The 56,861-nt window shown below is 64.8% G+C and carries 50 protein-coding genes and 1 pseudogene (2 of these 51 cut by a window edge); 21 read left to right on the plus strand and 30 right to left on the minus strand.

The features are described 5' to 3' along the window. From DCO45_RS15130 to DCO45_RS15150, 5 genes are all read right to left on the minus strand, one after another. On the minus strand, nt 1-660 hold the 5' portion of the coding sequence (locus DCO45_RS15130) for an amino acid ABC transporter ATP-binding protein (RefSeq protein WP_021026656.1). The gene continues 78 nt to the left of window position 1, outside the view; the window shows 660 of its 738 coding nt (coding positions 1-660); its start codon is at nt 658-660; the stop codon falls past the left edge of the window. 24 nt (nt 661-684) lie between these two features. After that, nucleotides 685-1,356: an amino acid ABC transporter permease gene (locus tag DCO45_RS15135; protein WP_021026657.1), complete on the minus strand. Its 672-nt coding sequence runs from the start codon at nt 1,354-1,356 to the stop codon at nt 685-687. 1 nt (nt 1,357) lies between these two features. Continuing rightward, the gene (locus DCO45_RS15140; RefSeq protein WP_021026658.1) at nt 1,358-2,113 is read right to left on the minus strand and encodes an amino acid ABC transporter permease; all 756 of its coding nucleotides are present in this window, start codon (nt 2,111-2,113) and stop codon (nt 1,358-1,360) included. Nucleotides 2,114-2,237: 124 nt separating this feature from the next. Then, entirely contained in the window at nt 2,238-3,137 is a 900-nt protein-coding gene (locus DCO45_RS15145) for an amino acid ABC transporter substrate-binding protein (protein ID WP_116926607.1), read from the minus strand. A 294-nt stretch (nt 3,138-3,431) separates the two neighbouring features. Next, nucleotides 3,432-4,370, minus strand: coding sequence for a LysR substrate-binding domain-containing protein (locus tag DCO45_RS15150; RefSeq protein ID WP_116926608.1), 939 nt, complete (start codon nt 4,368-4,370; stop codon nt 3,432-3,434). A 280-nt stretch (nt 4,371-4,650) separates the two neighbouring features. Here DCO45_RS15150 and DCO45_RS15155 point away from each other — a divergent pair, with 280 nt between their 5' ends. The 3 genes from DCO45_RS15155 to DCO45_RS15165 all read left to right on the plus strand — a co-directional run bounded on the left by DCO45_RS15155 (nt 4,651) and on the right by DCO45_RS15165 (nt 7,658). Beyond that, nucleotides 4,651-5,235 (plus strand): TRAP transporter small permease, encoded by a 585-nt coding sequence (locus DCO45_RS15155; protein ID WP_116926609.1) that lies wholly within the window; start codon nt 4,651-4,653, stop codon nt 5,233-5,235. Further along, nucleotides 5,232-6,530 carry a TRAP transporter large permease gene (locus DCO45_RS15160; RefSeq protein ID WP_021026662.1) on the plus strand — a complete coding sequence of 433 codons (1,299 nt, stop codon included), beginning with the start codon at nt 5,232-5,234 and terminating at the stop codon, nt 6,528-6,530. The genes DCO45_RS15155 and DCO45_RS15160 overlap by 4 nt, the downstream gene beginning before the upstream one ends. 90 nt (nt 6,531-6,620) lie before the next feature. After that, complete coding sequence (locus DCO45_RS15165; protein WP_116926610.1) at nt 6,621-7,658, plus strand: DctP family TRAP transporter solute-binding subunit; 1,038 nt, start codon at nt 6,621-6,623, stop codon at nt 7,656-7,658. A 103-nt stretch (nt 7,659-7,761) separates the two neighbouring features. Here DCO45_RS15165 and DCO45_RS15170 read toward each other — a convergent pair whose 3' ends face one another. Further along, on the minus strand, nt 7,762-8,742 hold the full coding sequence (locus tag DCO45_RS15170; protein ID WP_116926611.1) for a tripartite tricarboxylate transporter substrate binding protein: 981 nt from the start codon (nt 8,740-8,742) through the stop codon (nt 7,762-7,764). Between the two features lie 650 nt (nt 8,743-9,392). Here DCO45_RS15170 and DCO45_RS15175 point away from each other — a divergent pair. Both DCO45_RS15175 and DCO45_RS15180 read left to right on the plus strand, forming a co-directional pair. Beyond that, nucleotides 9,393-9,692: a hypothetical protein gene (locus DCO45_RS15175; RefSeq protein WP_116926612.1), complete on the plus strand. Its 300-nt coding sequence runs from the start codon at nt 9,393-9,395 to the stop codon at nt 9,690-9,692. 248 nt (nt 9,693-9,940) lie between these two features. Then, the gene (locus tag DCO45_RS15180; protein WP_116926613.1) at nt 9,941-12,181 is read left to right on the plus strand and encodes a thioredoxin family protein; all 2,241 of its coding nucleotides are present in this window, start codon (nt 9,941-9,943) and stop codon (nt 12,179-12,181) included. Nucleotides 12,182-12,254: 73 nt separating this feature from the next. On the opposite strand, the gene DCO45_RS15185 is transcribed toward DCO45_RS15180, so the two are convergent. The 5 genes from DCO45_RS15185 to DCO45_RS15205 form a co-directional block, all read right to left on the minus strand. Next, complete coding sequence (locus DCO45_RS15185) at nt 12,255-14,252, minus strand: family 2A encapsulin nanocompartment cargo protein cysteine desulfurase (RefSeq protein ID WP_116926714.1); 1,998 nt, start codon at nt 14,250-14,252, stop codon at nt 12,255-12,257. Between the two features lie 14 nt (nt 14,253-14,266). Then, the gene (locus DCO45_RS15190; RefSeq protein ID WP_021028781.1) at nt 14,267-15,199 is read right to left on the minus strand and encodes a family 2A encapsulin nanocompartment shell protein; all 933 of its coding nucleotides are present in this window, start codon (nt 15,197-15,199) and stop codon (nt 14,267-14,269) included. Between the two features lie 61 nt (nt 15,200-15,260). Continuing rightward, on the minus strand, nt 15,261-15,539 hold the full coding sequence (locus DCO45_RS15195) for a helix-turn-helix transcriptional regulator (RefSeq protein ID WP_021028780.1): 279 nt from the start codon (nt 15,537-15,539) through the stop codon (nt 15,261-15,263). After that, nucleotides 15,536-16,486 (minus strand): serine O-acetyltransferase EpsC, encoded by a 951-nt coding sequence (gene epsC / locus DCO45_RS15200; protein ID WP_116926614.1) that lies wholly within the window; start codon nt 16,484-16,486, stop codon nt 15,536-15,538. The genes DCO45_RS15195 and epsC overlap by 4 nt, the downstream gene beginning before the upstream one ends. 50 nt (nt 16,487-16,536) lie before the next feature. Beyond that, the gene (locus tag DCO45_RS15205; protein ID WP_116926615.1) at nt 16,537-17,010 is read right to left on the minus strand and encodes a rhodanese-like domain-containing protein; all 474 of its coding nucleotides are present in this window, start codon (nt 17,008-17,010) and stop codon (nt 16,537-16,539) included. 344 nt (nt 17,011-17,354) lie between these two features. Between DCO45_RS15205 and DCO45_RS15210 the strand changes: the two genes are divergently transcribed. Continuing rightward, nucleotides 17,355-17,915 (plus strand): hypothetical protein, encoded by a 561-nt coding sequence (locus DCO45_RS15210; protein ID WP_133248167.1) that lies wholly within the window; start codon nt 17,355-17,357, stop codon nt 17,913-17,915. A gap of 129 nt (nt 17,916-18,044) precedes the next feature. Here the strand turns inward: DCO45_RS15210 and DCO45_RS15215 are convergent, their stop codons facing one another. Beyond that, nucleotides 18,045-19,382: a sulfatase-like hydrolase/transferase gene (locus tag DCO45_RS15215; RefSeq protein WP_116926617.1), complete on the minus strand. Its 1,338-nt coding sequence runs from the start codon at nt 19,380-19,382 to the stop codon at nt 18,045-18,047. A gap of 78 nt (nt 19,383-19,460) precedes the next feature. Beyond that, the gene (locus tag DCO45_RS15220) at nt 19,461-20,405 is read right to left on the minus strand and encodes a Bug family tripartite tricarboxylate transporter substrate binding protein (protein ID WP_243419379.1); all 945 of its coding nucleotides are present in this window, start codon (nt 20,403-20,405) and stop codon (nt 19,461-19,463) included. A 227-nt stretch (nt 20,406-20,632) separates the two neighbouring features. On the opposite strand from DCO45_RS15220, the gene DCO45_RS15225 reads away from it, so the two are divergent. Together DCO45_RS15225 and hemE are read left to right on the plus strand one after the other, a co-directional pair. Beyond that, nucleotides 20,633-21,157 carry a MarR family winged helix-turn-helix transcriptional regulator gene (locus DCO45_RS15225; RefSeq protein WP_243419370.1) on the plus strand — a complete coding sequence of 175 codons (525 nt, stop codon included), beginning with the start codon at nt 20,633-20,635 and terminating at the stop codon, nt 21,155-21,157. 102 nt (nt 21,158-21,259) lie between these two features. Beyond that, on the plus strand, nt 21,260-22,375 hold the full coding sequence (hemE, locus tag DCO45_RS15230) for a uroporphyrinogen decarboxylase (protein ID WP_116926620.1): 1,116 nt from the start codon (nt 21,260-21,262) through the stop codon (nt 22,373-22,375). 90 nt (nt 22,376-22,465) lie between these two features. Here hemE and DCO45_RS15235 read toward each other — a convergent pair whose 3' ends face one another. From DCO45_RS15235 to lnt, 7 genes are all read right to left on the minus strand, one after another. Beyond that, complete coding sequence (locus DCO45_RS15235; RefSeq protein WP_116926621.1) at nt 22,466-23,026, minus strand: histidinol phosphate phosphatase; 561 nt, start codon at nt 23,024-23,026, stop codon at nt 22,466-22,468. 85 nt (nt 23,027-23,111) lie between these two features. Next, on the minus strand, nt 23,112-25,244 hold the full coding sequence (glyS, locus tag DCO45_RS15240; RefSeq protein WP_116926622.1) for a glycine--tRNA ligase subunit beta: 2,133 nt from the start codon (nt 25,242-25,244) through the stop codon (nt 23,112-23,114). After that, nucleotides 25,244-25,774: a metal-dependent hydrolase gene (locus DCO45_RS15245; RefSeq protein ID WP_116926623.1), complete on the minus strand. Its 531-nt coding sequence runs from the start codon at nt 25,772-25,774 to the stop codon at nt 25,244-25,246. The genes glyS and DCO45_RS15245 overlap by 1 nt, the downstream gene beginning before the upstream one ends. 20 nt (nt 25,775-25,794) lie before the next feature. Further along, the gene (gene glyQ, locus DCO45_RS15250) at nt 25,795-26,703 is read right to left on the minus strand and encodes a glycine--tRNA ligase subunit alpha (RefSeq protein WP_116926715.1); all 909 of its coding nucleotides are present in this window, start codon (nt 26,701-26,703) and stop codon (nt 25,795-25,797) included. 338 nt (nt 26,704-27,041) lie between these two features. Further along, nucleotides 27,042-28,262 (minus strand): beta-ketoacyl-ACP synthase I, encoded by a 1,221-nt coding sequence (gene fabB / locus DCO45_RS15255; protein WP_116926624.1) that lies wholly within the window; start codon nt 28,260-28,262, stop codon nt 27,042-27,044. Continuing rightward, nucleotides 28,259-28,783 carry a bifunctional 3-hydroxydecanoyl-ACP dehydratase/trans-2-decenoyl-ACP isomerase gene (fabA, locus tag DCO45_RS15260; protein ID WP_116926625.1) on the minus strand — a complete coding sequence of 175 codons (525 nt, stop codon included), beginning with the start codon at nt 28,781-28,783 and terminating at the stop codon, nt 28,259-28,261. The genes fabB and fabA overlap by 4 nt, the downstream gene beginning before the upstream one ends. Before the next feature lie 299 nt (nt 28,784-29,082). Beyond that, nucleotides 29,083-30,648 carry an apolipoprotein N-acyltransferase gene (gene lnt / locus DCO45_RS15265; RefSeq protein WP_116926716.1) on the minus strand — a complete coding sequence of 522 codons (1,566 nt, stop codon included), beginning with the start codon at nt 30,646-30,648 and terminating at the stop codon, nt 29,083-29,085. A gap of 297 nt (nt 30,649-30,945) precedes the next feature. Here lnt and DCO45_RS15270 point away from each other — a divergent pair, with 297 nt between their 5' ends. Together DCO45_RS15270 and DCO45_RS15275 are read left to right on the plus strand one after the other, a co-directional pair. Next, on the plus strand, nt 30,946-33,042 hold the full coding sequence (locus tag DCO45_RS15270; RefSeq protein ID WP_243419371.1) for a TonB-dependent siderophore receptor: 2,097 nt from the start codon (nt 30,946-30,948) through the stop codon (nt 33,040-33,042). An 82-nt stretch (nt 33,043-33,124) separates the two neighbouring features. Then, complete coding sequence (locus tag DCO45_RS15275) at nt 33,125-34,435, plus strand: MFS transporter (RefSeq protein ID WP_116926626.1); 1,311 nt, start codon at nt 33,125-33,127, stop codon at nt 34,433-34,435. On the opposite strand, the gene DCO45_RS15280 is transcribed toward DCO45_RS15275, so the two are convergent. The 5 genes from DCO45_RS15280 to DCO45_RS23010 all read right to left on the minus strand — a co-directional run bounded on the left by DCO45_RS15280 (nt 34,432) and on the right by DCO45_RS23010 (nt 39,559). After that, on the minus strand, nt 34,432-36,576 hold the full coding sequence (locus DCO45_RS15280) for a prolyl oligopeptidase family serine peptidase (protein WP_116926627.1): 2,145 nt from the start codon (nt 36,574-36,576) through the stop codon (nt 34,432-34,434). The two genes, DCO45_RS15275 and DCO45_RS15280, sit on opposite strands and share 4 nt — an antisense overlap. A 159-nt stretch (nt 36,577-36,735) precedes the next feature. Continuing rightward, entirely contained in the window at nt 36,736-37,620 is an 885-nt protein-coding gene (locus DCO45_RS15285) for a transporter associated domain-containing protein (protein WP_116926628.1), read from the minus strand. A gap of 240 nt (nt 37,621-37,860) precedes the next feature. Beyond that, a complete protein-coding gene (locus DCO45_RS15290; RefSeq protein WP_116926629.1) occupies nt 37,861-38,613 on the minus strand; it encodes a GNAT family N-acetyltransferase in 753 nt (250 codons plus the stop codon). A gap of 215 nt (nt 38,614-38,828) precedes the next feature. Continuing rightward, nucleotides 38,829-39,326, minus strand: a complete 498-nt coding sequence (locus tag DCO45_RS15295) for an Lrp/AsnC family transcriptional regulator (protein ID WP_021028762.1) — start codon at nt 39,324-39,326, stop codon at nt 38,829-38,831. A gap of 62 nt (nt 39,327-39,388) precedes the next feature. Then, a complete protein-coding gene (locus DCO45_RS23010; RefSeq protein ID WP_165841208.1) occupies nt 39,389-39,559 on the minus strand; it encodes a hypothetical protein in 171 nt (56 codons plus the stop codon). On the opposite strand from DCO45_RS23010, the gene hppD reads away from it, so the two are divergent. The 3 genes from hppD (at nt 39,546) to phhA (ending at nt 42,740) form a co-directional block, all read left to right on the plus strand. After that, complete coding sequence (gene hppD / locus DCO45_RS15300) at nt 39,546-40,670, plus strand: 4-hydroxyphenylpyruvate dioxygenase (protein WP_116926630.1); 1,125 nt, start codon at nt 39,546-39,548, stop codon at nt 40,668-40,670. The two genes, DCO45_RS23010 and hppD, sit on opposite strands and share 14 nt — an antisense overlap. 90 nt (nt 40,671-40,760) lie before the next feature. Next, entirely contained in the window at nt 40,761-41,726 is a 966-nt protein-coding gene (locus DCO45_RS15305; protein ID WP_313900072.1) for a tripartite tricarboxylate transporter substrate binding protein, read from the plus strand. A 186-nt stretch (nt 41,727-41,912) separates the two neighbouring features. Next, nucleotides 41,913-42,740, plus strand: coding sequence for a phenylalanine 4-monooxygenase (gene phhA, locus DCO45_RS15310; protein ID WP_116926632.1), 828 nt, complete (start codon nt 41,913-41,915; stop codon nt 42,738-42,740). 16 nt (nt 42,741-42,756) lie between these two features. Here the strand turns inward: phhA and DCO45_RS15315 are convergent, their stop codons facing one another. Next, a complete protein-coding gene (locus DCO45_RS15315) occupies nt 42,757-43,788 on the minus strand; it encodes a helix-turn-helix domain-containing protein (protein ID WP_116926633.1) in 1,032 nt (343 codons plus the stop codon). A 157-nt stretch (nt 43,789-43,945) separates the two neighbouring features. Between DCO45_RS15315 and eat the strand changes: the two genes are divergently transcribed. From eat to DCO45_RS15335, 4 genes and pseudogenes are all read left to right on the plus strand, one after another. Then, on the plus strand, nt 43,946-45,352 hold the full coding sequence (gene eat / locus DCO45_RS15320) for an ethanolamine permease (RefSeq protein WP_116926634.1): 1,407 nt from the start codon (nt 43,946-43,948) through the stop codon (nt 45,350-45,352). A gap of 15 nt (nt 45,353-45,367) precedes the next feature. Beyond that, nucleotides 45,368-46,684 (plus strand): annotated as a pseudogene (locus DCO45_RS15325) (ethanolamine ammonia-lyase subunit EutB); the annotation flags it as partial. A gap of 149 nt (nt 46,685-46,833) precedes the next feature. After that, nucleotides 46,834-47,694: an ethanolamine ammonia-lyase subunit EutC gene (gene eutC, locus DCO45_RS15330; RefSeq protein WP_116926636.1), complete on the plus strand. Its 861-nt coding sequence runs from the start codon at nt 46,834-46,836 to the stop codon at nt 47,692-47,694. A 70-nt stretch (nt 47,695-47,764) separates the two neighbouring features. Next, nucleotides 47,765-48,688 (plus strand): MBL fold metallo-hydrolase, encoded by a 924-nt coding sequence (locus DCO45_RS15335; RefSeq protein WP_116926637.1) that lies wholly within the window; start codon nt 47,765-47,767, stop codon nt 48,686-48,688. A gap of 26 nt (nt 48,689-48,714) precedes the next feature. Here the strand turns inward: DCO45_RS15335 and DCO45_RS15340 are convergent, their stop codons facing one another. After that, entirely contained in the window at nt 48,715-50,619 is a 1,905-nt protein-coding gene (locus tag DCO45_RS15340; protein ID WP_232539644.1) for a lytic transglycosylase domain-containing protein, read from the minus strand. Between the two features lie 404 nt (nt 50,620-51,023). On the opposite strand from DCO45_RS15340, the gene DCO45_RS15345 reads away from it, so the two are divergent. Both DCO45_RS15345 and DCO45_RS15350 read left to right on the plus strand, forming a co-directional pair. Next, nucleotides 51,024-51,605: a 5-formyltetrahydrofolate cyclo-ligase gene (locus tag DCO45_RS15345; protein WP_021028751.1), complete on the plus strand. Its 582-nt coding sequence runs from the start codon at nt 51,024-51,026 to the stop codon at nt 51,603-51,605. 78 nt (nt 51,606-51,683) lie between these two features. Beyond that, nucleotides 51,684-52,367 (plus strand): glutathione S-transferase family protein, encoded by a 684-nt coding sequence (locus DCO45_RS15350; RefSeq protein WP_116926639.1) that lies wholly within the window; start codon nt 51,684-51,686, stop codon nt 52,365-52,367. Between the two features lie 76 nt (nt 52,368-52,443). On the opposite strand, the gene DCO45_RS15355 is transcribed toward DCO45_RS15350, so the two are convergent. Together DCO45_RS15355 and DCO45_RS15360 are read right to left on the minus strand one after the other, a co-directional pair. Beyond that, complete coding sequence (locus DCO45_RS15355; protein WP_133248168.1) at nt 52,444-53,490, minus strand: hypothetical protein; 1,047 nt, start codon at nt 53,488-53,490, stop codon at nt 52,444-52,446. Between the two features lie 127 nt (nt 53,491-53,617). After that, entirely contained in the window at nt 53,618-54,559 is a 942-nt protein-coding gene (locus DCO45_RS15360; RefSeq protein ID WP_116926641.1) for a LysR family transcriptional regulator, read from the minus strand. Between the two features lie 102 nt (nt 54,560-54,661). On the opposite strand from DCO45_RS15360, the gene uraD reads away from it, so the two are divergent. Then, complete coding sequence (uraD, locus tag DCO45_RS15365; protein ID WP_165841209.1) at nt 54,662-55,207, plus strand: 2-oxo-4-hydroxy-4-carboxy-5-ureidoimidazoline decarboxylase; 546 nt, start codon at nt 54,662-54,664, stop codon at nt 55,205-55,207. Between the two features lie 19 nt (nt 55,208-55,226). Next, nucleotides 55,227-56,204, plus strand: coding sequence for a tripartite tricarboxylate transporter substrate binding protein (locus DCO45_RS15370; RefSeq protein WP_116926718.1), 978 nt, complete (start codon nt 55,227-55,229; stop codon nt 56,202-56,204). A 91-nt stretch (nt 56,205-56,295) separates the two neighbouring features. Here the strand turns inward: DCO45_RS15370 and DCO45_RS15375 are convergent, their stop codons facing one another. After that, nucleotides 56,296-56,861: the 3' portion of an amino acid ABC transporter substrate-binding protein gene (locus DCO45_RS15375; protein WP_243419372.1), read on the minus strand. The gene runs 334 nt beyond the window's last position; 566 of the gene's 900 nt are visible here — the last part of the coding sequence; its start codon lies beyond the right edge, outside the window — the gene reads right to left on this strand; its stop codon occupies nt 56,296-56,298.

Consider the following 56,861-nt stretch of genomic DNA (forward strand, 5'->3'; position numbering starts at 1 on the left):
GGAGCAGTCCTCCAGGATCTTTCCGCCCACGTCCATGAAGATCACGCGGCTGGCCACCTTCTTGGCAAAGCCCATTTCGTGCGTCACGCACATCATGGTCATGCCTTCGTGGGCCAGGCCGATCATCACGTCCAGCACTTCGCCAACCATTTCAGGGTCCAGTGCCGAGGTTGGCTCGTCAAACAGCATCACCGAAGGGTCCATCGACAGCGCACGGGCAATGGCCACGCGCTGCTGCTGGCCGCCCGAGAGCTGGCCGGGGAACTTGTCCTTGTGCGCCATCAGGCCCACGCGGTCGAGCATCTTCAGGCCCCGGGCCTTGGCATCGTCGGCGCTGCGGCCCAGCACCTTGATCTGCGCGATCGTCAGGTTCTCGGTCACCGACAGGTGGGGGAACAGCTCGAAATGCTGGAACACCATGCCCACGGTGCTGCGCAGCTTGGGCAGGTCGGTCTTGGGATCGTGGATGGCCGTGCCGTTGACCCAGATCTCGCCCTTCTGGATGGGTTCGAGCGCATTGATCGTCTTGATCAAGGTCGACTTGCCCGAGCCCGAAGGACCGCAGACCACCACCACTTCGCCTTTGGAGATGCTGGTGGAGCAGTCGTTGAGCACCTGGAAGCTGCCATACCACTTGGAGACATTCTTCATTTCAATCATTTGGATATCCTTTGTATTGCCGCATCAGCGAATGATGGCGATCTTCTTGTGCAAACGCTTGACGAACCACGACAGCGTAAAGCAGATGATGAAGTACAGCACAGCAGCGGCCAGATAGGCCTCGACCGGACGGCCGAAATTCTTGCCTGCCACCTCAAAGCCCTTGAGCATGTCGTAGGCGCCGATGGCATAGACCAGCGACGTATCCTGGAACAAGATGATGGTCTGCGTCAGCAGCACCGGCAGCATGTTGCGGAAAGCCTGGGGCAGCACCACCAGACGCATGTTCTGGCCATAGGTCATGCCCACGGCCTGACCGGCATACACCTGGCCACGCGGAATGGACTGGATACCGGCGCGCATGATCTCGGAGAAGTACGCGGCCTCGAACGCCACGAAGGTGATGACCGCTGACATCTCCGCCCCGATGGGCTTGCCGATCAGCAAAGGCACGAGCAGGAAGAACCACAGAATCACCATCACCAGCGGCACCGAACGCATGCCGTTGACATAGATGGTGGCCGGCACCACGAGAATCTTCTTGCCCGACAGGCGCATCAGCGCCAGCAAGGTGCCAAAGAAGATACCACCCAGGGTTGCGACGATGGTCAGCATCACGCTGAACACCAGACCCTTGATGATGAAGTTCTGGATCAGGTCCCAGTTGTAGAACGAAAAATCAAGATTCAAATTCATCTCAGTGACCTCCGGAGCCGCCAGCGGCGATAAAGCCCGGGATGCGGCTCTTCTTTTCAATGAAGGCCATGATGCGGTTGATCACGAATGCCGAGATCATGTACAGCGCGGTCACCGCCAGGTAGACCTCAATGCCGCGAGAAGTTTCCTCTTGCGCCTGCATCGCGAACAAGGTCAGTTCGGCCACCGACACGGCAAAGGCCACGGACGAGTTCTTGAAGATGTTCATCGACTCGCTGGTCAGCGGCGGAATGATGATGCGGTAGGCCATCGGCAGCAGCACATAGCGGTAGTACTGGAAGGTCGTGAAACCCAGCGCCATACCTGCATAGCGCTGGCCACGGGGCAGCGCCAAGATACCGGCACGCAGCTGCTCGGCAATACGCGCCGAGGTGAAAAAGCCCAGCGCCAGCACCACCAGCAGGAACCCAGGCACTTGCTTGAGTGCGGGGAAGATGGCGGGCACGACGTGGTACCACAGGAAAATTTGCACCAGCAGGGGGATGTTTCGGAACAACTCCACCCAGGCATTGCCCAGACGCACCGTCCAGGGCCGGTCAGGCAGGGTACGCAAGGTACCGATGATGGAGCCCACCACCAGCGCGATCACCAGCGCACACAAGGAAACGGAGATAGTCCATCCCCACGCAGACAACAACCAGTCCAGATACGTGACATCGCCGTTTTTACCGAAACAGCCCTGCACGACCTGGCGCTCAATCGTGTCTTCACAAAATACTTGCCAATCCCAATTCATAGGACTACCTCTTTTTTTGTCTTTGTAGCAATGTTTGGTGCCTGGTCGCAACTGACAGAAACCAGTACCAACAAAAACGCCCCCCCAAACCCCAGGCTGGAAGGGCGGTACCTAAATGGTGTGCTTACTTGACTTCGTAGGCTTCCATGGGCTTGTCGTTCGGGTTGGCCCAAGCATCCTTGGTTGCAGCCGACAGCGGCAGGCCCACCTTCACGTTGTTAGGAGGGATAGGTTGCATGAACCACTTGTCGTACAGCTTCTCGAGCGAGCCGTCCTTGATCTGGCGCACGATGGAGTCGTCCACAGCCTTCTTGAAGGCGGTGTCGTCCTTGCGCAGCATGCAGGCGATCGGCTCGACCGACAGCACTTCGCCGACGACCTTGTAGTCAGCAGGTGCCTTGGACTTGGAGATGTTGGCGGCCAGGATGGAGCCGTCCATGATGAAGGCATCGGCGCGGCCAGACTCCAGCATCAGGAAGCTGTCCGCGTGGTCCTTGCCCATGACTTCCTTGAAGGTCAGGCCATCAGCGCGCTTGTTCTTGCGCAGGGTCTGCACCGACGTGGTACCGGTCGTGGTCACGATGGTCTTGCCGTTGAGGTCCTTGATGCCGGTGATGCCGGAGTTGGCCTTCACAGCGATGCGCACTTCTTCCACGTAGGTGGTGAAGGCGAACGCAGCATCCTTTTGGCGCGACTGGTTATTGGTGGTGGAGCCGCACTCCAGATCCACGGTACCGTTTTGCACCAGCGGCACGCGGTTTTGCGAGGTCACGGGCTGGTACTTGATGTCCAGCTTGGCCAGGCCCAGCTGCTTTTGCAGGTCGCTCACGATGTGCTCAGCCATCTCGGTGTGGAAGCCAACATACTTGCCGTTACCCAGCGTGTAGCCCAGGCCCGAAGACTCGCGCACACCCAGGGTGATGCTGCCAGACGACTTGATCTTGGCCAGCGTATCGCCCGCTTGCGCAAACGCGCTACCTGCAGCAACCGCTGCGACCGCAAAAGCCAGCAAATGTTTCTTCATCATCAGACCTCCAGATAAATCAATTAAGTGGTCGACTATGGGCCTCAACAGACGCCAAAGCGACAACTGACACGCTACGTATTGTGCAGTCCGTCCAGATAATGCCAGCAAACTGAGCAGTGCAATTATCCGGAAAATTACCAATGAATTGCTAACAATTCATAGCCTTTTTCGAACAAATCGCGTACATCTAACCAACTGCAACACGAGCAATCCGCAAGCATTGCACAGAAAATTTAAGCCGCATATTAGAAATTACCCTGCAAATCCAATTTATCTATATTCTTATAGATGTCATGGATTATGTGCGGCGTTGCGGGAGACGAGGTAGTCCCACAGGGCCTGCGCGCCAGTCTTGACCGCATCGCTGGACTGGGGCTTTTCCCGGTAGGCGCGCACATCCATTGCCACTTCCCACTGCGCTGAGCTGGGGTAGTCGGCACGCACCAGCTTCTTGGCCTTGAGCTCCTTCTTGGCCGCGCTCTGCGGCAAAAAGGCCAGACCATGCCCTTCCATCGCCATGGCCTTGAGACCTTCGGCCATGTCGGTCTCGTAGACGCGGTCCAGATACGCGGGCTCAGGCGCCTGCTTGAGGGCCAGGTCCGTGACGCGGCTGAGGTAGGCCCCCGGCGCGTAGCCCAAAAACGGCAGCGGCACGTCCGCCGCTCCGGGCAGCAGGAAAAGCGGCAGGCCATCGAGCCCGGGCTTGCAATAAGGCGCCATCACCTCGCGGCCCAGGCTCACCATTTCATAGCGTTGCGGGTCCAGCTGGATGGGCTGGGATTCATGGTGGTAGGCAATGAGCAGGTCGCAGCCGCCCTCGACCAGGCGCATCACCGCATCGTGCACATTGAGCGCGATCAAGCGGCTCTTGAACAGGCCAAAGTCATTGCGCAGGCCCGACACCCAGGTGGGGAAGAAGGTAAAAGCCAGCGTATGCGGAACGGCAAAATCGATGATGTCCTTGCCCGAGGACGAGTGCACACGCAGCATCGCGCGCGTGCTCTGCACCGCCTGCAGGATCTCGATGGCCTGGTTGTACAGCGTCTTGCCCGCGGGCGTCAGCCGCGTCGGGTAGGAGCTGCGGTCCACCAGATCGGCGCCCGCCCAGGACTCCAGCGCCTGAATCCGCCGAGAGAATGCCGGCTGGGTGACATGGCGCAACTGCGCCGACCGGCTGAAACTACGCGTCTCCGCCAGACTCACAAAATCTTCAAGCCACTTGGTTTCCATCCGCGCATTATCCACACGCCAATGGCAGTCCGCTGCAAGTGGGCAGGCCCGATGCCAGGCCGACGCCCGCAACGCAGGCGACTGCAGCGCGCCATCCCCGGGAAATGGATGGCTTGCAAGCCGTTCTTTCAAGGCCATAATCGGGCCCCACTGGCCCACCCGCCAGGCGCGGCGCTGCCGCAGATACCGATCTATCCGATACCAATGGTCCGCTCACAAGGCGGTTTGTGTTTTCCGCATTCACCCTTGGCTCTGCCGAGCCCTCTCGCGACCGGTTGTTATGGCATCACCCTCCCCTCATGCTTCGGGCGGCAGCAGCGCTGCCCCTTCCACCACGCTCCCCAGCGAGCCCGCACCCGCCAAAGGGCTGTGGCTGGAGGACTGGCTCACGGTCGTGATCATGGCGCTGTTGGCGCTCATCACCTTTGCCAACGTCATCGTGCGCTATTTCACCGACGGCTCCTTTGCCTGGACCGAAGAGATCTCGGTGTTCCTGATGATCTTGCTGGCCATGGTGGCTGGCTCGGCCGCGGTGGCGCGCAACCTGCATATCCGCATCGAGTACTTTGCCGAGCGTGGCGACGCGCGCCGGCGCAAGGCCTTTGCCCGCTTTGGCGCGTTGACGGTGGCGCTGCTGTTTGCACTCATTTGCGTGCTCAGCATCCGCGTGGTGGTTGATGACTACCGCTACGAAGAGACCTCGCCGGGCATTGGCGTGCCGCAGTGGTGGTACTCCATCTGGCTGCCGGTGTTCTCGGCGCTGATCACCGTGCGCGCACTGGGCCTGTTCCTGCGCCAGGGCCGGGCCAGCTTCGCCCATGTGTTCTCCGAAGACAGCGACGCTGCCTCCAAGGAGCACGCATGATTGCCACCCTGCTCTTTATCGGCTTTATCGCGCTGATGCTGCTGGGCGTGCCCATTGGCGCTGCGCTGGGCCTGGCCGGCGCCGTCGCCATTGCGCTGGCCAATGCCGACGCGCAATGGTTTGGCCTGCTGGCCATTCCGCAGAACTTCTACGCCGGCCTGGGCAAGTACCCGCTTCTGGCCATTCCGATGTTCGTTCTGGTGGGCTCGATCTTCGACCGCTCCGGCGTGGCGCTGCGGCTGGTCAACTTTGCGATTGCCATCGTTGGACGCGGCCCGGGCATGCTGCCGCTGGTGGCCATTGCCGTGGCCATGTTCCTGGGCGGCATCTCGGGCTCGGGCCCCGCCAATGCGGCAGCAGTAGGCGGCGTGATGATTGCCGCAATGAGCCGCGCTGGCTACCCGGGCAGCTTTTCGGCCAGCGTGGTCGGGGCCGCAGCTGCCACCGATATCCTGATCCCGCCGTCGGTGGCCTTCATCATCTACTCGGTGCTGGTGCCCGGTGCCTCGGTGCCGGCGCTGTTTGCAGCGGGCATGATACCGGGCATTCTGGCGGGCCTGGCGCTGATCGTGCCGGCGGTCTGGATGTCGCGCAAGCACAAGATGGGCGCGCTGGAAGCGAGCCTGCCCCGCCCCGAATTCTGGAAGAGCCTGCGCGAAGCGGCCTGGGGCCTGGCCGCGCCGGTGCTGATCCTGGGCGGCATGCGCATGGGCTGGTTCACGCCGACCGAAGCGGCCGTGGTCGCGGTGTTCTACGGCCTGTTTGTCGGCATGGTCGTGCACCGCACCATCGGTGTGCGCGATCTGTTTCCGATCCTGCGCGAAGCTGGTGAGCTCTCGGCCGTGATCCTGATCGTCGTGTCGCTCGCGGGTATCTTCGCGTTCTCGCTGTCGACCCTGGGCGTGATCGACCCGATCACCAACGCCATCGTCAACTCGGGCCTGGGCGAATGGGGTGTGATGGCCCTGCTGATCCTGATGCTGATCACCGTGGGCATGTTCCTCGACGGCATCTCCATCTTCCTGATCTTTGTGCCGCTGTTGATGCCCATCATGCAGCACTACCACTGGGACCCGGTCTGGTTTGGCGTGATCCTGACCCTGAAGGTGGCGCTGGGCCAGTTCACTCCGCCGCTGGCGGTCAACCTGATGGTCAGCTGCCGCATTGCCGGCGTGCGCATGGAATCGACCGTGCGCTGGGTCGGCTGGATGCTGTTTGCGATGTTCTGCGTGATGGTGCTGGTCATCGCCTTCCCGCAACTCGCACTGTGGCTACCTGCCAAGCTGGGCTACTGATTGGAGCCCGGGTCGGGTACAGGCGCACAGCCCTGCACCCGGCTCCTGGATTTGCAAAGATTTCCCCTTGAACCACCCGGAGACAACACCATGAAAACCCGTCAATTCCTTGCCACTGCCTTGGCTGCTGCTGCGGCGCTGAGCTTTGCCGCGCCCGCCGTGCAAGCCCAGAGCAACTACAAAAGCGAGTACCGCATGTCGCTGGTACTGGGCACGGCCTTCCCCTGGGGCAAGGGCGGCGAGATCTGGGCCAACAAGGTGCGCGAGCGCACGCAGGGCCGAATCAACATCAAGCTCTACCCCGGGGTGTCGCTGGTGCAGGGCGACCAGACGCGCGAGTTTTCGGCACTGCGCCAGGGCGTGATCGACATGGCCGTTGGCTCCACCCTGAACTGGTCGCCTCAGATCAAGGAGCTGAACCTGTTTGCGCTGCCGTTTCTGATGCCCGACTATGCAGCGGCCGACGCGCTGACCCAGGGCGAGCCCGGCAAGCGCCTGTTTGCCCGCCTGGAAAAAGCTGGCGTGGTGCCACTGGCCTGGGGCGAGAACGGCTACCGCGAAATCTCCAACTCCAAGCATGCGATCAAGACCCCTGCCGACATGAAGGGCCTCAAGATCCGCGTAGTCGGCTCGCCGCTGTTTGTCGACACCTTCAGCGCGCTGGGCGCCAACCCCACGCAGATGAGCTGGGCCGATGCGCAGCCGGCGATGGCCAGCGGCGCCGTCGACGGCCAGGAAAACCCGGTGGCTGTCTACCAGGCGGCCAAGCTCAACACTGTGGGCCAGAAGTACCTGACCCTGTGGGGCTACATCAACGACCCGCTGATCTTTGTCGTGAACAAAGACATCTGGGCGAGCTGGAGCAAGGCCGACCAGGACATCGTACGCCAGGCCGCCATCGAAGCCGGCCAGGAAGAGATCGCCATTGCCCGCAAAGGCATGATCGAGGCGGGCAAGCCGCTGGTCAAGGAGCTGAGCGCCAATGGCGTCACCGTCACTGAGCTCAGCGCTGCCGAGCGCGAAGCCTTTGTGAAAGCCACCCGCCCGGTGTATGACAAATGGAAGCAGCAAGTGGGCGCCGACCTGGTGACCGCCGCCGAGAAAGCGATTGCGGCCCGCAAGCAGTAAGAGCAGCACCCTCCAAAAGCAAAACCACCGGGGTTGCGCCGGTGGTTTTTTTGTGGGCGCTGCTACAGAGCACCCCTGCGCACTGGCGCTAACGCCACTGTGTTTATTCGATCTTGAAGCCGGTCGTCTTGACCACCTGCTTCCAGCGGTCGGTCTCGGCCTGGATCTCCTGCGCAAAGCTCTCGGGGCTGGTCTTTACCGGGATGTAGTCGTACTGCTTGAGCTTGGCCAGCACATCGGGCATCTGCATGACCTTGTCGATGTTCTGCGACAGGGCCGCGACGATCTCCTTGGGGGTACCCTTGGGCGCAAGCAAGCCGGCCCAGGAGCTGAACTCCATGTCCTTGATGCCCAGCTCGACCAAGGTCGGCACATCGGGGAAGGACGCGGCGCGCTGGGGCAGCACCACGGCCAAGGCCTTGACCTTGCCGGCCTTGATCATCTCCACGGCAGCAAAGGAGTCGAACGAGAAATCCACCTCGCCGGAGACGACGGCCTGCATCTGCGGACTGGTGCCCTTGTACTGCGCATTGATGATCTGCGGCGCCTTGATCACCTGCTTGAACTGCTCGGTGATCAGGTTAATGATGGCGCTGCCCGACGAGGCCGTCAGCGGCTTGTCCTTGTTTTGCGCCAGCGCGATCAGCTCTTGCAGCGTGTTGGCGGGCAAATCCTTGCGGGCAATGATGATGAAGCCCACCGAGCAGACCTTGGCCACCGGCGCAAAGCTGGCGGCCGCCTCATAGGGCGCCTTGTAGATCACCGGGCTCAGCGTCTGGGCACCCGCGGTATTGAACAGCAAGGTGTATCCATCGGCCTGGGCGCGGGCCACTTCGCCGGTGCCGATCATGCCGTTGGCGCCGCCCCGGTTGTCGATGACAAAGGAGGCCTTCATCAGCTCGCCCATCTTCTGCATCACCAGCCGGGCCACCACATCGGTGGTGCCGCCTGCGGCAAACGGCACAATCACGCGCACGGGCTTGTTGGGATAGGCCGCTTGCGCCTGGGCCCACTGGGGCACGCTGGCGGCGCCCGCAGCGGCGGCGAGGGTGGTGAGGAAATGGCGGCGCGCAATCATGTCCATGCAATGTCTCCTGTGGCTGTCCTATTGTTGTCGGCCCATTGTGGGCAGCACCGCGCGGGCTGTCTAATACTTGCCAGCAATGCCACCATTCGCAGGCGCTATCGCGGCATGGTTGCACAGCGTGGACGGGCTGCTGCCCAGCAGGGGCTCCCGCCTGTCTCCCAGGCGTCTTGGCCAGGGCCCGCGCGGGCCTTGCCACGGCGCCAGCAACTGACGGCCTAACGAGCCGGCCATTAGTGCCGATATCAGCACTGCAACGGAGTCAAGGCATCCGCACGGCAGGGCATCACCGCCCCCCTGGGTGGCGCCCACCTGGCCGCTCATGCCCAAGGCGCTCTTGATAGATTTTTATAATAGTTTTTCTCTACTTTATCTCAAAAAAACATAGCCAATTTATACCCCTGGTAAATATCCTAATCTAGGGTTAACACCAGGGTTAGCTGTCACATATTTGTAAAAGTTCCAAGCTAATTCACATTGATTTCGGAACAATCAGTTTGATTTTTGGCTATTTATCGAAGATAGATACCAATATAAACTTCATTCCATCGTTAAACAAAAGCGGTATGGCCAGCAAACAAGTTGGCCGATACCGCAAAAGACGACGCGAGTCGACCACCAGGCCGAACGCAATCCCAAAGGAAAGAAAAATGAACGCACGTATTTTCGCTATCGCCGCTACTCTCGCCCTGGGTGCTTCCGTTGCCCAAGCCAATCCTTTTGAAGGCGACCAAGCCATCACCCCCCAAGCGGCTGCGACCAGCGCCGTGAGCCGCGCCGATGTGCAAGCCCAGCTGGCTGAAGCCCGCAAGACCAACACGATGATTGCCCAAGGCAACCAGTCGACCGTGAACGCCTACGAACTGGGCAAGGGCCAACTGAGCCGCGCCGAAGTGACCCAGGCTGCCCGCCAAGCGCTGGCCAACGGCTCGATCCTGGAAGGCGAATAAGCTTTTCCCCCTTGCCGGCAGCCACTGAGCCGGTAGGGCATCCACGGGACGGCGCACACACTCACCGCCCCTTGGGAACAGGCCACTGCGATGCAGTGGCCTTTTTTGCGTCTGTGCGTTGGGGCTGCGGTGCTGGCACCCAGCGGCTTCCAGGCCGCTACCAGCGAGCAAGCCGCACAGGTTCTATGATGCGGGAACCTCTCCACGTATCTGTCCTCTCACCGCCAGACAAACAGGTACCACGCGATATGCCCCATGCTTTCCTGCGCCGCTCGATAGGAGCGCTTTTTTTTACACTGCTGGCCCTCGTGCTGAGCGGCACGGCGCTGCATGCCCAGGCCCAGATCAAGCTCCAGATCGGCAGCGGCGCCAGCGCTCCCGCGATGGACACGGCCTCCGGCCCCGCGTCCAGCAGCGTGGTGACCACGCCGCGTGTGCGCGCAGAGCTGGTGGCACTGGCGCCGCAGGGCATCGAGCCGGGCAAAAGCATTGAACTGGGCCTGCTGCTGGACCACCAGCCCGACTGGCATACCTACTGGACCAATCCCGGCGACTCGGGCCTGCCCACGCAGTTGCAATGGCAGCTGCCGCCGGGCTGGGATGCCGGCGAAATCGCCTGGCCCACGCCCCACCCGATTCGGGTCGGTACCCTCGTCAACTACGGCTATGAAGGCCAGGTGCTGCTGCCCGTTACCGTGCAGATCCCCAGCCATTTCTCGGCCGATGCGCGCGATGTGACGGTGCGCCTGCACGCGAACTGGCTGATCTGCCGCGTCGAGTGCATTCCTGAAGAAGGCCAGTTCAGCCTGACCATCCCGACCAAGAGCAGCACCGCGCTGCTGGCGGATAGCTTTGCAAAAGCCCATGCCCAGGCGCCGGTCGCACTGCAAGGCAGCAGCCAGGCCACGGTTGATGGCGAGACGCTGCAGCTGCGCGTCTCCGGCCTGCCCGCTGCTCTGCAGGGCCAGAGCCTGCAGGTACTCAGCGAGAGCCCCGACACCTTGCACCATGCGATGCAGGACGGCAAGGATTTCCACCAGCAATGGCAAGGCGCGGACTGGACGGCCGTGGTGCCGCTGTCGGCCAACCGGGGCCAGACGCCGCAAGACATTCCGCTGGTGCTGACCACCAACCAGCACCGCGCCGTCGATGGCGCCATCGGCTGGCGTACCGTGGCGCCCCTCAGCGGCCAATGGCAGGCCGCTGCCGTGGCCCAGGTCTCACCAGAGCTGGCCGCTGCGCTGGCCAAGAATGCCCAGGCATCCGCCCCCGCCGCGCCGGCCTCTTCGGGCAGCCTGTGGCTGGCGCTGCTGGGCGCGCTCATCGGCGGCCTGATCCTGAACCTGATGCCCTGCGTGTTCCCGATCCTCGCGCTCAAGGTGCTGGGCTTTACCGCGCACGGCAGCCAGCTGCGCGAGCAGCGCCATGCCGGCCTGGCCTATACCGCGGGCGTGGTGCTGTCGTTCCTGGCCCTGGGCGCGCTGCTGCTGGCGCTGCGCTCGGCCGGCCAGCAGCTGGGCTGGGGTTTCCAGCTGCAGTCGCCGCTGGTCATTGCGGCGCTGGCGGCGCTCTTCACCGTGATCGGCCTCAACCTGGCGGGCATGTTCGAGTTTGGCAGCTTTGTACCCAGCAGCTTGGCGGGCAAGCAGGCCAAGAGCCCGATCAGCAATGCCTTTTTGAGCGGCGTGCTGGCCGTGGCCATTGCCTCGCCCTGCACCGCCCCGTTCATGGGCGCGTCGATGGGCCTGGCCGTGAGCCTGCCGGCCGCCGAGGCCCTGCTGGTGTTTGCCGCGCTGGGCGTGGGCATGGCCACCCCCTATCTGCTGGCCAGCTGGATCCCTGCGGTGGTGCGCTGGCTGCCGCGCCCGGGCGCCTGGATGGACACCTTCCGCCGTGCGATGGCCTTTCCGATGTTTGCCACCGTGGTCTGGCTGGTCTGGGTGCTGGGCCAGCAAAGCGGTATCGATGGCGCAGCCACCTTGCTGGCGATGCTGGTGCTGCTGGCCGCGCTCGTCTGGGCGCTGGGCCTGCAAGGGCGCGCGCGCTGGGGCTTTGCGGTGCTGTCGCTGGCCGGTGGCCTCTACCTGGCCACCGCCATGGGCCACAACCTGACCACGCCTGCGCCTGCGCCCGGCCAACAGGCCAGCGGCGCGCTGTGGCAGCCCTGGTCGGCGCAGAAGGTGGGCGAGATCAATGCCACCGGCAAGCCGGTGTTTGTCGATTTCACCGCCGCCTGGTGCGTCACCTGCCAGTACAACAAGCGCACTACCCTGAGCGACAGCCAGGTGCTCGCCGCCTTCGAAGGCAAACAGGTGAGCTTGCTGCGCGCCGACTGGACCCGCCAGGACCCTGCCATCACGCAGGCGCTCAATCAGCTGGGCCGCAGCGGCGTGCCGGTCTATGTGCTGTATGCACCGGGCAAGGCGCCGCAGATCCTGTCCGAGGTGCTGAGCGTCAAGGAAGTGGTGGACGCGATCACACAGCTTTAAGACCTCTCCCAATGAGAAAAGCGCCGGTTGTGCCCGGCGCTTTTCGTTTCTGCAACGCAGAACAAGCTGCCGATCAGCGCCGCTGCGCCGCCAGCTTGCGCACCTCGCGCACCAGCTGGTCGACCTCGTCAAAGGTGTTGTAGAAAGCCAGCGAGGGCCGCACGGCGGTCTCGACCCCAAAGCGGCGCAGGATGGGCTGCGCGCAATGGTGGCCGGTGCGCACGGCAATGCCTTCGGCGTTGAGCGCCTGGCCCACCTCGTCGGTGCTGTAGCCCTCCAGCGTAAATGCCAGCACGCTGGCCTTGCCCGGCACGGTGCCGATCAGGCGCAGCCCCGGGACGCGGGCCAGCTGCGCCATGCCATAGTCCACCAGCGCATGCTCGTAGCGGCTGATCTGCGCGATGCCGATGCGCTCCACATATTCGAGCGCCGCGCCCAGGCCCACCGCATCGGCGATGTTGCCGGTGCCCGCTTCAAAGGTATTGGGCAGCGGCTGGTAGACGGTTTTCTCAAAGGTCACATCGGCAATCATGTTGCCGCCGCCCTGCCAGGGCGGCATGGCCTCCAGCACCTCGCGCCGGCCCCAGAGCACACCAATGCCGGTGGGTGCAAAGATCTTGTGGCCTGAGAAGACAAAGAAATCCGCGCCCAGGTCCTGCACATCGACAGGGGTGTGCGCAATCGACTGCGCGCCATCAATCAAGGTCGTGATGCCCCGGCGCTTGGCGATCTCCACCACCTGCTTGACGGGCACCACTGTGCCCAGCACGTTGGAGACATGGCCGATGGCGACGATCTTGGTGCGGTCGTTGATCAGCTTCTGGTACTCATCGAGCCGGATCTGGCCCTGGTCGTCGACCGGTATCACCCGCAGCCGGGCGCCCTTGGCTGCGGCCAGCTGCTGCCAGGGGACGATGTTCGCATGGTGCTCCAGGTGGCTGATGATGATCTCATCGCCTTCGCCCACATTCGCCCCGCCCCAGGCCTTGGCCACCAGGTTGATGGCCTCGGTGGTGCCGCGCACAAAGACCACCTCGCGCGCCTCAGGGGCGTTGATGAAGCGCCGCACCACCTCACGGGCATGCTCATAGGCATCGGTCGCCCGCGCGGCCAGCGTATGGGCTGCGCGATGGATGTTCGAGTTCTCATGCGCATAGAAATGGCTGATGCGCTCGATCACCTGGCGCGGCTTGTGCGTGGTGGCCGCATTGTCCAGCCAGACCAGTGGCTTGCCGTTGATGCGCTCGGCCAGGATCGGAAAGTCGCGCCGCACCGCCTGAATGTCAAAACCGGGATGGCGGTCCTGCTGCGCAGCCACAGGCGCCGCATCGGCATGCGGATGCGGCTTGGCTGGCGTCACAAAGCCACTGGGCAGCGGCACGGCATGCACAAAGTAGTACTGCGGCGCAGCGCCCGGCACCGGAGCGGGGTGGGCCTGGTGGCCCAGAGGCGCCACGTCGGCACCACGTGGCCCACGCAAATCGATGCCGTTCAGATGGCTATCGGGCGCAGTACGGCGGGCCTGGTCGGCCAGCGCCTGCAACGATGCACCACTGCTGTCCGCAGGTGCAGCTGCAGCTGACGGTGGCTCCAGAAAATAATAACCAGCGCCAGGGGTAGAAGCAGAAACGGGTGCTGCCACCGCCTGGGATGCACTGGCTTGCGGTGCAGCCGCATGGGGCACCCCTTGCACCAACCCGCCCAGGCGCGGCTCATAGGCGGGCAGCGTGGCCAGCACGCTATCGGGCACCCCATTGCCGGCTGCGGCATGGGGCAGCAAGGCCGGGGCGCGGTGGGCCAGCGACAGCACCGGTGTGGGCGATGCGGGCAACAAGTTGCTGCCCGGCAGCACGCCCGCAGAGATGGGGGTGCCCGGCACGCTGGGCTCCAGGCCCGCCGGGCTGGCCAGCGGCGAGCCCGGCGGAGCAATGTTCACCGGCGCCTGCACACCCGGCGGCAAGCCGGGCGCGCCGGGCCGCTCGGCAAACAGCGCGGTGGCCAGCTGCGCGAGCAGCTCGGTGGAGATGGGCGCGCCCGATGGCTCGGGCAGGCCGGATACGGCGGAAACCATGGCGGCTCCTTTGCTCACTTGTAGGTATCGGGGTAGTCGTGGTACTTGTTGATCTCCACGTCATCGAGCACAGCCAATGCATCGGGCGTGTGCACCGCCAGCGAGCAGTACAGCGAGATCAGGTACGAGGCAATCGCATGGTTGTTGATGCCCATGAAGCGCACCGACAGGCCCGGGCCCTGCTCGCCGGGCAGGCCGGGCTGGAACAGGCCAACAACGCCCTGGCGCTTGTCACCCACGCGCAGCAGCAGGATCTTGGATTTGCCGTCCGCCACCGGCACCTTGTCCGAGGGGATCAGCGGCACACCACGCCAGGTGATGAACTGCGAGCCAAACAGGCTGACCGTGGGCGGTGGCGTGCCGCGGCGCGTGGCCTCGCGGCCAAAGGCGGCAATGGTGAGCGGGTGGGCCAGGAAAAATGCCGGCTCCTTCCAGACCTTGGTCAGCAGCTCATCGAGGTCATCGGGCGTGGGCGCGCCGGTCAGCGGGAAGATGCGCTGGTCTTCCGCCACCTGGGCCAGCAGGCCGTAGTCGGGGTTGTTGATCAGCTCGCTTTCCTGGTTCTCCTTGATGGTCTCGATGGTCAGGCGCAGCTGCTCCTTGATCTGGTCATGCGGGCTGCTGTAGAGGTCGGAGACCCGGGTGTGCACATCCAGCACGGTGCTGACGGCGTTGAGGAAGAACTCGCGCGGCTGCGCGTCGTACTCGACAAAGGTGCGCGGCAGCTGGTTCTCATGCGTCTTGGCGGTGCAGGCCACCCGGATGTCCTCGGGGTTTTTGACTTGGTTGAGGCGGTAAATACCCGCCTCGACCGGCACCCATTGCAGCAGATGCGTCAGCCAGCGCGGGCTGATCGTGGAAAGCTGGGGAACGGTCTTGGTGGCGTTGGCTAACTGCCGTGCAGCACTGTCGCCCAATGCGGTCGTGCCGCCTACATTCGCTGTCATATTTCTCTCCGGTTGCGCGTGTGAATGAACAGGAAAATCATCGCTGGCGGGCGCTGGCGCCTCAACCGGCTATCGCCGCCAAGCGCCGCATGTGCTGCGCGCGCACCAGGTAGTGCTGGTGCAGCTCCTCGCCGCGCAGTACCAAGGTGGACTGGGGCACCTGCAGCGCCTGGGCCAGCTTGCCGATGGTGGCCAGCGACACTGCCACCTGGCCGCGCTCGACCTCACCGACATAGGAGCGGTTCAGATCGGCCTGCGCAGCCAGCTGCTCCTGCGACCAGCCCATGGCCTCGCGCGAGCGGCGCACGGCCAGACCGAAATGGTGGGAGAAATCATTCATAGCGCAGCCTCCTCGGCGGGCAAGGCGGGCTCGCTCCGGGTGTGCTGCGCAGGGCTCTGTGCAGCGGCCTGCAGCGACGCTTGGGTCACATGGGCACCGGCGGCCACGCTCTGGGTCAGCCAAACATTGCCGCCAATGACGGCGCCAGCGCCCAGCGTGACCCTTCCCAGAATGGTCGCACCCGCGTAGATCACCACGCCGTCCTCGACGATCGGGTGGCGCGGCTGGCCCTTTTGCAGATGGCCCTGCTCGGTCTGCACAAAGCGCTTGGCGCCCAGGGTGACGGCCTGGTAGATGCGCACCTTGCGGCCGATCACCGCCGTCTCGCCCACCACCACGCCGGTGCCGTGGTCGATGAAAAAGCCCTCGCCAATCTGCGCGCCGGGGTGGATGTCGATGCCCGTCTCGCTGTGCGCGAGCTCGGCCACGATGCGGGCGAGCAGCGGCAGCTGCAGTGCATAGAGCTGGTGCGCAATGCGGTGGTGGATCAGCGCCAGCACGCCGGGGTAGCACAGCAGCACCTCGTCGACGGTGCGGGCAGCCGGGTCGCCCTCATAGGCCGCCTGCACATCGCTGTCGAGCAGGCGGCGAATGCCGGGCAAGGCGAGTGCAAACTGGCGCGTCAAGGCCTGGGCCTGCTCCTCGGTGCCTGCGGGGCTGCGCTGGGTATAGCGCAGCTCCAGCGCAATCTGGGTCTGCAGCCGGTGCAAGGCGGCATCGAGCGCATGGGCGACATAAAAGTCCTCGCTCTCCTGCAGCAAATCATGCGGGCCCAGCCGCATCGGGAACAGCACGCCTTTGAGAAGACTCAGGGTCTGGGCCAGCGCATCGCGCGAGGGAAACTCGCGCCCGCCGGGCTCCTGGCTGCGCTGGTGGGACTCGCGCCACTGGCGTCGCTGCTCGGCCAACTGTGCGGCCACTTCTTGGATGGGGAAAGGGGTTGTCATGGGGTGCCTTCTTAGGGGTTCAACGCGCGCTCATGGAGAGGGTCAGGACCTCAGTCCTGCACCCAGGGCAGCTGGTGGTAGCGCCAGCCATCGCCATGGCCGCGCTGCTGCAGCGCGTCCAGCTCGCCTTCAAAACCTTCTTGCACATTGAAGACATGGCGAAAGCCCGCCGCTTCGGCCGCCTGGGCAGCCAGCACCGAGCGTTTGCCGCTGCGGCACAGCAGCAGCGCCACGGCGTCCTTGCCGCCGTGCGCGGCCAGGCGCGCTTCGAGCTCGCGCACAAAGCGCGGGTTGCGGGTCAGCGCCGTACCCGTCGCCCAGGGGACATGGATGCTGCCGGGCACATGGCCGACAAAATGGCGCTCCTCGGCCGAGCGCACATCGACCAGCACCGCCAGCTGCTGCTGCACCAGTTGCCAGGCCGCCACTGGCGGCACGCTGCCGGCATAGCCCAGGGACTGCTCCTGCGCCGCTCTCCAGGCTGCCTCCAGTACATCGGGCAGGCTGATATCGGTTGTCGTCATAAAACGCCTCTAAGGTCAAATGGATGGGGATAGCCACCAATTTAGGCCGCTGGACGCCGTTGGAACAGGAATATAAATGCGCTTGTACATGCGTTTTTCACATATACGAGGCCCACCGCCTGCGGCCTGCGCCTATAGATCTATGCGCTGAATAAGGCTATATTGAAACCAGGGTTAAGCAGTGGACTGCTGCCATTCAGCCAAGGTCTGCTGTGCACCTCTGCTGCCGCAGTGCAACAGGCCAAGCGCTGCGGTCCTTCCTCAAAACAGGGCTGCAATGCCCGCTGTTGGCACCCTGCACGGTGCTGGCAACCGGCAATGACAGCCTCCTACAGGAGACAAAGATGGCTGTCATTACCCATTCCCATGATCTGCATTCGTCCACCCAGGCCGGGAGCCCCCACCGGCGCCATGTCAGCGCCAAACGCGTGTGTCTGGGGATCGTGCTGCTGTGCGTGGCCATCGCCGCGCTGGCCCTGCCGCTGGTGCGCGACGGACTGCAGCTGATCCAGACCCAGCTGCACTGGCCCGCGCTATCTGGCTGGCTCGCCCAGGCGCCCATGGCCAGCTGGCTGATGATGTTTGTCTGGGGGGCGCTGGTGCCGCTGTCCTTGATCGCGATGCTGCGCTACCACCGCAATGCGCTGGGTGTCGTCGTCGCGCTGGCCTTTGCCGCCGTGGCCGTCATCTGGTATGTGCACATGCCCGCCCAATCGGGGTGCGCCGCGCAGTACAAGGACAGCATCTGGTGCTCGGTCATCGCCTGGGGCTACAGCCTCAGCCTGGGTATCAGCAACGCCGTCTACCTGTTTGCCCTGGTGATGGCCTTGCTCGGCGGCATCAGCGTGGCCGCGATTCCTGAGGACGATGAAGAAGACACGGGGCCCCAAGCGGGCCGCCCATGACAAGTTGAAGTGAGGGGCTCTCAAAGTCCAGCAAACCGCAGGTTTGCGGTGGAGACCAGGCGCCGCGCCGCAGGCTGTACAAAAGTAGACCAGGCGTCGCAACGACCTCTCAAGGGCTTTGTGAATCCCTCAGCGCTGGGGCATGTCGGCGTCGGTGTAGCACAGGCTCACCGTCGCATCGTCCGGTATCGGCGGCATGCTGGCGTTCCAGGCTTCCCAGGCGGCCACCATCGCTTGCAGGCGCTCGGGCAGCACGCTGGCCAGGTTGGCGCGCTCGCGCTCATCGGCGTGCAGGTTGAACAAATAGTCCACGCCATCGACCCGCAGGTATTTCCAGTCGCCATCGCGCATCGCGCGCTGGCCCCGGTGGTTCATGCGCCAGAACAGGGGCTGATCCTGGTGCCAGGCTGGGTCCTGCAGCAGCGGCAGCAGCGACTGCCCATCCCAGGGGTAGCCGGCAGCGGGCTGGGCCCCGCCAATGTCCAGCATCGTGGCGCTCCAATCCATCGTCATGCAGGTCTGGCGGCTCTCGCCCGCAGGGGCGATGACGCGTGGCCAATGGGCCACCCATGGCACGCGGATGCCGCCCTCGGTCAGGTCCATCTTGCCGCCCACCAGCGGCCAGTTGTCCGAGAAGCGCTCGCCGCCGTTGTCGCTGGTGAACACGATCAGCGTGTCGTCTGCCAGCCCATGCGCTTGCAGGCGCTCCACCAGGCGGCCAATGCCTTCGTCCATGTGGTGAATCATGCGCTGGTAGCTCTCGATATTGCCACCATGCAGGTGGTAGATGGCCTGCTTGTTCTCCACCAGCTCGCGCGACAAGGCCTCGTCGTCCCGGGTCTCCCAGGGCCAGTGCGGGGCGGTGTAGTGCACGCTCAAAAAGAAGGGTGTGTCCTGCTGCGCGCCGGCTGCCATGCGGTCGATATAGTCCACCGCATAGTCGCTGATCAGGTCGGTCAGGTAGCCCGGCTGTGCACGCTCGGCCTCGCCAAACCAGAGGTCATGCTGGCCATTGGCACCGCAGTGGCTGAAGTAATCCACGCCGCCCGACATGGGCCCAAAGAACTCCTCATAGCCCGATTGGAGCGGGCTGAAATGCGGCGGGTAGCCCAGGTGCCACTTGCCCATCAAGGCGGTGCGGTAGCCTGCTTCTCGCAGCAGCGATGGCAAGGTCGGGTGGCTGGGCGGCAGGCCCAGGTCAGGGTTGCCGCGCGTGGCGGTGCGGATCGGCTCCTCGGCCGCGCCGCGCAGGCGGTACTGGTAGCGCGCCGTCATCAGCGCAAAGCGCGTGGGCGAGCACACCGGCGAGTTGGAATAGCCCTGCGTGAGCTTGAGGCCCCCGGCAGCGAGCGCATCGATATGCGGCGACACGGCGCCAAAGCCCGCATTGCGGCCGCCATAGCAGCCCAGATCGGCGTAGCCCAGGTCATCGGCCACGATAAAGATGATGTTCGGTCGTTTCAACACAGGGTCTCGCTCACAGTCATGGCAGGCCGGCACCCGGTGGGCGCGCGGCCTGCGTCTGGCATATCAAGGGGCAACAGATCAGGGCTTGTAGCCCGAGGCCTGGATCACCGGGCCCCACTGCTTTTTGTAGGCCTGCAGCGCCTTGACGGTCTGCTCGGCGGTGCTGGCCACCGGGTCCAGGTAGTTGGTCGCAAACTGCTTGTGCACATCCGGGTCTTGCATCAGCTTGTGGATGGCGGCAGCGTAGCGCTGCACCTGCGCGGCGGGCATGGACTTGGGCGCAAAGAAGGTGTTCCAGCCAGCGGCAGACAGGTTCACGCCGGCCTCCTTCAAGGTCGGTACATCGGGCACGGCGGCGTTGCGGGCATCGCCACTGACGGCCAGCAGGCGCAGCTTGCCCGCCTGATGCTGCTGCACCAGCGTGTCGAGCGTATCAACGGCGACGGGCACCTGGCCGCCCATCAGATCGGTGAGCAGCGGGGCCGAGCCCTTGTAGCCCACCGCCTCGGCTTCGACGCCGGCCTGCTGGCCAAGCATCAGCGCAAAGAAGTGCGGCAGGCTGCCAGTGGCAGGCACGCCGATATTGGCCTTGGCCGGGTTGGCCTTGAGCCAGGCGAGCAGGTGCTGCATTTCCTTGACCGGCACGGCGCTGGACACCGCCACGCCAAACACATAGCGGTTGACCTCGCTGACCGGCACAAAATCCTGCTCGGCGTCATAGCCCAGATTGCTCACCACCAGCGGCGCCACCACCATGACGGCGGGGTTGGCCAGCATCAGCACCGGCTGGTTGGCCGGCGCATTCTTCACAAACTGCGCGGCTACGCGGCCGCCGGCGCCCACCTTGTTGTCCACAATCACGGTGCTGCCCAGGCTGGCCTGCAGCTTGTCGGCCACGATGCGCGCGACGCGGTCGGTGGCGCCGCCGGGCGGGTAGCCCACGATGATGCGCAGCACGCCGTCCTGGGCCTGCGCGGGCAAGGCCCACAGCGACGAGGTGGTGGCCAGCACCGAGGCAGCCATGGCTGCGGACTGGCCGAGAAAATGACGACGTTGAACCATGGGGAGAGTCTCCGATGCTTATGAACAGGGGCCGCATGGGCGGCCGATGCCCTCTATGGTGCCGCGTTTGATCTAGCCCAAAGGCATAAGCTTTTTCAGCCTCCGCACAAGCGCCAGCGCAGCATGCCTGCACTGTAGAAAACCAGGGCACAATTGTTCTAATCAACCATCGCCCGGATTTACCCGCAGTGCCGCCCAACCCCCTTGCCGATCCGCAGCAGCCCAGCGACCTGCTGCTCTACCGCCTGGCCAAGCTCACTGCGTCGGCGGGCCGGCTGGTGACGCGGCTGTGCGAGCGCCACTACGGCATCACCCGGCGCGAATGGGGCGTGCTGATGTGGCTGGCGCGCCAGCCCGGTCTGCAGCCTTCGCAGTTGGCCGATCTGCTCGAGCTTGACCGGGCCCGCATCTCGCGCGCGATCGCCTCGATGCAGGCCAAGGGCCTGCTGCACAAATCCACCGAGACAGGCAACCGGCGCCGCGCCGCGCTGCAACTGAGCCCTGCCGGCCAGCGCCTGCATGATGCGCTGCTGCCCCAGGTGCGGAGCATCAACACCGACCTGGTGGCCGCGCTCGATGCCGATGCGCTGCAGCAGCTGGACCAGAGCCTGCACCAGCTGCAGCAGCAGGCCAACCGGGCCGCGCAGGACGAGGCCAGCGATGCGGCCTTTCCGCCGCGCCAGTCCGGCCACCGCCAAAACCACCTGGGCTGAGCCACCGCCGGGGGGCGATCTGCGCGGACTTTGCTCCATACCCTACCCGGGCAAACCGGCATCGCTGCCCAGGCATCGGCAACTGCGCGACAATCCCTGCCCATGAGCACGACATTTGCACCGCTGAGCAACGACACCTTCTTGCGCGCCTGCCGCCGCCAGGCCACCGACTACACCCCGCTGTGGCTGATGCGCCAAGCCGGGCGCTACCTGCCCGAGTACAAGGCCACGCGCGCGCGCGCCGGCAGCTTCATGGGGCTGGCAACGAATGTGGACTACGCCACCGAGGTGACCTTGCAGCCGCTCGAGCGCTTTGCGCTCGATGCTGCGATCCTCTTTAGCGACATCCTGACGGTGCCCGATGCGATGGGCCTGGGCCTGTCGTTTGCCGAAGGCGAAGGCCCGCGCTTTGCCCAGGTGGTGCGCGACGAGGCCGCCGTGAAGGCGCTGGCCGTGCCCGACATGGACAAGCTGCGCTATGTGTTCGATGCGGTGACCAGCATCCGCCGTGCGCTGGGTGGCCGTGTGCCGCTGATCGGTTTTTCCGGCAGCCCCTGGACCCTCGCCTGCTACATGGTCGAAGGCAAGGGCAGCGATGACTACCGCCAGGTCAAGTCGCTGATGTACAGCCGCCCCGATCTGATGCACCGCATCCTGGAGGTGAATGCCGACAGCGTGGCCGCCTACCTCAACGCCCAGATCGATGCCGGCGCGCAGGCCGTGATGATTTTTGACAGCTGGGGCGGTGTGCTGGCCGATGGCGCCTTCCAGCAGTTCAGCCTGACCTACACCAGGCGCGTGCTCAGCCAGCTCAAGCGCACCGGCGTGGACGGTACCGATGTGCCCCGCATCGTGTTCACCAAGGGTGGCGGCATCTGGCTGCCCGAGATGCGCGATCTCGACTGCGAGGTGCTGGGCCTCGATTGGACCGCCAACCTCGGCAAGGCCCGTGCCATCATCGGCGGCGAAGTCGGCGGCCCGGGCAAGGCGCTGCAAGGCAATATCGACCCCAATGTGCTGTTTGCCCCGCCCGAGCGCATTGCCGAGCAGGTGCGCCATGTGCTCGAGAGCTTTGGCACGCCCCATACCGACACCAGCCGCCCCGGCCCCACGCATATCTTCAACCTGGGCCATGGCATCAGCCAGTTCACACCGCCCGAGCATGTGGCCGCGCTGGTCGAAGCGGTGCACAGCCAGTCGCGTGCGATGCGTGCTTGATCGAGGCGGCTGAGCGCTGCGATATCGCCCAAGCAAAAGCCCTGCCGTTTTACATGGCAGGGCTTTTCATGGGGCAGAGCACGTCGCTTCTCAGCCCTGCGGCGGCCGATTCGCGATGGTCTGCAGCAAGTGCTCGATGCACTGGACCATGCTGGCGTGTTGCTGCGCCTCTTCGGAGGGGCACAGCGCCGTCTCGGCATCCGGCCCACCGGGCACGGAGACCCAGTGCAGGCGTGCGCCCAGGCTGGCGGCGGCCTGCAGCAAGCTGGCGCTGCGGGCGATCACCGCGACCTTGCCCGCTTCCATGTTGAAGCGGTCCAGGATCTGGCGCAGCAGCGTGGCCTGGGCATCCAGGCAGTCGCAGTGGTCATCGGGCGGATGGGGACAGAAGAACACCGCATCGACCTTGGCGCCGACGGTGGCCAGCTCCTTGTACATCTGGCGGTGGTAGTCATTGAGTGCGGCGCAGTCGTAGAGACCCCGGCCCAGACCGGGCTGGTTGGCCACCAGCACCACATGCCAGCCAGACAGGTTGAGCCGGGCGATGCTGATCGCCGCATCGGGCATGCTCTGCCAGTCCTGGTGGCCGCTCAGCTGGCCCAGCACCGGCTGGCCAACAATACCGTCACGCTCGAGAATCGCAAGTTTCATCACAGGCTCCCTCCGAAGACAGGCTGCGGCACGCGGCCCTGGCGGGCGGCAGCCATGCACGATGGCTGCGCGCCCATCCAGCTTATCAGGCAGCGACCAGGCGCGACAGATCGGCGATGCGGTTCATCGCCTCATGCAGGGTCGCCAGCAGGCCCAGGCGGTTGGCCTTGAGCGCCGGGTCTTCGGCATTGACCATCACATGCTCAAAGAAGGCATCGACCGGCGTGCGCAAGGCCGCCAGGGTCTGCAGGCTGGCGGTGTAATCGCCTTCGGTAAACTGGGCATCAGCCTTGGGTGCGACGGTCTGCAGCGCAGCAAACAGGTCCTTCTCGGCCTGTTCTTGCAGCAGGGCTTCGTCCACGCGGGCGCGTACCGGGCCATCGGCCTTCTTCAGGATATTGCCCACGCGCTTGTTGGCAGCGGCCAGCGCCGGTGCCTCGGGCAGCGCGGCAAAGGCACGCACCGCTTCGAGGCGCTTTTGCACATCGGCCAGGCGCTGGGGGCGGTAGGCCAGCACGGCCTCCACTTCCTGGGCGCCAAAGCCTTGCTCACGCAGGCTGCCGGCCAGGCGGTCATAGATGAAGTCGGACAGCGCTGCGCTCGCGTCTTCGATCTTGTCGCCAAAGGCGGGCAAGGTGCTGACCAGCAAGGTGTCCAGGTCCAGCGGCAGGTCCTTTTCGACCAGCATGCGGATGACGCCCAGCGCATGGCGGCGCAGCGCAAACGGGTCGCGGTCGCCGGTGGGCAGGTTGCCGATGCCGAACATGCCCACCAGGGTTTCGAGCTTGTCGGCCAGCGCGACGATCACGCCCACCTCGCCGCGTGGCAGCACATCGCCGGCAAAGCGCGGCTTGTAGTGGTCTTCGATCGCATCGGCCACTGCGGCATCGAGCTGGTCGTTGAGCGCGTAGTAGCGGCCCATCGTGCCCTGCAGTTCTGGGAACTCACCCACCATGTCGGTGATCAGGTCGGTCTTGGCCAGCTGGGCGGCCTGGTCCACCTGCTTGCCCAGTTGGGTGGCGCCCAACTGCTGCGCAATGCTCTTGGCAATGGCACGCACGCGCTGCACGCGCTCACCCTGGGTGCCTAGCTTGTTGTGGTAGACCACCTTGTCCAGCGCCTCGACGCGCGAGGCCAGGGTCTTCTTGCGGTCCTGGTCAAAGAAGAACTTGGCATCGGCCAGGCGCGGGCGCACCACGCGCTCATTGCCACCAGTCACGGCCGATGCGTCAGCGGGGCTGATGTTGCTCACCACCAGGAACTGGTTGGTCAGCGCGCCATCGGCAGCGAGCAGCGGGAAGTACTTCTGGTTGGCCTTCATCGTCAGGATCAGGCACTCCTGCGGCACACCCAGGAATTCCTTCTCGAACGCGCAGACCAGCACATGGGGGCGCTCGACCAGCGCAGTCACTTCATCGAGCAGTGCTTCGTCGTCGATCGGCTTGACGCCGCCGCCCACACGCTCGGCCGCTGCCTGCAGCTGGCGCACGATCTCGGCCTTGCGCTCGTCAAAGCTGGCAATCACCGCGCCCTGCTCGGCCAGGGTCTTGGCGTAGCTGTCGGCATCAGTGATCAGCAGCGGATCGACCAGCGCTTCAAAGCGGTGGCCGTGCGTGGTGTTGCCGGCCTTCAGACCCAGCGCTTCGATCGACAGCAGCACCTCGGTGCCGTGCAAGGCCACCAGGCCATGGGCTGGGCGCACAAACTGCACGCTGCTCCAGCCGGGCAATTCGCAGTTGCCTTCGAGCTGGTAGGTCATGACCTTGGGGATGGGCAGCTTGGCGATGCTCTCGGTCAGCGCCTTTTGCAGGCCCTCGGCCAGGCTGACGCCAGCGGCCGTGCTGTCGTAGAACAGCGCTTCGGCCTTGCCGTCCTGGGCCCGCTTGAGCTGCGGCACCACCGAGGCATCGGCGCCCAGCGCGGCCAGCTTCTTGAGCAGGGCCGGCGTTGGCTGGCCATCGGCCGACAGGCCGACTGCCACGGGCATCAGCTTTTGCGACACCTGCTTGTCAGCGGCGCGCGGCAGCACGTCGGTGATCAGCGCGGCCAGGCGGCGCGGCGAGGCATAGGCCGTCAGCTGCGAGCCGTCACCGGCCAGGCCCTGCGCGCGCAGTTGCTGCAGCAGCACCTGGGCAAAGGCATCGCCCAGCTTTTTGAGCGCCTTGGGAGGCAGCTCTTCAACAAACAGTTCAACCAGAAGATTGGGAGAGGAAGTCATCAGGATTTCCGGGTATGGCGCAGCGCGAAGATGGACAGGCCCAGGGTCAGCAGCGGGAACCATACGTTGTAGAGTTCACTGACCAGGACCTGCACACCGCGCTGCGAGAAAAAGCGGTCTGCAGCAATGGGCGAGACGGCAATCGGTCGCCAAGGGCTGAAAAAACGTTCGGAGCTCAAAGGCCACAGCAGGGCAATGCCGCTGCCGCCGCTGGTCATCATGTCCAGCAAGGGGTGCGACAAGGTGCAGAAAAACACCCAGGCAAAGCCGGCCAGGCGCGGCACCTTCCACCAGCGCGCCAGCCATAGGCCCAGCAGGCCCATCAGCAGTGCAAACAAGGCCGTGTGGGTGATGCCACGGTGGGCCCAGATGCCGCTGCCGGCGCTGCCGAACTGGTAGGGAATGCCGTCGAAATCAGGCGCAATCGCGGCCAGCGCGCCCACCAGCAGCATGCTGGGCGGCACACGGCGGCTGCCCAGCGCCAGCGCTGCGGCGACCGGTACGGCGACATGCGTGAAGATCGTGGGCATGGGCAGCGCGGCGGGGGTGTTTAGGCAGCAGCCTTCGGGGGGATCTGCGCGACCCACTCGCGCGGAGCCATCGGAAAGCCCAGGCGCTCGCGGCTGTCGTAGTAGCTCTGCGCCACGGCGCGCGCGAGGTTGCGGATGCGGCCAATGTAGGCCGCCCGCTCGGTCACGCTGATCGCGCCACGCGCATCGAGCAGGTTGAAGGTGTGGCCGGCCTTGAGCACTTGCTCATAGGCGGGCAAGGCCAGCTGCTGCTCCATCAGGAGCTTGGCCTGCTTTTCATGCGCGCCAAAGGCCTGGAACAGGAACTCCGCATCGGAATGCTCGAAGTTGTAGGTGGACTGCTCGACCTCGTTTTGGTGGTAGACATCGCCATAGGTCAGGCCATCGGTCCACTGCAGGTTGTAGACGTTGTCCACGCCTTGCAGGTACATCGCCAGGCGCTCCAGGCCGTAGGTGATCTCGCCGGTCGCGGGCTTGCAATCGATGCCGCCCACTTGCTGGAAATAGGTGAACTGCGTCACTTCCATGCCGTTGAGCCAGACTTCCCAGCCCAGGCCCCAGGCGCCCAGGGTCGGGTTTTCCCAGTCGTCTTCGACAAAGCGGATGTCGTTTTTCTTCAGGTCAAAACCCAGCGCTTCGAGCGAGCCCAGGTACAGATCGAGGATGTTGGCAGGCGCGGGCTTGAGCACCACCTGGAACTGGTAGTAGTGCTGCAGGCGGTTGGGGTTCTCGCCATAGCGGCCATCCTTGGGGCGGCGGCTGGGCTGCACATAGGCCGCTTTCCAGGGCTCGGGGCCGATGGCGCGCAGGAAGGTGGCGGTGTGCGAGGTACCTGCACCCACCTCCATGTCATAAGGTTGCAATAGCGCGCAGCCCTGGTCGGCCCAGTACTGCTGCAGCTTCAAAATGATTTGTTGGAAATTCAACATGGAGAGTCTGGTGGTGGACGCAGCCTGCTGCTGGCGGCCCGCAATGGGGCGCGCAGCGACAAGATCGGACTGCATGCATGCCTTGCTGCCTGTCTGCACCAGCAAAGCGGTCAAAAACATTTGATTTTAGTGCTTTCAGCCGCCCCATGGGTGGCGATAGCCGAGCGCGCCAGCGGCAAGGGCAGGCACGCATGGCTGCCAGCCCGCAACAGCGCGCGTTGGCGCCGCGCCTGCACTGCAACAGCGGTCTCATTTTGATAGCACTCCTGCTGCGGTTACGAGAGCAAAAGAAAAGCGCCCGAAGGCGCTTTGTCAGTGGGAGTGGAGGGTGGTGGCGATCAAGCCGCTTCCCAGCGCTTGAGCACCAGGCAGGCATTGGTGCCGCCAAAGCCAAAGCTGTTGGACAGCACCTGCTTCAACTCCGCCACGCGCGCCTTGGTGACCAGCGGCATATCGCCCACCGCAGGATCGGGATGGTCCACATTGGCCGAGCCGGCGATGAAGCCCTTCATCAGCATGATGAGGCTGTAGATCGCTTCCTGCACGCCGGTCGCGCCTTGCGAGTGGCCGGTCAGCGACTTGGTCGACGAGAACGGCGGAATGCGGTCGCCAAACACCTTGCGGATCGCATGCAGCTCAGGCACATCGCCCACCGGGGTGGAGGTGCCATGGGTGTTGATGTAGTCGATCGGTGCGTCCAGGCCTTCGATAGCCTGGGACATCGCGGCCACCGCGCCTTCGCCCGAAGGCGCGACCATGTCTTCACCGTCCGACGAGATGCCAAAACCGACAATCTCGCCCAGGATGGTGGCGCCGCGCGCCTGGGCATGCTCCAGGCTCTCGAGCACCAGCGCGCCGCCGCCGCCGGCAATGACAAAACCATCGCGGTCCGTGTCATAGGGGCGCGAGGCCTTGGTCGGGTCGTCGTTGTATTTGCTGGACATCGCGCCCATGCCATCGAACAAGATGGCCAGACCCCAGGACAGTTCTTCGCCGCCGCCGGCAAACATCACATCCTGCATGCCCCAGGAGATCTGCTGGGCGGCCGCGCCCACGCAGTGCGCCGAGGTCGAGCAGGCCGAGGTGATCGAGTAGTTGATGCCCTTGATCTTGAAGTTGGTCGCCAGGTTGGCCGACACGGTCGAGCCCATGCAGCGCGTGACCTGGTAGGGTCCCACGCGGCGAATGCCTTTTTCACGCAGCGTGTCGGCAGCTTCAATCTGGTTGGCCGGCGAGCCGCCGCCCGAGCCCATGATCAATCCGGTACGCGGGTGGCTGATTTGTTCGGGTGACAGGCCTGCCTGGGCAATCGCTTGCTGCAGCGAGATCTGCGCGTAAGCGGCAGCATCTCCCATGAAGCGCAGTTGCTTGCGATCAATGAACTCTTCGACATTGATGCGCGGAATGCCAGCGACCTGGCTGCGCAGGCCCATTTCCTTGAACACCGGCATATGGGCGATGCCGGAGCGGCCTTCGCGCAGCGAAGTCTCCACGGCTTCCAGCCCCACACCGATACAGGAGACGATACCGGCCCCTGTAATAACCACCCGACGCTTCATGCTGCGTTTTCCTTGCCATCGCCCTCGCGCAGGAACAACCCCACACGCAGGTCATTGGCGACATAGATTTCCTTGCCGTCAGCGAGCAGTCGCGCATCGCCAATGGCCATGTTCAGTTTGCGCTTGATCACGCGCTTGATGTCGATTTCGTAGGTTACCAGCTTCACGTCGGGGCCGACTTCGCCGGTGAACTTGACCTCACCGGCACCCAGGGCGCGCCCGCGTCCTGGCAGGCGCAGCCAGGTCAGGTAAAAACCGATCAGTTGCCACATGGCGTCCAGCCCCAGGCAGCCGGGCATCACGGGGTCACCCTGGAAGTGGCACTTGAAGAACCACAGATCGGGGTTGACATCGAGCTCAGCGACAATTTTTCCCAGCCCGTGCGAGCCGCCGTTTTCGTCGATTTCGGTGATGCGGTCAAACATCAGCATCGGCGGCAGTGGCAAACGGCCACTTTCAGGGGTAAACAACTTGCCCTCACCGGAGGCGATCAGTTGTTCATAGGAAAAAGATTCAGCCATTGTCAGTCCAACTTCTGGTGGCGGTCACTCCGCCGCATTTCTCTGATGGTGCCCAGGCACCATTACCTGCAGGTACACATTATCCCGCTTCTGGGCCCGAACGTGCGAGACAAAGCCGTGGAGTGCGCTGTGCTTTGTGCGCCAAACCCAGGCTATCTGCGTTTTTTAACAGCAGTTACATTTGCCGATGGTGGACGCTCGCCAAGCAGCCGCATGGGGCGAGCACGGTGCTGCGGCCGTCATCTGCCGGCAATTTGTCCGTTTAAGACGGCATCTGCACCGGCAGCTGCGCCGGGTGGTCAGCGCCGCCGGCCCAGCCAGGCCCCGACCAGTACCAGTGCTCCCAGGCCCCACAGCGGCCAAAGCCCCCAGCGACCAGCCCACTGGGCAAACCAGGTCGGGCCCGCATCCACGCCCTGCACCTGCGCCTGCAGCACCGCGCGGGCTTGGTGCGGCAGGATCTGCTGCACCACACCGTCCCGGTCGATCACCGCAGTGGCGCCGGTATTGGTGGCGCGCAGCATGGGCCGCGCCAGCTCCAGGGTCCGCATGCGGCTGATCTGCAAATGCTGGTCGATCGCAATCGAATCGCCAAACCAGGCGATATTGCTGGCATTGACCATGATCGTCGGCGATTGCGCACTGTCGACAAAGCGGCTGGCCAGTTCTTCGCCAAACAGATCCTCGTAACAGATATTGGGCGCCCAGCGCTCCCCCGCCCAGGCCAGCGAGGGCTGGTTCATGCCGCCGCGGTTGAAATCGCCCAGCGGAATCTGCATCAAATCGGTGAACCAGCGGAACATTGGCGGGATGAACTCGCCAAAGGGCACGAGGTGGTGCTTGTCATAGCGGTAGGCCTCGGCACTGCCGGGCACCAGGCCCACCATCGAGTTGGTATAGCCCTGCTCAAAATCGCCCAGCGGCACGCCGACCAGCGCCGCCTGCTGGCCGCTGGCAAAGCGCTGCTGCAGCTCTTGCCAGTAGCCATGAGGGGTTTGCTGCAGCAGCACGGGGATGGCAGTCTCGGGCGCAATCACCATGTCCGCCTGGCTTTGCTGCAGCTGCTGGGCATACCAGGCCAGCGCCATCGGGATGCCCGAGCTGGCCTGGAACTTCTCGCCCTGCGAGATATTGCCTTGCAGCAAGGCGACGGACACCGGCTTGTTGGGCGCCGCGGCCACCGAGGCCTGGGGCAGGTGCTGGGCCAGCCAGAGCACGGCAGCCACCGCCAGCAGCGCGACATAGCCCGGCCAACGCACCACATGCGCGCCGCGCAGCCCCGCCAGCCACATCGCAGCGGCCGATGCGACGGCGCCAATGCCGTAGACACCGATCCAGGGCGCCAGGCTTGCGAGCGGCCCATCGACATGGGCGTAGCCTCCGGCGCCCCAGGGGAAACCGGTCCACCACTGGCCACGCGCCAGCTCGGCGAGCAGCCACAGCGCGGCAAACAGCAGCACGGCGCCGCTCAGGCGCTCGCCTCGCCAGGCCACAAACAGGCCGCAGACGACGGCGTAATACAGCCCCAGAAAAGCCGCCAGCCCCAGCACCGCCAAAACCGCCAGCGGCGCGGGCAGTCCGCCATAGGTGTGCATGGAGATGAACAGCCACCAGAAGGTGGCGCAGAGCCAGGCGCAGGCAAAGGCCCAGCCGATCAGCACCCCGTGCCAGGGCCGCTGCACGCGCATGAGTGCCGCGGGCAGCACCGCCAGCGACAGCAGCTGCAGCCACCACAGCGGCTGGCCATAGCTGGCCGGAAAACCATCGCTATGCCAGGGCCAGGCCAGCGACCAGGCTTGCAGAACCCCGGCGACCAGTGCCAGGCAGGCCCACAGCCAGGGAAAGCGGCGGGGTGACTCAAACAGGGAATAAGAAGAATAGGACGCGGGCACAGGTCAATCAGGGTTTGGCAGGGGAAACCACCGCGCGCTCTTGGGGCACGGCCGCTGGGCGCACTATACGCGATCCCCCTCTGGGGCGCTGAGCGGCGCGGGCGGCCCAGCGCAGCTGGCGGCTACGTCGGGCAACGGCCGATAGAAAATAGCAAATGCAGCAAATTCGCTACAAAAGAGAATGCATTTGAGAACAATTATCGATTGCAATATAAAATTACAAACTAGTTATCCATTCCATTCGTCCCACTTCTCCCCCACCCTCACACCATGCAATACGCACGCTACACCCCGGTGGTCCAGGCCGTTGTGCTGGCCATCGGCGCGATCGGCTTTGCTGCCCCTGCGCTGGCACAAACCGCTGACACCAACGCCACCGCCAACGCCACTGACAAGACCGAAGCCGCCAGCACGACGCTGGAAACCGTGACGGTGATCGGCTCGGTCAACGATCTGCAGAGCCTGGACTTCTACGCGCCCAACTCCAGCGCCGTGCTGCAAAAGGACCAGATCGACGCGCTGGGCGCGCGCAAGCTGGACCAGGCCCTGCAGTACCAGGCCGGCGTAGTCAGCGAGCCCTTTGGCGCGGACAACAAGGTCGAGTGGTTCAAGATCCGCGGCTTTGATGCCTCGGTGTCGCTGGACGGCACCCCCACCTCGCCCAATGGTTACTTTGTCTGGAAGCCTGAAATCTTTGGCGTGGAAACGGTGGAAGTCGTCAAGGGCGCCAACTCGCTGATCTTTGGCGCCTCGGAATCCGGCGGCGTCGTCAACCTGGTCACCAAGCGCCCCAAGAAGGAGCGCGCACTGCAGCTGAACACCGAGGTCGGCAACCAAAAGCGCCTGGGCGCTGGCATCGACTACAACGACATCGCCAATGCCGATGGCACCGTGTACTACCGCCTGGTGGCGCAGGCACGCCGCGAAGACGGCATGCAGCGCGAAACCAATATGAAGAGCTACTACCTGGCGCCCAGCGTCACGATGGAGTTCACGCCCCAAACCTCGCTGACCCTGCTGGGCAGCGTGCAGCGCGAAGATGGCCGCCCCACCAACGGCTTCCTGCCCGCCTACGGCACGATCACCGATACGCCTTATGGCCGCATCGACCGCCGCTTGAACGCGGGCGAGCCCGGTGTGGACCACCTCAAGCGCACCCAGTCCAGCCTGGGCTGGCTGCTGAGCCACCAGATCAACAGCGACTGGAAGTTCACGCAGAACTACAAGTACACCCACCTCGATCTGGACCAGGTCAACACCTTTGCCTATGGCTCGGACGGTGACCGGACGCTCTCGCGCGGCTACACCTACACCGATGGCACCTCCAAGAGCCATTACCTGGACAACCGCATCACCGGCAAGCTCAAGCTGTCCGACAGCATCCAGCTGCTGCCCACCTTCGGTATCGACTACCTCAAGTCCGACACCGATGGCCTGAACAACGGCTTCGGCTTTGTGCCGGGTCTGGACATGTTCAATCCCGTCTACGGCGCGCCTTTCGACATCACCGGCACGCCTTATGGCCTGCACTCCAAGCAGTGGGGCGCCTATGCCTCCACCCAGCTGCGCGTGGGCAGCCACTGGAACTTCAACGCCGGCATCCGCCATGACAGCGCCAAGAACACGGGCTCGGTCAGCGGCTCCGACGCTGCCTACGATGTGAGCAAGAACAGCGTCAACCTGGGCGCGATGTACATCACCGACTTCGGTGTCTCGCCCTACATCAGCTATTCGGAATCGTTCAAGCCCATCGCCGGCGTGGACAGCACAGGCATGGCCTACAAGCCCTACGAAGGCAAGCAAAGCGAAATCGGTCTGAAGATGGAGCCCACCTGGCTCAACGGCACGCTGACCCTCGCCTACTTTGACATCAAGGAAAAGAACGCGCTGATCTCGGACGCCTCCAACATCCAGACGCAATCGGGCAAGCGCACCAACAAGGGCATCGAGCTGCAGGGCGACTTCAAGCTGGGCGCGGCGACTGCCATCAAGGCAGCCTACACGCACAACAACTCCAAGCAGGACATCTCGACCACGCAGACCGTGCGCACGCCGCTGATCCCGGACAACCAGGTCAGCCTGTGGCTGAGCCACAGCCTGAGCCTGGCCAACAGCCAGAAGCTGACGGTGGCTGCCGGTGCCCGCTACAACGGCCAGACCGAAGACCAGCGCTACAGCCCCGGCAAGCGCATCTCCGGCTACACCTTGCTGGACCTGATGGTGCGCTACGACCTGAGCCGCGAATGGGCGCTGCAACTCAATGCCCGCAACCTGACCGACAAGACCTATGTCAGCGGCTGTGACTTCTACTGCTACTACGGCGGTGGCCGCACGGTGGATGTGCAGCTGCAGTACCAGTGGAAGTAAGCCACTAAGATCGAAAGCCTAGCGCCCATGCTGCGGCAGTGTCCGCAGCAGGGGATATGGCTTTTTCTCTGACTGCAGTTCCATGACGACTTCTTCCGGCAGTGCCGCCCCCTCTGCCGCAGACACCGGACCGGCGCAGTGGTCCGTGCGCGCTTTGCTGACGGTTGTTTTTCTGGGCCTCACCGCCGGGGTGCAGATGAGCGACTACGGTCTGCAGGCCATCTCGCTGTCGGCCATCCAGAAAAGCTTTGCGATCAGCGATGCCGCCATTGGCGCCTTGCAGGGCCTGGCCGGCGTGCTGGTGGGCAGCGCGCTGGCCATTCCGCTGGCGCGGTTTGCCGATCGCTTCTCGCGCAAGCGCGTGCTGCTGTGCCTGATTGCGGCCTCCACGGCGATGATGGTGCTGAGCGCGCTGGCGCCCAACTTTCCCCTCTTCTTTCTGGGCCGCTCGGCCGCCGGCATCACCGAGTTTGCGATGGTCCCGCTGGTGTATTCGATGATTCCCGACCTGGCCCCGCAGCGCCACCGCGTGCTGGCCAACCTGGGCTTTGCGGCCCTGGTCTCGAGCGGCGCCAGCGCCGGCTTTTATTTTGCAGGCGATATCCAGAGCGCGGCTGTCGCACTGATTCCGGGCGACATGGATGCCTGGCGCAAGGCCTTCTTGCTGCTGTCGGTCGCCGGCCTGCCCTTGCTGCTGGCGGGCCTGTTCACCGCCGATCCACCGCGCTACATCGCCAGCAGCGATGGCGCGAGCGGCGCCTCGCTGCGCCAGTTTCTGCGCGCGCGCTGGCAGCCCATTGCGCTGTTTGTCGGCATCGCCGGCAGCCTGATGGTTGCCGTGCAAGGCTTGAACCAGCTGATCGCCTTGGCGCTGGAGCGGCGCTTTGAGGCCACGCCCGCCCATATTGGCGAGGTGATGGGCCCGATCCTGCTGGTCAGCACGCTGGGCTGCCTGCCGGTGGTGGCCTGGCTCGACCGCTGGCTCGCCCAGCGCCTGGGCCAGGCGGTGCGGCCGCTCATCATGGGCGTCTGCGCGCTGCTGGCCATCCCTGCCATCCTGATGCTGTTCTCCACCGCATCGCTGCCGCAGGCCTTTGTCGTGGTGGGGCTCTTTCTCTTCATCACCTGCACCGCCAATGCGCTGGTGCCAACGATGCTGCAGGACCTCACCCCCGCCGCGTTGCGCGCCCGCATCTTTGCGCTGTGGAGCTTTGTCGTATCGGTGTTCAGCGCACTGGGCCCGCTGCTGGCGGGTTTTATCTCCACCTGGGTGGTGCAGGGCCATTTGCTCAGCGCCATCACCGTGACGGCGGTGCCAGCCCTGCTGGTGTCGGCCTGGTGCGCCTGGGGGCTGTTCCAGCGCAGCCGGCCCCAGGCAGCGCTGCCACGCTAAACCGCTGGCGGCTTGCCGGCCGTGGCGCAGTGCTGGGCAAAGGCCCACAGGCGCGCGGCCTGGCCCAACACGCTCTCCTGCTGGTCACTTTCCTGGTGACCGCTGTCCGGGTTGAGCAGCAACAAGGCGGGCGCGGCACTGGTGGAGCGGCGGCGCACATTGGCCATCAGTTTGGCCGGCTCCCAGTACGGCACGCGGTCATCCTTCAAGCCGGCCGTGCACAGCAGCGGCGGGTAGGCCGCCTCACGCACATTCTCGTAGGGCGACAGCGCCGCGATGTAGTCGTAGGCGACCGGATCGGCCAGCGGATCGCCCCAGTCCGGGCGCAGCAGCGGCACCAGCGGGTGGTCGGCATCGCTCATGGTGTTGAGCATGTCGACAAAGGGCACCTGCGCGATCACCCCCGCCCAGTGCTGGGGCTGCATGTTCATCGCGCCGCAGACCAGCAGGCCGCCGGCCGATATGCCGTGGGCCACCGTCTGCTGCGGCGTGCTGTAGCCCAGCTGCTGCAGATGCTGGGCGCAGGCGATGAAGTCGGTCATCGAGTTGCGCTTGTGCTCGCGGCAGCCGCCCTGGTACCAGTCATGGCCCTTTTCCGAGCCCCCGCGCACATGGGCAATCGCATAGCGGTAGCCGGCATCGACCCAGGCGAGGGCCGGCAGCGAGAACGAGGCCTCGTGCGCAATGCCATAGGCGCCATAGCCGGTCAGCAGCAGCGGCTGGGGCTGGCTGCTATCGATGTCCTTGCGCGAGAGCACCGTCAGCGGCACCCACTGGCCATCATCGGCACGGGCCTGAAGGCGCTCGATGCGGTAGTTCGCCGGGTCCAACCCACTCCAGGTCTCGCGCCCCACCTCGGTCATCTGGCCGTCGGCCAGGCGGATGTCCAGCCAGCGCGGCGGCTGGGCGGGCGTCTGGTGCTTGATACGCACATGGCTGGCATCCCAGTGCTGGCCGGGCAGCAGGTCCAAGGTGTAGGCGGGCTCGTCAAAGCGGATGGTGGTTTGCGCCCCGTCGCGCTGCAGCAGCACCAGCTGGTGCAGGCCATCGGCGCGCTCAAGCCGCACCAGCGTGCTGGCAAAGGGCTGCATCTTGATGATGGGCACACCGTGGCGGTGGGCGGCCAGCGTTTGCTGGGGCTGCAGGTCGGGGCCCAGCCGCAGGATCTGGCGGTCGGTGGCACCCCCGGCATTGGTCAGCGCCACCAGGCTGCCATTCCATTCATTGACTTCGTAGCGGATGCCGCGCTCGCGCGGGCGCAGCAGCCGGGGCGCGGCATGCTCCTGGCCGGCGGCGATCAGGTGCAGCTCGCTGGTGTCGGGCCCGAACAGGCTCAGCACCACAAAGCCATTGGCCGCCGTGCGCGCCACGCGCATGAAGAGCGCCGGGTCGCTCTCCTCATGCACCAGCACCGGCTGCCCGCCCTGCAGCGCACTGCGGTACAGGCGCGAGGGCCGGCTGTGCGCATCGCGCCAGATCCAAAACAGGTCCTGCGACGACGGCGAAAAGGTCAGCCCACCATAGCCAAAGGCGTCGCCCTCCACCAGCACTTGGGTCTGGCCGGTTTCGGTATCAAGCACGCAGATGCGGTGGCGGTCATTGCCGATCAGGTCTTCGGCCCAGGCGTAGTAACGCTCATCGGGGCTGGCCTGGTGGTCGGTGGCGCGGTAGTACCGATGGCCCTGCGATTGCACGGCCTCGTCGACCAGGGTCTGCACCCGGCCATCCGAATGGCTGCGCACAAACACCCGCTGGCCGCCCGCCCCTGGCTGGCTGCTGTAAGCCCAGCCTTGCAGTGCGGCAGGCGGTGCCAGCTCGGTGCTGCAGACATGGGCGGCCATCGCATCGTAGAAGCGCTGCGCCGATGCGGCCTGCGGCGCCAGCATCTGCTGCGCATAGTCGCGCTCAGCCTGCAGCAGGCTGCCCAGGGGCTCGGGCAGGTTGTCCATGCTGCGCGTGCCGGTCTCGGGGATGTATTTGAGCCAGGCAAAGTCATCATTGCGCCGGCGGCCCAGCTGCTCAATCCAGTGGTCCTGGGGGGCCGCATGCGGGGCGGTGATGGCCGGCCAGGCTGGCTGCTGAGCCGTGGTTGCGCTATCAGCGGCAGGTGCCGGGGTCGGGGCTTGTGGAATCGTGGGCATGGAGCAGCATTTTAGGGAGGCTGCGCTACCGCCCTGCCGACAAGGCCAAACGCCAGGCAGGCGCAGCGCGTGCCCATAAAAAAGGCAGCGAACCGCGTGATTCGCTGCCATGGCTTGCCGCTCAGAGGCAGGCGGTATGGGCGCCTATCGGGCGCTGCCTCAAGCGTCTGCTGCCGGGTCCGACACCGGCGCGGCCCGCTGCACGCGGAACCAGCGCACCGCGCCGCCCTTGGTCAGCAGCACCTCAAAGTGCAGGCCGCCCAGCATGATGTGGGCGCCGCGCTTGGGCACATGGCCCAGCTCGTGGGCAATCAGGCCACCGATGGTTTCGAACGACTCATCGGGGTCACTGCTCTCGAGCACCACGTTGAACTCGTCGGCCACCCGCTCGACGGGCGTGTCGCCCGAGATGCGGAAGGTGTCATCGGCCAGCGCAAAGATATCGCCCTCGTCTTCGGGCAGATCGAACTCGTCCTCGATCTCGCCGACGATCTGTTCGAGCACATCCTCAATCGTGACCAGGCCCGCCACGCGGCCAAACTCATCGATGACGATGGCCAGGTGGTTGCGGTTGCCCCGGAACTCACGCAGCAGGTCGTTGAGGCCCTTGCTCTCGGGCACAAACACCGCCGGGCGCAGGAGGGCGCGCAGATTGAGTTGGGGGGAGCGTTGCAGCTTGAGCAGGTCCTTGGCCATCAAGATGCCAATGATGTTTTCCTGCTCACCCTGGAACACCGGGAATCGCGAATGGGCGGTGTTGATGACGGTGTGCAGCACCGACTCGTAGTCGGCTTCGATGTCCACCAGGTCCATGCGGGGCGCGGCGACCATCACATCGCCAGCGGTCATGTCTTCCATACGGATGACCCGCTCCAGCATCACGCGGGAGTCCGCGTTGATGACATCGTTGCTTTCGGCTTCCGCCAGGGTTTCGATCAACTCGTCCGCAGAGTCCGGGGCCGGGTGAATCAGTTCAGCGACCTTCTGGAAAAAGGTGCGTTTGTCTTCCTTGTCAGGGAAGCGCGAGGGATGGGGGTCTGACACTGTCTTGGAATGCAGGACGTGCGGTAGTGAAACAAGCGATCAGGATATCAAATTGCGGATTTCCTCCGAAATCGCTGCCCAATCCTTGAGCACTCACCTGTGACAAACCCGGCTGTTTAGAGCCGATAACACGGCCCAGCAAACCGAAGGTTTGCGGTTGAGACTAGGCGTCCTGCCGCAGGCAGTACAGTAGTACGACAAGGCAGGGCAACGACGTATCAAGGGTTGTGTTAGCGGCTCCTACTGGCCCGACTTGTGCCGGCCTTCCTGCACATCACGCCGCACTTCCTGCACGGTGGACAGGAAATCCCAGAACTGGCGCGCCTGCTTCTTGAACTGGTAGTCCATCTCGCCCATCTGGTCCTCGACCAGGTCGGCCATGCGGGTGTCAAAACCTGCGGGCGGCAACTTCAGGTAGGCCTCGGATTCGGAGCCATCGCGCTCGACCGTGGCTCCCGCCTTGCGCGCGATCTTGAGCATCGCGGTGTTCTCGGACAGTGCATGGATGAACAGCATCTGCACGCCTTTGGTGCGCGCGTCCATCGCGGCGCGCTCGAACAGACGGCTGCCCAGGCCCTTGCCCCGGCCGGACTTGAGCACGGACACGCCAAACTCGGCGCAGCTGGCCATGTTCGACGACGGCGGCGCATAGGCCACATGGGCCATCGCAATCAGCTTGAGGCTGCGGTTGTAGATGCCAAAGATCTCGTCACGCTCGAAATTCAGGCTCTCGACATAGCGCGCGATCTGCGCGTCGCTCGCCTGGTAGCCAAAGCGCAAATAGCGGTCCTGCGCATCGAGCGCCAGCAGATGGGTGAGGATGCGCGGGCGGTGACGCTCACTGAGGGCGCGGATAGGAACCATAGAGGCGGAAGGTCGTGGCTTCTTGCCGTCGGGCTGCTGCGGGCTCTCGCCCAACCGGCCAAAGAAGGGGAAAAACGCCATCATGCCGTTGGCAACGGATGAAGGGAACCATTCTTTCGTCGTGATCATGGGGTAAATATACGGGTTAACCCGCGTATTATCAATCATGCTGCGATGCAGCATATTTCGTGCCTATGGCTTACCCCGCGCTTACAAAGGGTATTCAAAGCCCCCGGCCATGCGGCTTTGCGCCGCAAGTGGGCACTCGGGCGTGCGGTTTGAAGGGCCTGTGAGCGGCCCAGCAATCGCAGCGCCGTTTGCGCTGGCGCAACATCGGCTGTGGTTCAGACCCCGGGCAATACCGGCAGCGCTGTGGTGAGCTTGACACGGTCCAGCACAAAGCTGGTCTTGCAGTCCTGCACCGCAGGGTGGCGCAGCAAGGTATCCATCACAAAGCGGCTGTAGTGGGCCATGTCGGCGACGACCACGCGCAGCAGATAATCCATGTCCCCGGTCAGCGCCACGCATTCGACCACCTCGGGCCAGCTTTGCACGCTGGCGCGGAAAAGATCGAGCGGGTTGCGCTTGCTCGCCTCGGTGAACTTCTCCAGCCGCACATTGAGGTAGGCCGTCATCGACAGGCCCACGGCCTCGGGCTTGACCAGGGCCACATAGCGCTCGATCACGCCCACCTCTTCGAGACGCTTGACCCGGCGCAGCACCGCACTGGACGACAGGCCGACCTGCTCGCCCACGACGTCATAGGTTTCGCGGCCGTTGTGCTGCAGGCGCTGCAAGATGGCACGGTCGAGCTTGTCCAGGGGGTAGGCAGAGGTGGTCATGGCAGAGGTCCAGAATATTTTTGCTGCACCGCAGCAGCGCGACACAACAGGATCACGCAATTTTAATGCTTGATTTTTAGCAAGAACACATAAATCAGGCTTTGCCAGCGATTGGAGTGGGATAAATCGCCAAAATGCTGCGCACCAAGATCGGTACAGTGGAGGCACAGCAGCCAGCCGACGCTGGCGCCACCCGAGACGATCCACAGGAGACCTGCGATGACAGCCGCCATTCCCCACCAGACCACCGAATTCACGACCTGGGACAACCCCATGGGCACCGACGGCTTCGAGTTCATCGAATATGCCGCGCCCGATCCGGTCGCCATGGGCAAGGTTTTCACGGCCATGGGCTTCAAGCCCGTCGCGCGCCACCGCCACAAGAACGTCACCCTGTACCGCCAGGGCGAGATCAACTTCATCATCAATGCCGAGCCCGACAGCTTTGCCCAGCGTTTTGCCCGCCTGCACGGCCCCAGCGTCTGCGCCATCGCCTTCCGCGTGCAGGACGCCAAGGCCGCCTACGAGCGTGCCCTGGGCCTGGGCGCCTGGGGCTATGCCGGCCAGGCAGGCCCAGGCGAGCTGAATATCCCCGCGATCAAGGGCATTGGCGACAGCCTGATCTACCTGGTGGACCGCTGGCGCGGCAAGAACGGTGCCCAAGCTGGCGACATCGGCAACATCGGCTTCTTCGATGTGGACTTCGAGCCGCTGCCCGGCGTCAGTGCCGAAGAAGCGCTGAACCCGCACGGCCACGGCCTGACCTATATCGACCACCTGACCCACAACGTGCACCGGGGCCGCATGGACGAATGGGCGGGCTTCTACGAGCGCCTGTTCAACTTCCGCGAGATCAAGTACTTCGACATCGAAGGCCAGGTCACCGGCGTCAAGAGCAAGGCCATGACCAGCCCCTGCGGCAAGATCCGCATCCCCATCAATGAAGAGGGCAAGGAAAAGGCCGGCCAGATCCAGGAGTACCTGGACATGTACAACGGTGAAGGCATCCAGCACATCGCGATGGGTTCGGACAACCTCTACGAAACAGTGGACCAGTTGCGCGCCGGCGGCGTCAAGCTGCTCGACACCATCGACACCTACTACGAGCTGGTGGACAAGCGCCTGCCCGACCATGGCGAGGATGTGGCCGAGCTGAAAAAGCGCAAGATCCTGATCGATGGCACCGGCCAGAAACTGCTGCTGCAGATCTTCAGCGAGAACCAGCTGGGCCCCATCTTCTTCGAGTTCATCCAGCGCAAGGGCGATGATGGTTTTGGCAATGGCAACTTCAAGGCGCTGTTCGAGAGCATTGAGCTCGATCAGATGCGCCGTGGGGTGCTATAGGAAAAATTGAACGGCTGCGGCTTTGATATTCCTCAATTTGCCATGCGGCCTCTCTATACTGCGGAGCGATTTATCAATCTGGAAACAATTGTGAAACGCTCCGTCACCCTCGCCGCCGTTCTGTCTGGTTTCATGTTGGCTGCCAGCGCGCAGAACGCCAGCCAACCGCTGACCTTTGTGGTCCCCTACCCCGCCGGCGGCCCGCTGGACACCTCGGCCCACCTGCTGGCCCAGGGCGCCGAAAAGCAACTGGGCACCATCACGGTGGCCAACAAGCCGGGGGCCGGCGGTGCCACAGGCGCGACCTTGGTGGCCCAGGCCAAGCCCCAGGAGAACATGGTGCTGATGGGCGCGGTGGCCACACACGCGGTGCTGCCCTACCTGGGCACACCACCGCAGTACGATGCACAAAAGGACTTCAAGCCCTTGATCCTGGTGGCGCGCGTGCCCAACGTGCTGGTGATGAAAAAGAGCCGCGCGGACCAATTGGGTATCAAGTCCACCTCGGAGATGGTCAGCTATATCAAGGGCCACCCCGGCAGCTTGAAGATGGGCTCGGGCGGCAACGGCAGTATCGGCCATATCTCGGGCGAGATGCTCAAGTCGCTGGCCAATCTGCAGATGCCCAGCGTGCCCTACGCCGGTGCGGCCCCGGCCCAGAAGGCGCTGCTGAGCGGCGATATCGATGTGGTCTTCGACAACCTGGCCTCGGCCCTGCCGCTGATCAAGTCCGGCGAGCTGCTGGCGCTGGCCGTGACCACATCGGACCGCAATGTGGCCCTGCCCCAGGTGCCGCCGGTGAACGAGTCCGTGCCCGGTTTTGATGTCTCTACCTGGTTTGGCGTGTTTGCGCCCGCCAGCCTGCCCGACCAGGAAGCGCAGAAGTACGCCTACGCCTTCCAGGGCGCGCTGACCGACCCGCGCTTCAAGGCCGAGTACCTGAAGATGGGCATTGCGCCCGAAGACATGCGCCTCAAGGAGCTGTCGCACTTTGTATCGCAGGAAGCACGCAAGTTTCAGTTTCTGATCAACACGATCAAGATCAAGACCAACTGAGCGCCTGCAGCCCATCAACTGCGGGTGCCCGGCTGGTCTTTATAAGAGCCGGTAACACGACCCAGCAAACCGAAGGTTTGCGGTTGAGACTAGGCGTCAAGCCGCAGGCAGTACAGACGTACGACCAGGCTTGGCAACGACGTATCAAGGGTTGTGTTGGCGGCTCCACAATTTAAGGAGCACAGCATGGGACAAGCACCCGTGGTTTATGGACAATCGGACCGGCCGCCCCGCGGCGACTACAGCCGCGCGCAGGACGACTACACCTGCGCGCAGGACTACGCCGCCTACACCGAGGCCGACCACGATACCTACCGGCGCCTGTATGCGCGCCAAAAGGCCTTGCTGCCGGGGCTGGCGAGCCAGGCCTTCATCGATGCGCTGCCATCGCTGGGCGTCGAAGACCGCATCCCCCGCTTTGAAGACATCAACCAGCGCCTGCGCCAGGCCACCGGCTGGGAGATCGTCGCGGTGCCGGGCCTGATCCCGGAGGTGCCTTTTTTCAGCCTGCTGGCCAACCGAAAATTTCCGGTCACCGACTGGATCCGCAAGCCCGAGGAGTTCGACTATGTGGTCGAGCCCGATATCTTCCACGACCTGTTCGGCCATGTGCCGCTGCTGTTCAACCCGGTGATTGCCGACTATGTGCAGCGCTATGGCCAGGGCGGCCTCAAGGCCGAGCGCCTGGGCGCCTGCGAAATGCTCAGCCGCCTGTACTGGTACACGATCGAGTTCGGCCTCATCCGCGAGAAAGGTGAAATCCGTGCCTATGGCGCCGGCATCCTGAGCTCATCGGGCGAGCTGCAGCACGCCGTCACCAGCCCGCTGCCCCAGCGCCTGCCGCTGTCCCTGGAGCGCACGATGCGCACCCGCTACAAGATCGACAGCTACCAGCAGACCTATTTCGTCATCGACGATTTCCAGCAGCTGTTTGACATGACCGAGGGCGACTTCACCCCCGTGTATGCCGCATTGCGCGGCCTGCCGGAGCTGGCGGCAGACGCCCAGGATTAAAAGTTGCGCGCGCCGCTCAGCGGTAGCGCTTGCAGGTATGGGAGGGCAGCTCGGCAAACAGCGCCTTGTACTCCTGCGCAAAGCGGCCAAAGTGCCAAAAGCCCCAGGCCAGCGCGGCGTCCGAGACGCTGCTGCCCTGCTTGATCGCGCGGCGTGCACCATTGAGGCGCACGGCGCGCAGATAGCTTTGCGGCGAGATGCCCAGCACTTCCTGGAACGAGTACTGCAAGGCGCGGCGGCTCACCGCCAGCGCCTGGCACAGGTCTTCGACCGTCAATGAGCCATCGGCGCCCGTCGCCACCACCCGCTCCCGCGCCATGCTGACGATATGCGCGCGCCGCTGGTAGGACAGCTGCTCATCGGCCTCGCTTCCCACGCCGTCGCGCAGCACCGCAGCAATGGCGGCAAGCACATCGCTGGCCATCTCGTCGAGCTGCTGGGGCGGCAGGGTGTCTGGCGTGGTATCGGCCAGGCACTGCTGCATGTCGGACAGCAGAATCGGCAGGCGCCAGCGCTCATGGGCCGAGACTGGCCGCAGATGCGGCTGCGCCAGCTGGGCCTGCAGCTGCTCGCGCTCGCAAGCCGTCAGATAGGGGTCCAGGCTGCCCTGGTCTACGACAAAATCGATGATCTCCAGGCCGCCGGGCGAGACAAACTCAAAGGGGCCATCGCCCGAGAACACAATCGCATGCCCCTCGCTGCAGGAGCGGTTGCAGAACATGGTGTTGCCCGGAATGCTGCTGGGCAGCCCGATGGCCAATTGCCCGGCGCGCAAGGCACCGGTCTGGTGCAGCGCCTGGCTGGAGAACTCGCGCCAGGCCTGGATGGGCCCCAGGTGCAGGCTGGTCACCCGGCCCTCAAAGCTGCCGGCCGACAGCTGCTCATAGCGCTGGTTCCAGCCCTGCAGCAAGGCCGCCTGCTCATCAACATCACAGGTCTGCGCCACCTGCGCAGCCGGGCCGCGCACCGCTGGGCCGCGCGCCGCTGCGCCGCGCTCAGCACGGGAGCTGCTCAGCGCGGGCGATGGACAAGGGGCGCTCAGGGACATGGCGGCGCAATGGCGTGGCTAGGCATACAGGCATGGTCATGCAAAAAGCGCACCAAGGTCAACCCAGCCTTCCCCTTAGCCAGATTTGCCGAAATCGGATAGAGCGTGCGCGCCATTCTTGCCACCATCGGGGACACCACAGACAACAAGGCAGGCCATGGCCCATCACCCCAATCCCGCAGGCGCCAGCGCCGCGCACCCAAGCAACTATTTCGAACAGCGCCAGCTCAAGCGCGGTGCCGCCGGCTGGCTGCTGCTGGTCGGCCTGGGCGTGGCCTATGTCATCTCGGGCGACTATGCCGGCTGGAACTTCGGCCTCAAGACTGGTGGCTGGGGCGGTCTGCTGGTCGCCTCGGCGCTGATGGCGACGATGTACACCTGCATGTGCTTTGCGCTCGCTGAACTCGCCACCATCGCGCCCACGGCCGGCGGCGGCTATGGCTTTGCCCGGCGCGCCTTTGGGCCCTGGGGCGGTTTTCTGTGTGGCGTGGCGATCCTGATGGAATACGCGATTGCACCGGCGGCAATTGCCACCTTTATCGGCGCCTACTGCCAGTCGCTGTTCGGCATCGATGGCTGGATGGTCTACCTGGGCTTTTATGCCGTGTTTCTGGGCATCCACATCTATGGCGCGGGTGAAGCCCTGCGCCTCATCTTTGCCGTCACCGCGCTGGCAGTCGTTGCGCTCGTGGTCTTCATCGTCGCGATGGTGCCGCATTTCCAGCTCAGCAACCTGTTCGACATTGCGCCTACCGACGCCTGGGGCGCCAGCAGCTTTCTGCCCTTTGGCTACATCGGTATCTGGGCCTGCATCCCCTATGGCATCTGGTTCTTTCTCGCGGTAGAAGGCGTGCCCTTGGCCGCCGAAGAAGCGCAGGACCCGCGCCGCGATCTGCCACGCGGCCTGATTGGCGCCATCGCCGTGCTGGTGCTGTTCTGCGGCCTGATCCTGGTGCTGGCGCCAGGCGGCGCGGGGGCTGCGGCCTTGATGAACTCGGGCAACCCGCTGGTCGAGGCGCTCGAATCCAGCAAGGTGCTGGGTGGCCCCACCTGGATCAGCCGCTTTGTGAACTTTGTCGGCCTGGCCGGCCTCATTGCCAGCTTCTTCTCGATCATCTATGGCTACTCGCGCCTGGTGTTTGCGATGTCGCGCGCCGGCTACCTGCCCCGGGGCCTGTCGTTGACCACGCAGCGCAAGACCCCCTACCTCGCGCTGCTGGTGCCAGGCGCCATCGGCTTTGCGCTGTCGCTGACCGGCCAGGGCGATCTGCTGATCCTGGTCGCCGTGTTTGGCGCCACGATCTCCTACGTGATGATGATGGCCTCGCATATCTGGCTGCGCATCAAGGAGCCGAACCTGCCGCGCGCCTACCGCACGCCCGGCGGCGTCTTCACCTCGGGCATCGCGCTGGTACTGGCCTGCATCGCCGTCGTGGCCGGCTTTCTGGTGGACCCCCGGGTTCTCATCGGCGCGGTCATCGTTTACGCTGTCTTCGTGGCCTACTTTGCGCTGTACAGCCGCCACCACCTGGTGGCCGACGCCCCCGGCGAGACAACCCCTTGAGGAGGCGCTGCGACCATGCCCTATTCCCATACCGTTGGCGCCGAGCGCCATCTGTTTGCCTCCTTGCGCGAGCTGATGGCCAAGGCCACACCGGCCCGCTCGGGCGACCAACTGGCCGGCGTTGCGGCCCGCCATGACACCGAGCGCGTTGCCGCACAGATGGCGCTGGCCGATCTGCCGCTCGCCCACTTTCTGCAAGAGGCGCTGGTGCCCTATGAGAGCGACGAGGTCACCCGCCTGATCATCGACAGCCATGACCGCGCCGCCTTTGCACCGGTAGCGCACCTGACGGTGGGCGGCTTTCGCGACTGGCTGCTGTCGGACGCCGCCAACGAAGCGAGCTTGCGCGCGCTGGCACCGGGCCTGACCCCGGAGATGGTAGCTGCCACCTCCAAGCTCTGCCGCAACCAGGACCTGATTTTGATCGCGCAGAAATGCCGCGTGGTCACCCGCTTTCGCAACACCATCGGCCTGCCCGGCCGCATGTCCACCCGGCTGCAGCCCAACCACCCCACCGACGACCCTTCGGGCATTGCTGCCAGCCTGCTCGACGGCCTGATGTACGGCAATGGCGACGCGGTCATCGGCATCAACCCGGCCAGCGACAGCATCGCCGCCGTCAGCACCTTGCTCTTCATGCTCGACGAGGTGATCCAGCAGTACCAGATCCCCACCCAGTCCTGCGTGCTCACCCATGTGACCACCAGCATCGAGGCCATTGGCCGGGGCGTGCCGGTGGACCTGGTGTTCCAGTCCATCGCCGGCACCGAGGCTGCCAACCGCAGTTTTGGCCTGGACCTGGCCCTGCTGCAAGAGGGCTATGACGCGGCGCAGAGCCTCTCTCGCGGCAGCATCGGCAACAACGCCATGTACTTTGAGACCGGCCAGGGCAGCGCGCTGTCGGCCGGCGCCCACCATGGATTGGACCAGCAGACCTGCGAGGCGCGCGCCTATGCGGTGGCGCGCAAGTTCGAGCCACTGCTGGTCAACACCGTGGTCGGCTTTATCGGCCCCGAGTACCTCTACGACGGCAAGCAGATCATCCGCGCCGGGCTCGAAGACCATTTCTGCGGCAAGCTGCTGGGCCTGCCGATGGGCTGCGACATCTGCTACACCAACCATGCGCAGGCCGACCAGAACGACATGGATGTGCTGCTGACCTTGTTTGGCGTGGCTGGCATCAATTTCATCATGGGCATTCCGGGCTCGGACGACATCATGCTGAACTACCAGACCACGTCCTTCCACGATGCGCTCTACCTGCGCAAGACCCTGGGCCTGCGGCCCACGCCGGAGTTCGAGGCCTGGCTGCAGACCATGGGCATTGCCCAGGCCGCAGGCTCGGGCTCGGGCTCGGGCTCGGGCTCGGGCTCGGGCTCGGGCTCGGGCTCGGGCTCGGGCTCGGGCCCGGGCCTGCGCCTGGCCGCTGACCTGCCCGCGCCTTTCTCGCAAGCGCTGGCCCAGCTCAACTGAAGCTCCCCATGTCCCCACGCCCTTCTGCTCCAGCCGCCCTGCCCGACCCAGCCGAGCCCGCGAGCGCCGCCGTCACCCCCAACCCCTGGGAGCGCCTGCGCCAGTTCACCAGCGCCCGCATTGCGTTGGGCCGCGCCGGCACCAGCCTGCCCACGCGCGCGCACCTGGACTTTGCCCTCGCCCATGCCCAGGCACGCATGGCCGTGCATACCGAGCTTGACATGGACCCGCTCGCGGGCGAACTACAAGCGCTGCACACCCAGCCGGTGCTGCGCCTGCACAGCGCCGCCCAAGACCGCCCCACTTACCTGCAGCGCCCGGATCTGGGCCGGCGCCTGAGCGCCGAGTCGCGGGCTCTGCTCCAGGGCCTGCCCCCTGCCCAGGCCGATGTGGTGTTTGTCGTCGCCGATGGCCTGTCCTCGCTGGCCATCGAGCGCAATGCCTTGCCTTTTCTGCGCCAGATGCTGCCGGCGCTGGCCGAGCAGTGGCGCGTCGGCCCGATCACTGTGGTGCGCCATGCCCGGGTGGCGCTGGGCGACGAGATTGGTGCGGCACTGGGCGCCTCGCTGGTGGTGGTGCTGATTGGTGAGCGCCCGGGCCTGAGCTCCCCGGACAGCATGGGCCTGTACATGACCTGGCAGCCCCGCCTGGGCATGACCGATGAGTCGCGCAACTGCATCTCGAATGTGCGCGAGCAGGGGCTGAGCTATGCGCAGGCCGTCCACAAGCTGCACTACCTGATGCAGCAGGCGCGCCAGCGCAAGCTCTCGGGCGTGCAGCTCAAGGACGAATCCGACACGCTGGCCGCGCCCCAAGAGGCCCGCCAGGCCTTCATGCTGGGCAGCAGCGGCCCGCAAACGCCCCGCTGACACCTGGGTGCCAGCGCCAGACATGCCGCGTCTGCTAGGCTGGCGGTCTTGCCCTTTCGCCTGCGCCACCATGTCCGCCTCCACCGCTTCGCTGCCCGCCGATCTCCAGTTCATCGAGCGCGGCTGGCTGTCGGCCAACAACACGGTGTTTGTGCGCGGCACCACGGCGGTGGTCGATACCGGCTACTGCAGCCATGCCGCGCAGACCGTGGGCCTCATCGAGGCCAGCCTGCAAGGCGCGCCGCTGCAGCGCATCGTCAACACCCATTTGCACAGCGACCACTGCGGCGGCAATGCCGCTTTGCAGCGGCGCTGGCCCCAGGCCCGCACCAGCATTGCGCCCGGCCATGCGCAGGCGGTCACCGATTGGGACGAGAACCAGCTGAGCTACCGCCCCACCGGCCAGGACTGCCCGCGCTTTCAGATGGACGAGCTGCTGCAGCCGGGCACAGAGATCACGCTCGGTGAGCAGCCTTGGCAGATCCATGCCGCGCCCGGCCATGACCCGCATTCGGTGATTCTGTTTGAGCCCGCCTCCGGCATCCTGATCTCGGCCGACGCGCTCTGGGAAAGCGGCTTTGGCGTGGTCTTTCCGGAGATCGAAGGCACGGCGGCCTTTGACGAGGTGGCCGCCACCCTGGATGTGATCGAGCGCCTGCAGCCGCGCCTGGTGCTGCCCGGCCACGGCAGTGCGTTCAGCGATGTGGGAAGTGCCTTGCACACCGCCCGCCAGCGGCTGGAGCGCTTTGTGCAAAGCCCCGAGCGCCATGCGCTCTATGCCGCCAAGGTACTGCTCAAGTACAAGCTGCTGGAATGGCAGCAGCTGCCCTTGGTGCAAGTGCAGGCCTGGCTGGCCGCCACGCCCTACTACGGCTTGCTGCACCAGCGCTACTTTGCAGGCCAGGACCTGGCGCAGTGGCATGCATCGTTGGTGGCCGACCTGGAGCGCTCGGGCGCCGCGCGGCGTGAGGGCGCGCTGCTGGTTAACCAGTAAGCGCGCTTACGTCACCATCCGCCCGATCAGGGCAGCTCTTTGGAAAGATCCGGCTCGCCCTCGGGCTTGGGCCCCACCGAGCCCAGGCGTGCGCGCAGCGATTGGGGCTGGCCCGTCAGAATCGCCGCATAGCTGGTAGTGTTGGAGAGCACCTTTTTCACATAGTCGCGCGTCTCGGCAAAGGGCACGTTCTCGGCCCAGATGGCGCCGTCCAGCACCGGGCCATTGCGCCAGTTGCGCGGCCGGCCGGGGCCGGCGTTGTAGCCGGCAGCCGCCAGCGCCATCGAGCCGTCAAAATCATCCAGCGCGAGTTTGAGGTAGGCGGTGCCCAGGGTGATGTTGGTGTCGCGGTCATTGATGCTGGCCGGTGTGAAATCGGTCATGCCGATCTTGCGGGCGGTCCAGCGGGCGGTGGCCGGCATGATCTGCATCAGGCCCGAGGCGCCGACGCCCGAGCGCGCATCCATGATGAAGCGGCTTTCCTGGCGGATCAGACCATAGACATACGCAGGGTCCAGGCCAATCTCGCGCGAGCGGTTCACCACGGCCTCCTTGAACGGCATCGGGTAGCGCTGGCCCACATCGACCACGGTCTTGGTGCGCTCGCTGGTGTTGATGCAGCGGTCCCAGATCTGGCGCTGGCAGGCCAGCTCGGCCGCGGCCAGCAGCTGGGCATCGTCCATGCCGCCGCGCTGGTGCAGGTTGGTCATGTAGTTCCACTCGCGCACCCCTTCGCTGCGCAGCCCCAGCTGGATCGCATAGAGCGCACGTGCCAGGCCCGCACTGCTGCGCACCGCCTGGCGCGCCTGCTCGTCGATGGCCACCGGCTGCGACGGGATGACGATGGGCTGGCCCAGTTCCTCCTGCGCCAGCTGCTCATAAAAGCCCTGTGTGCCGGCAATCTTTTGCAGCAGCTGGCGCGACTGCTGGGTCTGCGCCTCGCTGATGCGGCCCGCCTGCAAGGCCTTGGCCTGCCAGTACATCCAGGTCGGGTCTTCGCGCTCCTCGGCGCTCATCGCCTCGATGCTCTTGCGCACCTGCTGCCACTGGCCGGCGCGCAGTGCCGCGCGCGTCTTCCAGGCCAGCAGGTCGTCGCTCAGGTGGGAGTCCTTGCTCACCTTGGCAAAGCTGGCCATCGCATCGGGTGACAGGCGCGTGGCCTGCGTCTTGCCGATGACGCCCCAGACCCAGTCGCGGCGCGGCTGGGTCAGCAGCTCGTTCCAACGGCCTTCCATCAAGGTGGCGGCGCCATCGGGGTTGTCTGCGGCGATCTTGATCAGCGCCAAGGTGGCCAGCTCCTGCTGCTCCTTGGAGGACGTCTTGGCCTGGGCCGTCAAAAACTTGCTGGGCGACTGCAGCATGGTCGCAAAGGCGGGCAGCTGCATCGGGGCCACCACCTCCACCGCAGCGCGGGCGGCACGCGGGCGCCCCGCTTCCATGGTCTGGCGCGCTCGGCGCCAGATATCGTCGGCCTGCAGGCCACCGGCCGAGAACAGCTCCGAGGCCGCCAGGTTGCAGCCGTCTTCCGAGTCGCGCTGCGCATACCAGTTGCTCTTGACCGTGCTGGCCAGCGGTTCGCGCTCGCCACCCTTGGCCAGATCGATCACCGCCGCGTAGCAGCGCAGCTCGCGGTCGTCGCCCATGCGGAATGCCGGGTACATCGCATCGAAATTGCTCCAGTCGCGGCGCTGGCCCAGGAGGCGCAGCCAGTCGTTGCGCAGCCGGTCTTCCTGGTAGGTACCGGCCCAGCGGGTCAAAAAGGCCTGCACTTCGTCCTGCGTGGCCTCGCTCAGGCGCGCGCGCAGCTCCCAGTACGCCGCCCAGGGCTCGAGCACATGGCCGCGCGCGCCGGGCAGCAGCTGGGTGAGTTTGCTTTTCTCGCGCTTGCGAAAGGCCTGCTGCATGTCAACGATCACATCGTCGTTGACCATGCCGCTGCTGACCGAGGGGCTGGACTGCAGCTGCACGGGCGTCTGCACCGAGGCGGGCGCGGCCGTTGCGCCCTGCAAAATCGTCTGGGCGGCCAGCGGCAGCGCGCTACAGGCCAACAAGGCCGCCATCAAGGGGGTGAAAACATTCCAAGGCATAGCCGATCCAGGTTGTGAGACAGCGGCGCTATAGAGCGGCGCCCAGGTGATCCCTAAAATCATACACATCGCCCAGCGTGCCCGCGGTCCCAAAGGCTGCAATACCAGGCTTCCTCTTACATGCCCTTACCGAAACAGCCCCAATATGTAAAAAAGGTACCTGGTTTTCACCGTACCCAATTTGCTGGGAGCGTCACTTTTGGCTGTCAGAATGGTTGACCCAGCGTGTTTCTGTAGGGATATTTGCAATGGATAAAAAAGCCGTGCGCCAAGCGCTCATTGAACAGCGTCTGCATATGCCCGATCGTCTGGAGCGCGCCGAACAGCTCCAGCAAGTCCTGCGTTTTTGGCTGATGGAGCGCCAGGATGCGGTGATCGGCGCCTACTGGCCGATCAAGGGCGAGTTCGACCCGCTGCCAGCGCTGCACCGCTGGAAGGAAGACGGTGCGCTGATGGACGAGCCCAAGCTGCGCCGCATTGCGCTGCCGGTGGTGAACAAGCAGCACAAGACCTTGAGCTTCCACGCCTGGTACCCCGGCTGCCCGATGGAGATGGATGCCTACGACATCCCCAAGCCGCAAAATACCGAGCTGGTCGTGCCCACCTTGCTGTTTGTGCCCTGCGTGGGCTATGGCCCGGGCGGCTACCGCCTGGGTTACGGCGGCGGTTTTTATGACCGCACCCTGGCCGCGCTGGAGCCGCGCCCCTTCACCGTCGGCCTGGGCTTTACGAATGGCTTTGTCGATGATTTCGAGCCCGAAGCGCATGACCTGCCGCTCGATGCCATCCTCAATGACAATGGCGTGGTCTGGCCACTGGGCGATTCGTAGCCGCTGGCGAGCCCATTTTGGGGCGCGTGCAGACGGTATTAATGGCCCGATACCTTCATTCATCAATCGGTTGAGATCATGCTGCAGCTTTATATCGGCAACAAAAATTATTCCTCCTGGTCCATGCGCGCCTGGGTGCTGCTGCGCCAGGCGGGCATTCCTTTTGAAGAGAAGTTTGTCCGCTTCGACGGTTTCGACAGCCAGTCCGAGTTCAAGCGCACGATGACCGCCATCAGCCCCACCGGCACGGTGCCGCTGCTGCGCGATGGCGACATCAGCGTCTGGGACAGCCTGGCGATTGCCGAATATGCGGCGGAGCAATTCCCTGACAAGCAGCTGTGGCCCAAGGACAAGGCAGCCCGCGCCAGCGCCCGCAGCATCTGCGCCGAGATGCATGGCGGCTTCACCGCCCTGCGCAGCGCCTGCCCGATGAACATCGAGGCCGACCTGGCCGAGGTGGGCCGCATCGTCTGGCGCGACAACGCCGCTGTGCGCAAGAATGTCGAGCGCCTGTGCGGCATGTGGAGCCACCTGCTGGCCCAGCATGGCGGGCCCATGCTGTTTGACCAGTTCAGCATTGCCGATGCCTACTACGCGCCGGTGTGCTCGCGCCTCAAGACCTACCAGCTGCCCATCCCTGGCGAGATCGCCGCCTATATCGAGCGCGTGCACCAGTTGCCCGGCGTCAAAGCCTGGATCGATGCGGCGCTGGCCGAGCAGGACTTTGTCGCAGTGGACGAGCCCTACCGCGCAGAGCGTTAAGCGCTAAGCTTCGTCGACCTGTCCGCAGCTTCGGGCACCTTGGTGTGCCAGAGCACGGGCATCTGCCGCCTCGCAATCAGAGCGCTTGCGGCCGGTACACCCGCGCATCCAGCGGCGCATCGATGCTGATCAGGTAGACAAAGCGCTCGTCCTCGGGCAGCAGGCCCTGGATCGCTTCAAACAGCTCGGCATGCGCCAGGTTCTGGCGCAGCAGCGCTTCGACCTGGGGCGCATCCGCCGTCCAGGCACTGCGCCGCAGTGCGCGCTCTGCGACCTCTTCTGCGCAGAGGAGCGCATGCACATAGACCAGCTCATGCGCCATCGCCTGCCACTGCGCAGCAGACACCTGCCCGCTGCGCAGCACATGGTCCTGCAGGGCGTCTTCGGTAGCGGTTTGCTGGCTCTGCCTTTGCGCATCGTAGGCGGCCTGCCATTGCGGCTCGGTCAAGGTCGGCAGGGCACTTCCCAAGGCGGCGGCATCCTGCAAAGCCATGCGCTTCCAGGCCTCCAGGCTGGGCATGGGCTGCGACAGCTGAAAGTCCATCATCTCCGCGTACATGCGCGCATTGAGCTGGCGCAGATTCCTGGGCGTGGCCGCCACCACCGCAGACTGCAAGGGCCGCGCCTCCAGCCACTGGGCCAGGTCCTGCATGGCCGTATCGCGTGGAAATTGGCGGTACTGCACATGGCTGGGGTAGTGCTCGGCATGGAACACCGGGTTGGTGCCCGCGCCCAGCGCTGCACCATTGTCATAAAAACGGACCACATCTGCGGAGAAGTAGCGGTCCGCCAGCTCCAGCACCAGGGCCAGACTGCCGTTTTGCGAATGCGTGCCCGCCCAGATCTTGACACCGGGCATTTCGTCAATCGTGTAGCGCCCGGCCGATGCATAGCCCAGCGCCTTGAACTCCTGCATCACCCGGCGCACCTGCGGGTCGCTGAACTGCAGCTTGTCCAACTGCATCGTGATGCGAGCCGCCACGCCTTGCTGCGCACTACCCAGCGCCTGCACATGCCCAAGCATGCGCGAAAAATACCAGCGAATGCCGAACTTGAGCAGCACAAACAGACCGACAAACGTCAATGCGATGGTCACCAATACCACGCCCATGGTTGTCCACATAAATCCCTCCCTCTTTGTATTATTTCGAATCAGCCCATCGGGCAAACCGAGCAGCATAGCGAGGAAGTGCGGCTGGTGCAAAGCGCTGGGAAGCTGTGGGCGGCCGCTACGCAGCCTTCGCCCGACGTCAGGCCAAGCCTGGAATTGGCTGGCGGGCCCGGTCCAGGCTGGCCTGCAGAGCCTGGCTCAGCTGCTGGGCTACCAGCTTGACCAACGGGCCTGGCGGGCGCGTGGCATCGACGGCCACGCTGATGCTCTGGGGCTCGGCGCCCTGGTCGCGGATGGGGATGAACACCAGCGTACCGGCCGCCAGCTCAGGGGCCACATCGAGCTGCGAGGTAAAGATCAGGCGCTGCCCGCCCAGCGCCAGCTGTTTGACCAGCTGCAGCGAATTGCTCTCGACAAAGCCGCGCGCATCCTTAAACAGCCAGCTGAACTGCGCCTCCAGCAGGCGGCGGATGGTGATGGCGCGGCTTTGCAGTGCGATCGGATAGGCGGTCGCCTCCTGGAAACTGACGCTCTTGCGACCGGCCAGCGCATGGCCCGGCGCCACAACGCAGCCCAGCGGCAGCTGGGCTTGCCACAGCACCAGCAGCTCACGGCGCGGCGCCAGGTTGAAGATGGCGGCCAGGTCGGCCTTGCCGGTCATCAGCGCCGTCTCGGCATCGTCGGGGGTGCTCAGCTCTACCGACAGGCTGACCAAGGGGTGCTGGGCATTGAGTGCCTCGATCAGCGCGGGCAACACGCCGGTGGCATGGCTGTCCATCGCGACCAGCGACACATGGCCCTGGTGGATGCCCTGGATGCGCCGCACCTCGGCCACCATGCGGGTCTCATCCTGGCGCCAACGCCGGGCCATCGTGATCAGCGCATCGCCCGAGGCCGTCAGCCGCATGCCCCTGGGCATGCGCTCGAACAGCGGCACGCCCAGCTCTTCTTCCAGCGCCAGAATCTGGCGGTTGATCGCCGATGCGGCCACATGCAGCTCGCGCGCGGCTTTCTGGATCGAGCCCGAGCGGGCCACCTGGTCGGCATAGCGCAAAGCGGTAGGGACAAGCGAATGGCGCATCGGGTGGGACCTCCGGAATGCGGCGATTGTACTAATTTTTCGTATGCAGCATTGCCAAACCTATGATGGACGGCAATGGTCTGCAGGCCTAGCATGGCCTGCATGACGCCTGCCCAACGCCTCGACCACCTCAACCATTGCAGCCCTGACGACTTCTGCGCGGCCCTGGCCGACATCTGGGAGCATGCGCCCTGGGTGGCGGCGCAGACCGTGGCGCTGCGCCCCTTTGCCAGCGCCGATGCCCTGCACAGCGCCATGCTGGCCGTGGTCGCCGGGCTTGATGAACCGGCGCGCATCCGTTTTTACGCCGGCCACCCGGAGCTGGGTGGCGCGCTGGCCCGGCAGGGGGCGATGAATGCCGCATCCACCGACGAGCAGGCCAGCCTGGGCCTGGGCCAGCTGCAGGCGGCCGAGGCCCAGCGCTGGGATGACCTCAACCGCGCCTACCGCGAACGCTTTGGCTTTCCCTTCATTCTCTGCATCCGCCAGCACAGCCTGGCATCGGCCTTGCTTGTGTTCGAGCAGCGCCTGGGCCACACGCGGCAGAAGGAGCTGCGACTGGCGCTGAACGAGATTGCCGCCATCAGCCGCCTGCGGCTGGCGCGCTACCTGCAGGCCAGCGATCCCGCCCCGGCCCCCAGCCATTGATTTTTCAGGAGTGTTCATCATGCATCGTCGTCACTGCTTTTTCAGCCTGGCCGCCGCGCTGGGTCTCCTGGCCTTCAGTGCCCAGGCGCAGACCGCCAGCTACCCCAACCACCCGGTCAAAGTGATGGTGGCCCTGCCCGCGGGGGGCGGTGTGGACATGATTGCGCGCCTGGTGGGCCAGCAGCTGCAGGCCAGCACCGGCCAGCCGTTCATCGTCGACAACCGCGCCGGCGCCTCCGGCCGCATTGGCCTGCCGGCGGTCGCCAAGGCCAGCCCCGATGGCTACACCTTGATGGCCTCGCCCGCGTCCTTTTTGACCACCAACAAAAGCATCTTCAAGGACCTGCCCTATGACCCGCAGGCCGACTTTGCGCCCATCACCAAGCTCGCCAACCAGGCCATGGTGCTAGTGGTCAAGGACCGCAAGAAATTCCCCAACGCCGCGGCCGTGCTGGCCGCCGCCAAGGCCCAGCCGACCCTCGTGACCTATGCCAGCTCGGGCGAAGGCAGTCCCCAGCACCTGGCAGCGTTGATGTTCGAGACCCGGGGCCATCTGCAGATGACGCATGTGCCCTACAAAGGCGGTGCCCTCGCCATCAACGACATGCTGGGCGGCAATGTGGACCTGCTGTTTGCGCCGCTGCCCGAGGCCCTGCCCCACCTCAAGTCCGGCAAGCTCAGCGCGCTGGCGCTGATGAGCGACAAGCGCTCACCCTTGATTGCCGAGGTGCCGACCATGGCCGAGGCCGGTATCCCCGACATGGTGATGCAGACCTGGATCGGCCTGCTGGCCCCGGCGCGCACACCGCGCCCCATCGTCGATGCGCTCAACCGCCAGGTGCAGGCCATCTTGCTGCGCGACGACATCCGGCAGCAGCTGCAGGACGTGGGCATGGAAGTGGCGCCCACCACGCCGGAGCAGTTCCAGCAAACCATTGCGCAGGAGATCAGCCTGCATGCGCAGCTGGTCAAGGCCGCCGGCCTGGTGCCGCAATAAAGCAAAGACCAGTGGCTGGCCCCTGGTCCTGGTCACTTTGCGGCGTGGCTGCCTGGCTGCCGGTGTTCAGCGGGCTGTGCGCAATCGGCGCTCAGATCCCTTTGGACGAGGGGTTGGCAAAGGCATCGCGCGTTTCGGCGTTCAGCGGGTAGTTGATATTGATGCCCTTGGGCGCAATCGGTGACATGAACCAGCGCTGGTAGAGCTTTTCCATCTCGCCCGATTGCATCAGGCCCGAGACGGTCTCGTCCACCAGCTGCTTGAAGGCCGGGTCGTCATTGCGCAGCATCAGCGCCTGGTTCTCGGTGCGCAGGCTCTCGCCAACGATCTCGTAGTTCTGCGGGTCACGCGCGTTGGCGATCTGGCCGGCCAGCAGGATGTCGTCCAGTACAAAGGCGGCGGCCTTGTCGCCCTGCACCAGCAGGAAGGACTCGGTGTGGTCCTTGCCCGGCACATTGGTGATGTCGAGCTTGCTGGCCCGGTCGGCCTGGCGCAGCAGGCGGAACGAGGTGGTGCCGGTGGTGGTGGCGACCGACTTGCCCTGCAGATCGGCAATGCCCTTGATGCCCGAGCTCTTCTTGACCAGCATGCGCACGTTGTAGCGGAAGATGTCCGGCGAGAAGGCCACCTGCTTTTGGCGCTCCACCAGGTTGGTGG

Source organism: Comamonas sp. JNW (genome assembly GCF_003105075.1).
Lineage (GTDB): Bacteria > Pseudomonadota > Gammaproteobacteria > Burkholderiales > Burkholderiaceae_C > Comamonas > Comamonas squillarum.

Bases quoted from the DNA above. Each gene is read 5' to 3' on its own strand.
- DCO45_RS15135 (WP_021026657.1), bottom strand. From the start codon at position 1,356: ATGAATTTGAATCTTGATTTTTCGTTCTACAACTGGGACCTGATCCAG.
- DCO45_RS15140 (WP_021026658.1), bottom strand. From the start codon at position 2,113: ATGAATTGGGATTGGCAAGTATTTTGTGAAGACACGATTGAGCGCCAG.
- DCO45_RS15145 (WP_116926607.1), bottom strand. From the start codon at position 3,137: ATGAAGAAACATTTGCTGGCTTTTGCGGTCGCAGCGGTTGCTGCAGGT.
- DCO45_RS15150 (WP_116926608.1), bottom strand. From the start codon at position 4,370: ATGGAAACCAAGTGGCTTGAAGATTTTGTGAGTCTGGCGGAGACGCGT.
- DCO45_RS15155 (WP_116926609.1), top strand. From the start codon at position 4,651: ATGGCATCACCCTCCCCTCATGCTTCGGGCGGCAGCAGCGCTGCCCCT.
- DCO45_RS15160 (WP_021026662.1), top strand. From the start codon at position 5,232: ATGATTGCCACCCTGCTCTTTATCGGCTTTATCGCGCTGATGCTGCTG.
- DCO45_RS15165 (WP_116926610.1), top strand. From the start codon at position 6,621: ATGAAAACCCGTCAATTCCTTGCCACTGCCTTGGCTGCTGCTGCGGCG.
- DCO45_RS15170 (WP_116926611.1), bottom strand. From the start codon at position 8,742: ATGGACATGATTGCGCGCCGCCATTTCCTCACCACCCTCGCCGCCGCT.
- DCO45_RS15175 (WP_116926612.1), top strand. From the start codon at position 9,393: ATGAACGCACGTATTTTCGCTATCGCCGCTACTCTCGCCCTGGGTGCT.
- DCO45_RS15180 (WP_116926613.1), top strand. From the start codon at position 9,941: ATGCCCCATGCTTTCCTGCGCCGCTCGATAGGAGCGCTTTTTTTTACA.
- DCO45_RS15185 (WP_116926714.1), bottom strand. From the start codon at position 14,252: ATGGTTTCCGCCGTATCCGGCCTGCCCGAGCCATCGGGCGCGCCCATC.
- DCO45_RS15190 (WP_021028781.1), bottom strand. From the start codon at position 15,199: ATGACAGCGAATGTAGGCGGCACGACCGCATTGGGCGACAGTGCTGCA.
- DCO45_RS15195 (WP_021028780.1), bottom strand. From the start codon at position 15,539: ATGAATGATTTCTCCCACCATTTCGGTCTGGCCGTGCGCCGCTCGCGC.
- epsC (WP_116926614.1), bottom strand. From the start codon at position 16,486: ATGACAACCCCTTTCCCCATCCAAGAAGTGGCCGCACAGTTGGCCGAG.
- DCO45_RS15205 (WP_116926615.1), bottom strand. From the start codon at position 17,010: ATGACGACAACCGATATCAGCCTGCCCGATGTACTGGAGGCAGCCTGG.
- DCO45_RS15210 (WP_133248167.1), top strand. From the start codon at position 17,355: ATGGCTGTCATTACCCATTCCCATGATCTGCATTCGTCCACCCAGGCC.
- DCO45_RS15220 (WP_243419379.1), bottom strand. From the start codon at position 20,405: ATGGCTGCCTCGGTGCTGGCCACCACCTCGTCGCTGTGGGCCTTGCCC.
- hemE (WP_116926620.1), top strand. From the start codon at position 21,260: ATGAGCACGACATTTGCACCGCTGAGCAACGACACCTTCTTGCGCGCC.
- DCO45_RS15235 (WP_116926621.1), bottom strand. From the start codon at position 23,026: ATGAAACTTGCGATTCTCGAGCGTGACGGTATTGTTGGCCAGCCGGTG.
- glyS (WP_116926622.1), bottom strand. From the start codon at position 25,244: ATGACTTCCTCTCCCAATCTTCTGGTTGAACTGTTTGTTGAAGAGCTG.
- DCO45_RS15245 (WP_116926623.1), bottom strand. From the start codon at position 25,774: ATGCCCACGATCTTCACGCATGTCGCCGTACCGGTCGCCGCAGCGCTG.
- glyQ (WP_116926715.1), bottom strand. From the start codon at position 26,703: ATGTTGAATTTCCAACAAATCATTTTGAAGCTGCAGCAGTACTGGGCC.
- fabB (WP_116926624.1), bottom strand. From the start codon at position 28,262: ATGAAGCGTCGGGTGGTTATTACAGGGGCCGGTATCGTCTCCTGTATC.
- fabA (WP_116926625.1), bottom strand. From the start codon at position 28,783: ATGGCTGAATCTTTTTCCTATGAACAACTGATCGCCTCCGGTGAGGGC.
- DCO45_RS15270 (WP_243419371.1), top strand. From the start codon at position 30,946: ATGCAATACGCACGCTACACCCCGGTGGTCCAGGCCGTTGTGCTGGCC.
- DCO45_RS15275 (WP_116926626.1), top strand. From the start codon at position 33,125: ATGACGACTTCTTCCGGCAGTGCCGCCCCCTCTGCCGCAGACACCGGA.
- DCO45_RS15280 (WP_116926627.1), bottom strand. From the start codon at position 36,576: ATGCCCACGATTCCACAAGCCCCGACCCCGGCACCTGCCGCTGATAGC.
- DCO45_RS15290 (WP_116926629.1), bottom strand. From the start codon at position 38,613: ATGATCACGACGAAAGAATGGTTCCCTTCATCCGTTGCCAACGGCATG.
- DCO45_RS15295 (WP_021028762.1), bottom strand. From the start codon at position 39,326: ATGACCACCTCTGCCTACCCCCTGGACAAGCTCGACCGTGCCATCTTG.
- hppD (WP_116926630.1), top strand. From the start codon at position 39,546: ATGACAGCCGCCATTCCCCACCAGACCACCGAATTCACGACCTGGGAC.
- DCO45_RS23010 (WP_165841208.1), bottom strand. From the start codon at position 39,559: ATGGCGGCTGTCATCGCAGGTCTCCTGTGGATCGTCTCGGGTGGCGCC.
- phhA (WP_116926632.1), top strand. From the start codon at position 41,913: ATGGGACAAGCACCCGTGGTTTATGGACAATCGGACCGGCCGCCCCGC.
- DCO45_RS15315 (WP_116926633.1), bottom strand. From the start codon at position 43,788: ATGTCCCTGAGCGCCCCTTGTCCATCGCCCGCGCTGAGCAGCTCCCGT.
- eat (WP_116926634.1), top strand. From the start codon at position 43,946: ATGGCCCATCACCCCAATCCCGCAGGCGCCAGCGCCGCGCACCCAAGC.
- eutC (WP_116926636.1), top strand. From the start codon at position 46,834: ATGTCCCCACGCCCTTCTGCTCCAGCCGCCCTGCCCGACCCAGCCGAG.
- DCO45_RS15335 (WP_116926637.1), top strand. From the start codon at position 47,765: ATGTCCGCCTCCACCGCTTCGCTGCCCGCCGATCTCCAGTTCATCGAG.
- DCO45_RS15340 (WP_232539644.1), bottom strand. From the start codon at position 50,619: ATGGTCAACGACGATGTGATCGTTGACATGCAGCAGGCCTTTCGCAAG.
- DCO45_RS15345 (WP_021028751.1), top strand. From the start codon at position 51,024: ATGGATAAAAAAGCCGTGCGCCAAGCGCTCATTGAACAGCGTCTGCAT.
- DCO45_RS15350 (WP_116926639.1), top strand. From the start codon at position 51,684: ATGCTGCAGCTTTATATCGGCAACAAAAATTATTCCTCCTGGTCCATG.
- DCO45_RS15355 (WP_133248168.1), bottom strand. From the start codon at position 53,490: ATGTGGACAACCATGGGCGTGGTATTGGTGACCATCGCATTGACGTTT.
- DCO45_RS15360 (WP_116926641.1), bottom strand. From the start codon at position 54,559: ATGCGCCATTCGCTTGTCCCTACCGCTTTGCGCTATGCCGACCAGGTG.
- uraD (WP_165841209.1), top strand. From the start codon at position 54,662: ATGACGCCTGCCCAACGCCTCGACCACCTCAACCATTGCAGCCCTGAC.
- DCO45_RS15370 (WP_116926718.1), top strand. From the start codon at position 55,227: ATGCATCGTCGTCACTGCTTTTTCAGCCTGGCCGCCGCGCTGGGTCTC.